Origin of the sequence: Paenibacillus sp. HJGM_3 (assembly GCF_045062745.1) — a bacterium.
In the GTDB taxonomy this organism is placed as follows: Bacteria; Bacillota; Bacilli; order Paenibacillales; family NBRC-103111; genus Paenibacillus_AA.
The window spans coordinates 115,343-171,387 of record NZ_JBJGED010000016.1 but is presented as its reverse complement, the minus strand read 5'-3'; the positions used below and the strand labels follow the sequence as shown (position 1 = coordinate 171,387).

The following is a 56,045-nucleotide window of genomic DNA, read 5'->3' as shown; positions in this document are numbered from 1 at the left end:
AGCCGTATCGGAAGGTGCGGCTGGATCACCTCCTTTCTATGGAGTACCTCCGGTCCTGTGGGGACCGGGTACAAAACGCTTGCACGCCTCGTTGATCAGTTTTGAAGGAGTAATCCTTCAACCGCAAAAATCGTTTGGTGATGATGGCGGAGGGGATCCACGCGTTCCCATCCCGAACACGACCGTTAAGCCCTCCAGCGCCGATGGTACTTGGACCGAAGGGTCCTGGGAGAGTAGGACGTTGCCAAGCGCACTAGCCGAGCCTTTGCTTTTCAGCAAAGGCTCGGCTTTTTTATGCTTTGACGCAGATGCATCGGTGTTCTATTATTCTATGCTTACCCTCTAGCGATTGTATTCTGAAGGAAACTTTTCATCCATATAATGCCGGGGTTGATTGCGGCTATCATTCCATAAGCTACAAACATGAACCGGTAACAGAAGTGGTGTCGATTGGCAACGAAATTTGTTGTGAAAAAGGGTTGCATCCTGCTGGGCGATGTGATAGTATATTCCTTGCCGCCAAAACGGCACAGCAACTTTGTTCCTTGAAAACTGGATAGCGAAACGATAACGAGAACTAGAGCAATCTAGGGCGTAACTTGTACTTGTTAACATTGACCTCCTAACGGAAGTCATTGCGGATAAGCAATTAAGAGCGCACGGAGGATGCCTAGGCACTAGGAGCCGAAGAAGGACGTGGCGAACGACGAAATGCCTCGGGGAGCCGTAAGCAGGCTTTGATCCGGGGATGTCCGAATGGGGAAACCCAGCCGCCGTAATAGGCGGTTACTTCCACCTGAATCCATAGGGTGGACAGAGGCACACCCAGGGAACTGAAACATCTAAGTACCTGGAGGAAGAGAAAACAAGAGTGATTCCGTCAGTAGCGGCGAGCGAACGCGGAACAGCCTAAACCGGCGTACTTGTACGCCGGGGTCGTGGGACGTCTCACATGGAGTCAGAAAAGTGCACATTAGGTGAAGCGGTCTGGAAAGGCCCATCAGAGAAGGTAACAATCCTGTAGCCGAAAATGTACACTCTCCGAGACGGATCCCGAGTACCGCGGGGCACGTGAAACCCCGTGGGAATCCGGCAGGACCATCTGCTAAGGCTAAATACTCCCTAGTGACCGATAGCGAAGCAGTACCGTGAGGGAAAGGTGAAAAGCACCCCGGGAGGGGAGTGAAACAGAACCTGAAACCGTGCGCTTACAAGAAGTCAGAGCCCGTTCATGGGTGATGGCGTGCCTTTTGTAGAATGAACCGGCGAGTTACGTTCCCGTGCGAGGTTAAGTCGAAGAGACGGAGCCGCAGCGAAAGCGAGTCTGAATAGGGCGACATTAGTACGTGGACGTAGACCCGAAACCGGGTGATCTACCCCTGTCCAGGGTGAAGGTGAGGTAACACTCACTGGAGGCCCGAACTCACGAGCGTTGAAAAGCTCGGGGATGAGGTGGGGGTAGGGGAGAAATTCCAATCGAACTCGGAGATAGCTGGTTCTCCCCGAAATAGCTTTAGGGCTAGCCTCGAGAATGAATCGCGGAGGTAGAGCACTGATTGGGTGCGGGGCCCGCCAAGGGTTACCAAGTCCAGTCAAACTCCGAATGCCGCAGATTTGAATCTCGGGAGTCAGACGGTGAGTGCTAAGATCCATCGTCAAGAGGGAAACAGCCCAGATCATCAGCTAAGGTCCCCAAGTGCGTGTTAAGTGGGAAAGGATGTGGAGTTGCACAGACAACCAGGATGTTGGCTTAGAAGCAGCCACCATTGAAAGAGTGCGTAATAGCTCACTGGTCGAGTGACTCTGCGCCGAAAATGTAACGGGGCTAAACACGCCACCGAAGCTATGGGTGCATGTATGTGTGCAGTAGGGGAGCGTTGTATGCGGGTTGAAGGTCGATCGGAAGGACGGCTGGACAGCATACAAGTGAGAATGCCGGTATGAGTAACGAAAAGATCAGTGAGAATCTGATCCGCCGAAAACCTAAGGGTTCCTGAGGAAGGTTCGTCCGCTCAGGGTAAGTCGGGACCTAAGGCGAGGCCGAAAGGCGTAGTCGATGGACAACAGGTCGAAATTCCTGTACCACCGTAAGCCGTTATGAGCGATGGGGGGACGCAGAAGGGTAGTGACGCGAGCTGATGGATGCTCGTCCAAGCAGTAAGGCTGGTGCGTAGGCAAATCCGCGCATCTGAGGCTGAGCTGTGATGGGGAGGGAAAATTACAGTACCGAAGGTCAGGCGCTCATGCTGCCGAGAAAAGCCTCTAGCCAGGCGAAGGTGCCCGTACCGTAAACCGACACAGGTAGGTGGGCTGAGAATGCTAAGGCGCGCGGAAGAACTCTCGTTAAGGAACTCGGCAAAATGACCCCGTAACTTCGGGAGAAGGGGTGCCTCGGTAGGGTGAATAGCCCGAGGGGGCCGCAGTGAAAAGGCCCAAGCGACTGTTTAGCAAAAACACAGGTCTGTGCGAAGCCGCAAGGCGAAGTATACGGGCTGACGCCTGCCCGGTGCTGGAAGGTTAAGGGGAGTGGTAAGCCGCAAGGCGAAGCTATGAACCGAAGCCCCAGTAAACGGCGGCCGTAACTATAACGGTCCTAAGGTAGCGAAATTCCTTGTCAGGTAAATTCTGACCCGCACGAATGGCGTAACGACTTGGGCGCTGTCTCAACGAGAGATCCGGTGAAATTTTAATACCTGTGAAGATGCAGGTTACCCGCGACTAGACGGAAAGACCCCATGGAGCTTTACTGGAGCTTGATATTGGACTTTGGTACGATCTGTACAGGATAGGTGGGAGCCTGAGAAGTGGGAGCGCAAGCTTCCATGGAGGCGCCGTTGGGATACCACCCTGATCGTATCGGAGTTCTAACCCGCTACCGTGATCCGGTAGGGGGACCGTGTCAGGCGGCCAGTTTGACTGGGGCGGTCGCCTCCTAAAATGTAACGGAGGCGCCCCAAGGTTCCCTCAGAATGGTTGGAAATCATTCGAAGAGTGCAAAGGCAGAAGGGAGCTTGACTGCGAGACCTACAAGTCGAGCAGGGACGAAAGTCGGGCTTAGTGATCCGGTGGTACCGAATGGAAGGGCCATCGCTCAACGGATAAAAGCTACCCTGGGGATAACAGGCTTATCTCCCCCAAGAGTCCACATCGACGGGGAGGTTTGGCACCTCGATGTCGGCTCATCGCATCCTGGGGCTGAAGTAGGTCCCAAGGGTTGGGCTGTTCGCCCATTAAAGCGGTACGCGAGCTGGGTTCAGAACGTCGTGAGACAGTTCGGTCCCTATCTGTCGTGGGCGCAGGAAATTTGAGAGGAGCTGTCCTTAGTACGAGAGGACCGGGATGGACGTACCGCTGGTGTACCAGTTGTCTCGCCAGAGGCACCGCTGGGTAGCTAAGTACGGACGGGATAAGCGCTGAAAGCATCTAAGCGTGAAGCCCCCCTCAAGATGAGATTTCCCAATTCGTAAGACCCCTTGTAGACCACGAGGTGGATAGGTTCGAGGTGGACGCGCAGCAATGCGTGCAGCTGACGAATACTAATCGGTCGAGGGCTTATCCATAATGCCCGAAAGGGCACAAGCATACAAGACGCACGTTATCGATTCGCACCCAGTTTTCAGGGAATAAACCCTGTATCTACAGCTACACGTTTGGTGATGATGGCGGAGGGGATCCACGCGTTCCCATCCCGAACACGACCGTTAAGCCCTCCAGCGCCGATGGTACTTGGACCGAAGGGTCCTGGGAGAGTAGGACGTTGCCAAGCAAAGGCCGTAGCGCACAAGAAGAGGCTGCTCCTGGTTCATTCGAACCGGAAGCAGCCTCTTTCCGTATAACCGCACAAGTTGCAGGTGTTTTCGGGTTAGATCCTCGACTTCGCCACAGGGAGAATTAACTGCACATTTGCAGGTTTTTCACCATTTGGACGAGAGTTCAAAGCAGTTACTAAACACACGTCGCTGGGAACTTTGGGCATTGGGGGTATTCGCCTTGACCCTCCATATCGGATTTGTTACTATGGCAATAATATATTTGGGACCAACAATGCAGCTGAGAAGACAGAGGGGGATATTTTCCGTGTGGGAAACCAAGTTTGCTAAGGAAGGCTTAACGTTCGACGACGTATTGCTCATTCCAAGAAAGTCCGAAGTATTCGGTCAGAAGGAAATCAGTGTATCCACCCAGCTGTCCAAGAAGATCAAATTGAACATCCCGCTGATCAGTTCGGCGATGGATACGGTCACGGAAGCGAAGCTGGCGATCGCCATGGCGAGAGAAGGCGGCATCGGCATCATCCATAAGAATATGTCCATTGCGCAGCAAGCGGAGGAAGTGGACCGGGTGAAGCGGTCGGAAAGCGGGGTTATTACAAATCCGTTCTCCCTCACGCCTGAGCACCACGTGTATCACGCGGAAGAGCTGATGGGTAAGTACCGGATCTCGGGCGTCCCGATTGTCGATGAGGACAACAAGCTGGTCGGGATTTTGACCAATCGGGATCTCCGGTTCGTGCACGATTATTCGATCAAGATCAAAGAAGTCATGACGATGGAAGACCTCGTCACTGCCCCGGTAGGTACTACGCTGCAGGAAGCGGAATTGATCCTGCAGAAGCACAAGATCGAGAAGCTGCCGCTCGTCGATGAGAACAACAATCTCAAGGGCCTGATCACGATCAAGGATATCGAGAAGGCGATCCAATTCCCGAATGCTGCGAAGGACGAGCAGGGGCGTCTGGTGGTAGGCGCCGCAATCGGAGCGTCCAAGGACGCGATTGAACGCGCTACGGCGCTCGTGAAGGTCGGGGTAGACCTCATCGTCGTGGATTCGGCACACGGGCACCACATCAATATCTTGGAGACGGTACGCAAGCTGCGCGCGAGCTTCCCGGACCTGACGATTGCCGCAGGCAACGTGGCCACGGGCGAAGCGACACGCGATCTGATCGAGGCCGGCGCCTCCATCGTCAAGGTAGGGATGGGGCCAGGCTCCATCTGTACGACTCGCGTCATCGCCGGGATCGGCGTGCCGCAGATTACCGCAATCTACGATTGTGCGACGGTGGCTCAGAAGTACGGAGTCCCCATTATTGCGGACGGCGGGATTAAGTACTCCGGAGAGATCACCAAAGCGATTGCCGCCGGTGCGGATGCGGTCATGCTGGGCAGCTTGTTTGCGGGGACGGAAGAGAGCCCGGGGGAATCGGAAATTTTCCAAGGCCGTCAGTTCAAAGTATACCGGGGGATGGGCTCGATCGGGGCGATGAAGGAAGGCAGCAAAGACCGATACTTCCAGGAAAACGAATCCAAGCTCGTGCCGGAAGGCATAGAAGGCCGGGTGCCTTACAAGGGGCCGCTCAAGGATACGGTGCATCAATTGGTGGGCGGGCTGATCCAAGGGATGGGCTACTGCGGAACCCGCACGATCGAGGAGCTTAAGCGAGATACCCAGTTTATCCGCATTACCGGTGCCGGGCTGCGGGAGAGCCATCCGCATGACGTTCAAATTACAAAAGAAGCGCCGAACTACTCGATGTAAGAGCATTATGGCGCATTAAGGAGAGGCAGACAGCCCGCGATTGGGAGGTCTCGCCTCTCTTTTGCTTACAAGCCGTGTAAAAATGTGCCATGCGGTCGATTAACTTTTGTCCCCCTCCCCCGTATGATACAATATAGGAAACTATTTGATTAATGGTAGGGAGTTGGGAGAGGCGTGTCAGGCAGAGTCAACAAAAGTAAGGTATTCGGAATCATCGGAAGCAGTGTGCTAAGTTTATCCATGTTGCAAGTGTTCCTATATGCTCCAGAAGCGCAGGCGGCCGAGACGGTCGACCTGAAGCTGACAGCCAAAGCCGGCATCATTATGGAAGCGTCCACCGGCCAAGTGCTGTGGGAGATGAATGCGGATGAACTTCTGCCACCGGCGAGCATGTCCAAGATGATGACCGAATACATCGTGATGGAAACGATCAAGTCCGGCAAAATCAAGTGGGAGGACGTCGTCACAACGAGCCGGTATGCGGCGGACGTGATCGGATCCGGGGACCTGCTGGCTTTCCAGGAAAAATCGACGGTACGCGACCTGTTCGGGGCGATGTCGATCTATTCCGGGAACGATGCGACGGTTGCATTGGCTGAGTTCGTCGCCGGCTCCGAGGACAAGTTCGTAGAGATGATGAATGCAACCGCTAAGAAAATGGGGTTGAACCCCAAGGCGCAATTCGTGAACTCCACTGGGCTATCCAGAGCGGATCTCGGCAAATACCAGCCGGCCAATACGACTGGGGAGACGATGATGACCGCTCGAGACGCAGCCATACTAGCCTCCCATATCGTCAATGAACATAAGGAAATTCTGCAGTTCTCCAGCACACCCTCCAAGAAATTCCGCGAATCGGACAAGAGCCCGATGATCAACTGGAACTGGATGCTCGAGGGCAATAAAGACAATATTAACTTTAGGCCTTATACGTACCCTGGCGTGGACGGGTTGAAAACGGGCCATACCGATGAGGCCGGCTACTGCTTTACCGGAACAGCCGTTAAGGACGGGATGCGGCTCATTACGGTTGTGATGAATACCCCTTCGGAACCGCAGCGCTTCCTGGATACGCGCAAGCTGCTCGATTACGGCTTCAATAACTACGAGATCAAGCCGGTCTTGGCGGCGAAGAGCGAAGTGGAGTCGATGAAAGTCGCGAAGATCAAAAAGGGTATCAAAACGGAAGTGCCGGTCGTCACCGAGAGCAATGTGGATTTCGTCGTGAAGAAGGGTGAAGCGCCCCAAATCGAAGTGACGGCGGCCGGGCTCGATCAGATGAAGGCTGCGCCGATCAAGACAGGCGATGTACTGGGTACGGCAACGGTCAAGTACGCCGGAATGGAGAAGAAGGTCAACCTGGTCGCATCTCAAGATATGGAGAAGGGCAGCTGGTTCCGGTTGTTTTTCCGGGCGATCAAAAATTTCTTCGGCGACGTATTCTCGGGGATTGCGAGCGGGCTCAAGAACCTCTTTTAGACAACTAAAAGCTATTGTGCAAACGTACCCCTTGATGTAGAATGAGTCTTTAGAGAAGACGAGACTACATCAGCCATTTAGCTGCAATAGAAATCAGGAGGGCAACACAATATGGAAACTGGAACATGGCGCGTTAAAAAGGGTATGGCCGAAATGCAAAAAGGCGGCGTCATTATGGACGTCATGAGCGCCGAACAAGCGAAAATCGCAGAAGCGGCTGGTGCGACTGCAGTTATGGCGCTGGAACGCGTCCCTTCGGAAATCCGGGCGCACGGCGGCGTAGCCCGGATGGCCGACCCGACGATTTTGGAGCAAGTGATGAAGGTCGTAAGCATCCCGGTTATGGCCAAGGCACGGATCGGTCACTATGTGGAAGCTCGCGTCCTGGAAGCGCTGGGAGCCGACTACATCGATGAGAGTGAAGTTTTGACTCCGGCCGATGAAGTCTACCATATCGACAAGAAAGAATTCACCGTACCGTTCGTCTGCGGCGCCAAAGACTTGGGCGAAGCGCTTCGCCGTATCGGGGAAGGGGCCGCCATGCTGCGCACCAAGGGCGAGCCGGGAACCGGTAACGTCGTGGAAGCCGTTCGTCACCTGCGCATCATCAACAGCCAAATTCGTCGCATCCAGAGCCTGACGAAGGATGAGCTGATGGTGGAAGCAAAGACGCTCGCCGCTCCCTACGATCTGGTGCTGTACATCCACGAGAACGGCCGACTGCCGGTTGTGAACTTCGCCGCTGGCGGCGTAGCGACTCCGTCCGATGCGGCGCTGATGATGCACCTGGGCGCAGATGGCGTATTCGTAGGGTCCGGGATCTTCACCTCGGAGAATCCGGAGAAATTCGCGAAGGCGATCGTGCAAGCCACTACGCACTATACCGACTACGCACTGATCGCGGAAGTGTCCAAAAACTTGGGAACCGCTATGAAGGGGATCGAGATCTCCAAGCTGGAAGCGTCCCAGCGGATGCAAGACCGCGGCCGGTAAGCCGATAGAAAGAAGGGTCTACAATGAAGATTGGCGTGCTTGCGCTTCAAGGGGCCGTCGCTGAGCATATCCGCATGGTGGAGATGGCGGGAGCGGAAGGGGTAATCATCAAGAAGGTCGAGCAGCTCGCGGACATCGACGGCATCATCCTCCCCGGCGGGGAGAGCACGACGATCGGCAAGCTGATGCGCGACTATGGTTTTATAGAGGCGCTCCGGGCGTTCTCAGCCCAGGGCAAGCCGCTGTTCGGCACATGCGCGGGGCTTATCGTCCTGGCGAATCAGGTCGAAGGCGACAATCCCGTACATCTCGGGCTGATGGACATGACGGTACAGCGGAACGCGTTCGGCCGTCAGCGCGAAAGCTTCGAGACGACGCTCGATGTGAAGGGAATCTCCGAGCCGGTCCGGGCTGTGTTCATCCGTGCGCCGCTGATCAAGGCCGTCGGGCCCGAGGTCGAAGTACTCTCCGAGTACAAGGGCGAGATCGTAGCCGCGCGGCAAGGGCACTTGCTTGCGGTGTCGTATCACCCGGAGTTGACGGACGATGCGCAGGTGCATCAGTACTTCGCGACCATGGTGCAGCAGTCCAAAGCCTCATCGGTGCAAGGATAATCGAAGGCAAGCACCTGTCCGGCCCTGCCGGGCAGGTGCTTCTTGGTTGTGGGGTTTCTTGAATATTTGAGTAGAGTATAGTACATTATATTCCATACACTATGTCCCTTACGGGAGGGGTTTTTTTTGTTTGACGTCAAACTGCTTAGAACCGACAGAGCGAGAGTAGAAGAGGCTCTGCGTCATAGAGGGAAGACGAATGAGGAGGTAAAGCAGTTTGAAGGCGTGGATACCCGTCGGAGAGAGCTGCTGCAGCGATCGGACCAGCTGAAGAACCGCCGCAACGTCGTCTCGCAAGAGGTTGCGCGGCTGAAGAAATCCGGCGATGACGCAGAATCGCTCATTCTCGAGATGCGGGAAGTGTCGGATACGATCAAGCAGCTGGATGATGAGATTCGGGTGTTAGATGAGGAGCAGAGCAAGATTCTGCTCGCTATTCCGAACATGCCGCATGAATCGGTGCCCATCGGCCAGTCGGAGTCCGACAACGTGGAGCTGCGCACGTGGGGCGAGGTGCCGAAATTCTCGTTCGACGTAAAGCCGCACTGGGACATTGCCCAATCGTTAGGGATTCTGGACTTCGAAGCGGCGGGGAAAGTGACCGGGTCGCGGTTTGTGTTCTACAAGGGCTATGGCGCCCGGCTGGAGAGAGCTCTTATCAATTTCATGATGGATTTGCATGCGGACGAGCATGGCTATGAAGAGATGCTTCCGCCTTATATCGTCAATCGCGATAGCTTAACCGGAACCGGACAGCTGCCGAAGTTTGAAGAAGACGTGTTCAAGATCGCGGAGACGGACTATTTCCTCATCCCGACGGCCGAAGTTCCGGTGACGAACTATCACCGCGAAGAGATTATGAATGCGGAAGAGTTGCCGAAATACTATACCGCTTTCAGCGCTTGCTTCCGCTCGGAGGCCGGGTCCGCCGGCCGCGATACGCGCGGGCTGATCCGCCAGCACCAATTCAACAAGGTCGAGCTCGTGAAGCTGACGAAGCCGGAAGACTCCTATGCCGAGCTGGAGACGCTGACGCAGAACGCGGAGCGCGTGCTGCAGCTGCTGAAGCTGCCGTACCGGGTGCTGAGCCTCTGCACGGGCGATCTCGGCTTCTCTTCGGCCAAGACGTATGATCTCGAAGTTTGGCTGCCAAGCGGGGATTCGTTCCGTGAAATCTCGTCGTGCAGCAACTTCGAGGATTTCCAAGCACGCCGCGCGAACATCCGGTTCCGCCGGGATGCGAAGGCGAAGCCGGAGTTCGTGCACACGCTGAACGGATCGGGCTTGGCCCTCGGCCGGACCGTAGCGGCAATCTTGGAGAATTACCAGCAAGCGGACGGCAGTGTCGTCATACCGGACGTGCTGCGGCCTTACATGAACGGGCTGGAACGCATTACGGCCAAGTAAGAACGGCCTCAACGACTCAAGAGCCGCTTGTATTTTCTGGGCGGCTCTTGAAAGCGTTCCGGGCCTGTGGTACAATGCAGGTTGTCACTATTGCGTGGCCGGGCAAGCATTCGCCAACCTGGAGAGGTGGTCGAGTGGTTTAAGGCTCTGGTCTTGAAAACCAGCGAAGGGGTAACTCTTCCGTGGGTTCGAATCCCACCCTCTCCGTATGCACAAAAGAGCGATCCTTCGGGGTCGCTTTTTTCACGCCCGCATCCCTATATTTGTGCCGATCCTGCGGGAATAAAAGCGCAACGCCCTCGGCATTTTAAGATGGAGGAGGTGTTGAGCCCATGAGCCCAACGGAAACATTGCCGGTGAGCCAAAATCAGCTGATGGAGGCTTGGAGCGCCACGTTGCCAACCGTGCTGAATCAATCGGACAAATTCGAGGTGCATCCGGGAGAAGGGGAAGCCTCGCTGCATGTCCATATCGCATCGGCCGGCCATTCGATGTATTCGTTCGATTTCAGCGTAACGTATGTAGACTCGAGAGAGGTGCGGGTGGAGCTGATTGATGTCGAGAAGGCCAATCAGACGATCGACGAACGGAACGAGACGATTCAGCAGCTGGTGGAGGATTACGTGAGACATCTCCATGAATGCGCGCAAGCGCTGCACCATCTAACCCACAAGTAAGCGGAGGCATGGCGATGAGCAAACGCAAAGGACCGGATAAAAACTTATCCAACGTCGTCAAGGATCTGGACAAAACGCCGGCGAACAGCCACCAAGCGCAGCAGTGGCAGCAGGATCGCAATGATCGCCGTCACCAGGATGCACTGAATCACGAGGAATAAACGAATCGATCCAGCGAGGAGGACTAACGCATGCCAAAAGATATCGCACAGCCCGTGAATCCCCCAACCGGACGAGCCAATCGACGGGACAAGGACGGAGCGGTCCAAGTCCCGATGTCGGGGTCCAAGAAGACGAAGCAGGCCAATCATTCCCGGCATAACAACGGAGAAGGCTAACCGCACATTCCCAGCGGACGCCGGGCGCATAAGAACGACTAACGCGGACATACTATCCTTGACGGTGCGAAGAGAGGTGTGGTTCCGTTGAATGCTTCAGCAGAATATCCACTCATTGATCTTAGTGATACCTCGTACTAAAGAGCGGAGGGATGTGCCAAACGCACGTTAGGGTGTTTGTAACACATTGAACGTTGTTGGCTGACAGCAACGCCCGAGGTTGTGAAGGAAAGGTTAGCTGATCGAACATTCTCCACCGTCAGAAAAAGGACCCGCAAGGGTCCTTTTCTATGCACCGTATCCTATCCATGTACGCGCTGACCGAAGCTCAGCAGGATGGCGGAGAGCTCGTCCGGCGACTCCATCAGGCTCATGTGGCCGGCAGTCTCCAGCCGCGTTTGGGTGATGTGATCTCCCTGCACGGAGAACGTCTTCTCGACCGGGATGATCTGATCCTGGGCTCCTGCGACGAGCAGAACCGGAACTGACGCTTCACGCAGCACATGGTTGCGATCCACGCGATCCCGCATCGCCTGTGTAGTATGGATCGCTCCGAGCGCGGGAGTGCCGTACCCAATCTCAACAGCGGCTTGTACACGGTCTGCCATGGAGGCCAGATGTGCAGGGGCGAATAGCTTCGGAATGAGGCCATCGACGAAAGGACGGATGCCTTGCTCCCGGATGGTCGCAATCGCTTTGTCTCGATTCGCCTTGGCTGGCTCGGTGTCCGGGAACGCGGTCGAGTGAATCAGTCCAAAGCCCGAGAGCAGCTGCGGGTTCTGTTCGGCCAAGGCGAGCGTAATATACCCGCCGAGCGAGTGGCCGAGCACAATCGGCTTCTCGAGCCTCAGCTGCCGAATCAGTGCCGCCACATCATACGCCATCGCATCGATCGTATACGGTGCATCGGGCGCCCCGGACTGTCCGTGTCCCCTCAGGTCGGGAATGATTACCCGATATTGGGCGCCTAGTGGTTTATGCAGCGCGCTCCAGTAGGCGCGGCTGCCGCAAAACCCATGCAGCAGCACGAGCGAACGCGCCTGCTCCTCGCCAATTTCTTCGTAAGCCAATTGAACATGATCGGTCATGGAAGCTCATCCTCTCCTTGTGGATCGTCTTGCGCTTGCTACTTCTAGTATGCCCGGATTCGGGGGACAAAGCAAAAAGCCCTGCAGCGCGGCAGGGCTTCAAACATGTTATAGTGGATGGCGTCCCGCGGCGGGACTCGAACCCGCGACGCATAGTTTAGGAAACTATCGCTCTATCCAACTGAGCTACGGGGACGCAGTAAACATCATTATAGCATATTTGAAGAAGCGGCAAAAGCCGAACTCCTGTTTGTAATCCGGAGTAGGAAATAAGTCCTATTTTTGATGAAATCGCTTTAAATCAAGGACAAACCAATGAAATTATTGGGGCTCCTGGTTAAAAAGAGGTGTCAAAGTTCACATTTTTTTTGTAAAATAATACACAGAGCTTACAAGCCTAAATATGGGATAATGTAAGGACATAGATACTTAGGACCCATATTCCGTACGAAGAAGACGGCCGCGGAACGTGGGCAGGGTGTTGATAATTATACTGGTAAGGAGAAAGGACTACTACCATGCGCCTAATTCCCACTCATTTGTGTGTACCCGGCATGAGATTAGGCAGACCGATCTTCAACAGCGATGGACAAATCCTGGTCGGCTATCAATACGAGCTGTCCCAGAGTGTGATCAATAAGCTGCAGAAGATGGGGATTGATTATCTTCATATTGAAGATGCCCAAACCGATGATATTATTATCGAAGATCTCATCCGTGAGGAGACTCGTGTCAACTTACGCTCTTCGCTGCTTCATATACTCGACCGCGTGGCCAGTACGAGCTATGACCCGAAGACGGCGAACGGCCAGCTGTTCAAGCTGTGCTCCAAGAGCGTCAGCATGGTGATCGACGATCTCCAGCACCAAGACACGATTATGCTGATGAATATGAATGTGTTCCAGTCAAACGCCTATGACCAGCATTTTATCCAAAAGGCGGTCAATGTGTGCGTCTACGCGACCAAGCTCGGTATGGTGGAAGGCTACACGGGCGAAGACTTGGACACGTTAAGCCTAAGTGCGCTGCTGCACGATATCGGGAACCTGAAGGTACCGCGCGAAATCCTGATGAAGCGTTCGCTCCTCACGCCGTTCGAATATGCGGAGATTAAGAAGCATACGGAGTACGGCTTCAAGTTGCTGAAGGATGAAGCGGGCATTCCGATCACCGTGGCCCACGTCGCGATGCAGCACCACGAACGCATTAACGGCACCGGATACCCGCACGGGCTGAAGGGCGACGAGATTCATCCGTTCGCGCAATGGGTCGGGATGATCGACACCTACGATTCCTTGACGCACCCGAGAGCCCATCGGGAAGCGGTGCTCCCGCATCAGGCGATCGAGATTCTGTACGGGGGAGCGGGCACGCTGTACGACATTAACAAAGTCAGACAGTTCCGCAACCGGGTCGCCCTGTTCCCGCTCGGGCTGAGCGTGGAGCTGAACTCCGGCGAGACCGGGATTGTCTCCAAAGTGAATACCGATTTCAAGCATCGGCCGGTCATTCGCGTCCTGCGGAACCCTTATGGCGAACCGCTCAAGCAACCGTATGAGATCGATCTGTCCCGGCATTTGAACGTAATGATTGCCCGAGTAGGAGAAGCGGTCGGCAGTAAATAGCGTCTTCTCCAGAAAAGAGAACTGTAATGAAAGATATTGCGGCCCTGGTGCGCAACGTCCCGCTGTTCCAGCATTTGAAGGATGAAGAGCTGATGATGATTTCGTCGCTGTTCATCGAACGCAAGTACAAAAAGAACTCGATTATCTTCTTCGAGGGCGATACCGGGGATGAGCTGTTCGTGGTCAAGAGCGGTACGGTCAAGATCTACCGTCTCGACAATACGAAGCAAATTACGCTTACCTTGTTCCGGACCGGAGATTTCTTCGGCGAGATGTCGCTCGTGCAGCGCGGCTTCACCCGCTCGGCCAACGCCGAAACGCTCGAGCCCAGCGTCCTCTACACGCTCAATCGCACTACGTTCTTCGAGTGTATGGAGCGGGCGCCTACGCTATGCATGAAGCTGTTGGAAGTGACGATGAACCGGCTGCGCAAGGCGAATGAGCAAATTCACGATCTGACGTTCCTGGACGTCCGGACCCGAATTCTGAAGACGGTCTACCAGCTGTCGCTCGATTATGGAGAGACGAAGCAGGGGCAGACCCAGATCGCGGTCAAGCTGACCCATCAGGAGATCGCCAATCTGGTCGGTACCGTGCGCGAGTCGGTCACGAAGGTGCTGCAGGAGCTCCAGGAGGAAGGGACGATCTCGGTCGACAACAAGATGATCACCATCCTGGATATGCCTACATTGCGCAAAAAAATGCCATCTTAGGAGAAGCCGTGCGAAAGTGCGGTTTCTTTTTTGTGGGGAGCATCCGCCTAGCAACGAACGCTGTGGTACAATAGAAGGCGTGAGACGAATACCGGCGAACGCGACAGTGCGGGCGATGGGAGGGCGACAAACATGCAATATCGCAATTTGGGAAAGTCCGGGTTGAAGGTCAGCGAGATCAGCCTGGGCTCATGGCTGACGTATGGCGGCTATGTGGAGAGGCAGCAGGCGATCGACACGATCCACCGGGCCTACGAAGCCGGGATCAATTTCTTCGACACGGCGAATGCGTACATGCGCGGAGACGCGGAGAAGGTAGTCGGCGATGCGCTGAAGGCATACCCGCGGGAGTCGGTCATTCTGGCGACCAAGGTATGGGGCGCGATGGGGGAAGGCCCGAACGACCGGGGCTTGTCCCGCAAGCACATTCTGGAGCAATGCGACGCGAGCCTGAAGCGGCTCGGTATGGAGTACATCGACTTGTACTACTGCCACAGCTTCGATCCGTCGACCCCGATCCAAGAGACGCTGCGCGCCATGGACGATCTCGTCCGGCAAGGCAAGGTGCTGTACATCGGGGTGAGCAATTGGACCGCCGCGCAGATGACCGAAGCGGTGCATCTCGCCGATCGGTACCTGCTAGATCGGATTGTAGCCAGCCAGCCGCCCTACAGCTTGCTGAAGCGCGATATCGAGCAGGAAATCCTGCCGACGTGCGACAAGCTGGGGATCGGGCAAGTCGTCTATTCGCCGCTCGCCCAGGGCGTGCTGTCCGGCAAGTACAAGTCGGTCACGGACGTGCCGAAGGGCAGCCGCCGCGATACGGAGCGCGGCAGCCAGCTCTTGAGCCGCTACTTGACCGAGGAAAACCTGGAGCGGGTAGTGCAGCTGCAGCAGGTGGCCACGGAGGCGGAGCTAACGATGACGCAGCTGGCCCTGGCTTGGGTGCTTCGCCAGCCGGGCGTATCGAGCGCCATCATCGGGGCGAGCTCGCCGCAGCAGCTGGAGGAGAATGTCCAGGCGTCCGGCAAGCAGCTCACGGCCTCGCAGCTGGAGCGGATTGACGCCATCCTGCGATAAAAGACGAACAGCCTCGTCCCATGCCGGACGAGGCTGTTTCATGTGGAGGCGGGACCTTGCGATTTGCCCCGCAGCCCGCGAAAAAAATTCGTCAACAGGTGGGCGCACGGCTCCTGCAGCACGCCGGCGACGACGTCGACGCGGTGATTGAACCGATCCTCCTGCAGTAGGTTCATCAGCGTCCCGGCGCAGCCGGCCTTCGGGTCGGCCGTGCCGTAGACGACCTGCTTCACCCGGCTCTGCACGAGCGCTCCGGCGCACATCGGGCAAGGCTCGAGCGTGACGTAGAGCGTGCAGTCGAGCAAGCGCCAGGCGCCGAGGTGCTCCGTGGCCTGGCGAATGGCGATCATCTCCGCGTGTGCGGTCGGATCGAATGTCGTCTCCCGCAGGTTATGGCCGCGGCCGATAATCTCGCCGTCCTTCACGATCACAGCGCCGATCGGCACTTCCCGCAGCGCCTCCGCCTTGCGAGCTTCCGCGATCGCTTCCAGCATCCAGTGTTCATGCGTGTCCATGATTCATACCCTCATTGATCCCTATCGTTCGCCATCCACAGGGGGATAAGTCCGAACATCCATTCTGGATGTTAACATGCTGTGGACAAGTCTGTGCACAACTTGGAGATTGATGTCGATAACTGCTACCCACATGGGGATAACAGCCGCGGCGGCGAACGCACCGTTTTGTTTTGTAATTGTAGTGGATGGCGGATCGAATAGCAAGTCAGGCAAAATTGCGGGACGAATCAAGGGCCGATTTTCCGGCTACTTAAGGGATATTAACAACGGTTGTGGACAGACTGGGGAAAACTGTGAGTGAAATGTGGATATGAGCTATTGGAATGAGGATAACCTCTTGCGTTTTGGGGATAACCTGTGGATAATCGTTGCATTACGGGGCCATTTCTTCCGAGCCATCCTGCTATCCAGAGGTTTGCAAGCTTGTGGATATCATGAACGGCTGCCCAATCGTTTCAAAGGTCTGGAAAGATGACATTCCCTTGGTTCTACTGTATAATAGATTAGATGAGCTGCGATAATTAAGGAGAGTGTCTATAGATGGCTTTATCATGCGGTGTCGTCGGGCTGCCCAACGTGGGCAAATCGACGTTGTTCAATGCTATTACGCAGGCGGGGGCCGAGATGGCGAATTACCCGTTCTGCACGATCGATCCCAACGTCGGGGTCGTGGAAGTTCCGGACGAGCGGCTGCAGAGGCTGACCGAGATCGTCGTACCCCAGAAGGTCGTCCCGACCGCGTTCGAATTCGTGGACATTGCGGGTTTAGTGAAGGGCGCGAGTAAAGGCGAGGGCTTGGGCAACAAGTTCCTTTCGCATATCCGGGAAGTGGACGCGATCGTGCATGTGGTGCGCTGCTTCCAGGACGAGAATATCACGCACGTCTCCGGTAAGGTAGACCCCATCGGAGATATTACGACGATTAATCTCGAGCTGATCCTGGCCGATATCGATTCGGTGGACAGACGGATTGAGCGCTCCCGCAAGAACATGAAGGGCGGCGACAAGAAGGTGGCCCAAGAGGTCGAGTGCCTCGAACGGATCAAGGAGGCGCTGTACAACGACAAGCCGGCCCGTTCGGTCGAGTTGACGGATGAAGAGAAGCTGCTGATTCGCGATCTGCACCTGCTCACGATGAAGCCGGTGCTCTATGCGGCGAATGTGAGCGAGGCGGAAGCGGCGAATGCCGACGACAATCCGTTCGTAAAGCTGGTTCGCGAATTCGCCGCCCAGGAGGGGGCCGAAGTCGTGCCGATCAGCGCGAAGGTGGAATCCGAGATCGCCGAGCTGGAGGGCGAAGACAAGGAGATGTTCCTGGCGGAGCTGGGCTTGACGGAGTCCGGCCTCAACCGGCTCATCCGGGCGGCCTACAAGCTGCTCGGGCTGTACACGTATTTCACGGCCGGCGTGCAGGAAGTTCGGGCGTGGACGATTCGCAAAGGGATGAAGGCACCGCAAGCGGCGGGCGTCATTCATACCGATTTTGAAAAAGGATTTATCCGTGCCGAAGTTGTGTCCTACGAAGATCTGGTGAGCAGCGGGTCGATGAACGGGGCGAAGGAAAGAGGCTTGTGGCGGTTGGAAGGCAAAGATTATGAAGTCAAAGACGGCGATGTCATGCATTTCCGTTTCAACGTATAATAAGAGGACCCTGAACATAAATGAAGCTAGGCTAGGATGAACAGGAGGTGGAATCCATGTTAGACCGTTTGCAAGCATTGGCGGACCGCTATGAGAAGCTGAGCGAGCTGCTCTGCGATCCGGATGTGGCGAACGACGCGAAGCGTTTGCGCGAGTATTCGAAGGAGCAGTCGGACCTGCAAGAATCGTACGAAGCTTATTCGGAGTACAAAACCGTGATGGAGCAGTATGAAGCGGCACGCGCAATGCAAAATGAAAAGCTCGACGACGAGATGCGCGAGCTGGTCAAGATGGAATTAGAGGAGCTCTCGCAGCGCAAGGACGAATTGGAAGAGAAAATCCGCATCCTGATGCTGCCGAAAGACCCCAATGACGATAAAAACGTAATCGTGGAGATCCGCGGAGCGGCCGGCGGAGACGAGGCGGCCTTGTTCGCCGCCGACCTGTATCGCATGTACACCCGTTTTGCGGATGCGCAAGGCTGGAAGACGGAAATTCTCGAAGCCAATTTGAACGACCTGGGCGGGTTCAAGGAAATCATCTTCATGATCTCGGGCAAAGGCGCGTACAGCAAGATGAAGTTCGAGAGCGGGGCGCATCGCGTCCAGCGTATTCCGGTGACCGAATCGGGCGGGCGCATCCATACGTCGACGTCGACTGTAGTGGTGATGCCGGAGGCGGAAGAGATTGAAATCGAGATTAAAGAATCGGATATCCGCGTAGATACGTTCTGCTCGAGCGGAGCGGGGGGACAGTCGGTCAACACGACCAAATCGGCCGTACGGGTGACCCACGTACCGACCGGCATCGTGGCGACCTGTCAGGACGGCAAGTCCCAGAACTCCAACAAGGACAAAGCGCTGCAGGTGTTGCGCGCCCGCATCTACGATATGATGAAGCAGGAAGAGGAAGCGAAGTACGGCAGCGAGCGCAAGAGCAAGGTGGGGACGGGCGACCGCAGCGAGCGGATCCGCACGTACAACTTCCCACAGAGCCGGGTGACCGATCACCGGGTCGGCCTGACGCTGCACAAGCTGGATCAAGTGCTGAACGGCGATATGGAAGAGATCATCTCCACATTGACGCTGGAAGCCCAATCCGAGCTGCTGGAAAAAGGAGAATAAGCCCGATGTCTACAATACGCGAAGCCTACTTGCAGGCTTCTTCTTTTTTGCAGCGGGCGGACGTACGTGATGCGGCCATCGTCACGGAGCTGCTCTTGTGCCACTTGATGGACTGGAGCCGGACCGAGCTGTTCTTGCGGTGGGGGGAGCCGTTCCCGGCGGACCGCGAGGAAGACTGGGCCGGCTATGTGCTGCGCAAAGCGTCAGGAGAGCCGGTCCAATATATCATCGGGGAGCAGGAGTTCTACGGGCTCCGGTTCCACGTGGAACAAGCCGTACTCATCCCCAGGCCGGAAACGGAGCTGCTCGTGGAGGAGATTGTGCGGACCGCGGGCTCGTTATGGCGCGAGGATACACCGCTCGTCGTGGCGGATATCGGAACCGGCAGCGGGGCGATCGCGGTGACGTTGGCCGTGCAGAGGCCGGCGTGGCGGCTCCAAGCGGTAGATCTCTCTCCCGCCGCGTTGGAAGTGGCGAAGGGCAACGCGAAGAGGAACGGGGTCGTGGAGCGGGTCGCTTTCCATGAAGGCGATTTGCTGGGGCCTTTCCTGCATGGAGGAGACGCGGATGGGTTGGATATCGTTGTGTCGAACCCTCCTTACATCGAGTCCGAGGCGATTGAAGGGCTGGAAGTTCAGGTGCGCTGCTACGAGCCGCATCTGGCTCTGGATGGCGGTCCGGACGGCTTGGCGCTGTATCGCCGGCTCACGGAGCAGCTCACCCGGCTGGAGCGGACGCCGCGGATCGTCGGCTTCGAGGTCGGCCAAGGGCAAGCGCCCGCTGTGGCCGAGCTGCTCACGCATACCGGCCTCTGGGCTGAGGTTCGGCTAGTGAAGGACTTGGCCGGTATTGAGCGGCACGTGATTGCGGTGCGGCGGTGATGTGGGCGGCGATGAATGGATTCGCTAGCATTCACCGGTTGGTAGATTACTAGATTCCTATAGAAAAAATCATAGAGTACTAGGTTTAACTCTCTTCCCGCCTGGCGATACTTGGACTAGGTAGGGAAGGGAGTTGTTTCATTTGGTTAAGCGGGTCTCATATCGTCCTTATTTTTTCGTAGCGTTCGCCATTATGATCATGATGTTCTGCTGGGAATCCAATCAAATCCAAGCCGCCGTCTTGGATTCTACCATACCGCAAGATTCGATCCGGATTCGCATTCTCGCGAACTCGGACAGCCCCCAGGATCAATGGATCAAGCGCCAAGTGCAGCTCGAGGTCGTCAAGGAGATCGGCAGCTGGGTGCTTGATCCAACCAGTCTGGATGAAGCGCGTGCCGCCATCCGGGCGAACATCCCGGCATTGGAGCAAGTGGTTGGACGCGTACTGAAGGCGAACGGCTACGCCGAGGATTATCAGGTCGAGCTCGGGCAAGTGCCGTTCCCGGCCAAACCATTCGGCAATAAAGTATATCCCGCCGGCACCTATGAAGCACTCCGCATCGTCCTCGGCAGCGGGCAAGGCCAAAACTGGTGGTGCGTGCTATTCCCGCCGCTGTGCTTCGTAGGCGTCAAGGCGAAAGCCGCACCGGCTCCGACTCCGGCGCCTGCGGCGGAACCAACGGTTAAGGATGCTCAGGCTGGTAAGGATTCGAAGGAAACTAAGGCTACCAATGGTTCCAAGGAAGGCCAGGCTTCCAAAGACCCGAAGGCTACGCCGACGGTTAAGCCCGTCGGAAAAGCGGACTCCGCGGCAAACGTAGGTGAGAAGAGCGAAGCAGTTCAAGCAGGTGCCAGTGAAGATGGCGCTCCGAAAGCGGAAGTGAAGTTTTTCGTGTGGGAAATCGGCAAGAAGATCGGCCATAAGATCGGGCATGTGGTGAAGAGCTTGTTTGCCTAAGCGCCGCCCAGCCGTCTGATCGGGAGGCTCTGCATGACAGTCCGGGGCCCGGCACGCTATAATAGGAGAATTGGCAAGCTACTTCATCCCCATCTAGATAAGGATGCATTTCGAATGACCATTACATGGCAAGTCAATCCTCAAGCCGTGGACGAAGCCGTGGAGGGCGACGTCCCGGCTTCCCTGTTGGAAGCGGCGCGCCTGCTCGCCGCCGGCGAGACCGTGGCGTTTCCCACCGAGACCGTGTACGGGCTCGGGGCGGACGCCACGAACACCGCGGCGGTGGAGGCGGTCTTCCGCGCGAAGGGACGGCCGTCCGACAATCCGCTCATCGTGCATATCGCCGATTGGACGGAGCTGGACGGGCTCGTCGCCGAGGAAGGCTTCAGCGACACCGCCCGCCTCTTGATGGCCCGGTTCTGGCCCGGGCCGCTCACGCTCGTGCTGCCGGCGCGTCCCGGCGCCGTGAGCCCGCGGGTCACGGCCGGGCTCGCGACCGTCGCCGTGCGCATGCCCGCGCACCCCGTGGCGCGGGCGCTGATCCGGGCGGCGGGCTGCCCGGTGGCGGCCCCGAGCGCGAACCGCTCGGGACGCCCCAGCCCGACGCTGGCGGCGCACGTCCACGAGGACCTGGACGGGCGCATCGCGGGTCTGGTCGACGGCGGACCGACCGGCGTCGGGCTCGAGTCGACGGTCGTCGAGGTGGTCGGCGACCAGGTGCACATCCTGCGGCCCGGCGGCGTGACCGCGGGCCAGCTGCAGGCGGCGGCGCCCGCCTGCACGATCGTGGCGCCCGGCGCAGCCGCCGGCGCCGAAGCCGCGTCGCCCGGCGACGCGGCGGCCTACACGCCGAAGTCGCCCGGCGTGAAGTACGCGCACTACGCGCCGCGGGGCGCGATGACGCTCGTGCGCACGCAGCCGCCTGCCGGCGGCGCAGCCAACCCCGCGGCGACGGACGCCGCCGTCGCGTGGATTCAGGCGCGTGTGAACGAAGCGCGCCGCGTCGGGGACCGCACCGGCATCCTGACGACGCGGGAGCGGGCGCCGCTCTTCGACGCCGATCTCGTGCTCGCCTGCGGCAGCGCCGACGACCTCGAAGCGGCCGCACACAGCCTGTACGCCGCCCTGCGGCGGTTCGACGAAGCGGGCGTCACCGCCATCTGGGCGGAGACGTACCCGGAGGAAGGGTTGGGTGCGGCGCTTATGAACCGCATGCTGAAGGCGGCGGGCGGCCGACTGGTCGACGCCTGACGGATCGGCTGCTGTCGTGTACATGTTTCCCCACTTGTCCGCATATGTTGGTTAAGAAGTGCAGGACAAGGATGTGGGGGAGATTCCATGACCGCCGTTACCATTAACGCCTCGGCACATGCCGGGCAATTCATTACGATTTGCATGATGGCCTTCGCCTTGGGCATGGACGCCTTCTCCCTCGGGATTGGCATCGGGTTGCAGGGCATCCGCCTGCTGCATATCCTCCGCATCAGTTTGGTCATTGCGCTGTTCCATGTTATGATGCCATTAACGGGGATGTTCATGGGCCAGTATGCCAGCGCCCTGCTGGGAGACGTAGCGCTCCTGGCCGGAGGCGGGCTGCTGCTTCTCCTCGGAGGCCATATGATCTACAGCGCCTTTCATACGACGTCCATCACGGCGTTCGACTATAGAACGCTGTGGGGCGTCCTGTTGTTCGCGATCAGCGTCAGCATCGATTCGATGTCGGTGGGCGTATCGCTAGGGTTGTTCGCTACCGATATTGCTTTGACCGTGCTCATGTTCGGCTTATTCGGCGGAATCATGTCCATCGCGGGCTTGCTGCTCGGCCGCAACGCCGGACGGTGGACGGGCCGATACGGCGAAGCGATCGGGGGCCTCATCCTGGTCGCGTTCGGCATCCGATTTCTATTTTGAAAGGGTGGGGTGGGATGAGCGTTCAGCGGATTTTGTTCGTATGCACCGGGAATACGTGCCGAAGCCCGATGGCGGAAGGCCTGTTCCACGTGCTGACGAAGTCGAGGCAGGGCAATTGGGAAGCACGATCGGCCGGCGTGTCCACGAATGGCGGGTCCCCGGTGTCCCAGCATGCCGCGACGGTTCTGAGCCGCAAGGGCGGCGTGGACAAGCGGCGGTCCGACAGTCTGAAGGCCGATTGGGTCGAATGGGCGGACTTGATTCTTACGATGACGGGTTCCCATAAGCAAGCGGTGCTCTCCCGGTTTCCCGAAGCGCTGGACAAAGTGTTCACGCTCAAAGAATTCGTGATGGACGATCCGGGCTTGATGCGGCTCCTGTCGGAGCGGGGAGAGCTTATGTCCGAGCTGCTCGTGAAGCAAGCGCTCATGGAGCGAATCGAGGAGCAGGAGCTCGACCGGCTGGAGGAGCTGGAACGGCAGCTGCCGAGCATGGATATTCAGGACCCGTTCGGCGGATCGCTGATGGAGTACGAAGCGTGCGCGGAGGAGATCGAGAGCGCCCTGCGCAAGCTGATCGAGAAGCTCGATTCCATGCGGTGAGCGGGAAACGGCGGCATCCGAGCGGGGCGGCCGCCTAGGCGGTAGACCCTTTACACTATAAGGCGATTGAGGTATGATGAAGATAAGATGTTGGACTCGGTGTAACTGGCGACAATCGGGGAGGACCCCAATGGAGCATCGAGGCATACGGCCGGTCGCCTGGGCAAAGAGCAACGATCGTTTTCGGACGATCGCCTGCTCTTTTTTTCATCTTGGGCCTTGTTTCGGTTATACTACAGGTAGATTGGAAGGAGGAGTAATCGTATGAAAATCGCAATTGGGGCGGACCATGCCGGCTTTCGGCTAAAGGACGACGTGATCGCTTATTTGAAGGAAGCGGGACATGATGTGGAAGATTTCGGCTGCCATTGCGCCGATTCGATCGATTACCCGGACTATGCGCTGCCCGTCTGCGAGCAAGTGGCGAGCGGTCAAGCCGACCGGGGCATTCTCATCTGCGGCACGGGCATCGGCATGACGATCGCGGCGAACAAGGTGCCGGGCATTCGCTGTGCCTTGGTGCATGATCTGTTCTCGGCCAAAGCAACACGGGAGCACAACGACTCGAATGTCTTGGCAATGGGAGAACGGGTCATTGGACCGGGAGTCGCCCTTGAGATCATCAAGATTTGGCTGGACACGCCGTTCTCCGAAGGCCCGCGGCACGCCAACCGGATTCGGAAAATCAAAGAAATGGAAGACAAATTCGCCATTCATCCTTAATTCAAGCTTGGGGTGATCAGGAAATGTCTAAGCAATCGAATGAGCTGCAAGCCGCCGACATCACGGCGGACGTGGAGCAGATTTTGCGCGAGCTCGTGCAGGCGGGTAACATCCGCCGCGGCCAGGTGGTCGTCATCGGCACGAGCACGAGCGAGGTCGTCGGCCAGCGGATCGGCACGGCCGGGACCGAGGATGTCGCAGAAGCGATCTTCCGCGCAGTCGAGCAAGTGCGGGGCGAGGTCGGGTTTCAGCCCGCCTATCAATGCTGCGAGCATCTGAATCGGGCGTTGGTGGTGGAGCGTGAGCTGCTCGACTCCAACCCGACGCTTGAGGAAGTGACCGTCGTCCCCGTACGCCAAGCGGGCGGCTCGATGGCGGCGTATGCGTACCGGCATCTATCGAATCCCTGCGTCGTGGAGTCGATCCAAGCCCATGCCGGCGTCGATATCGGCGATACGTTCATCGGTATGCATTTGCGTCGTGTCGCGGTCCCGGTACGTCCCTCGATCCGCACGATCGGACAGGCGCACGTGACGATGGCCTATACCCGGCCTAAGCTGATCGGCGGCGTCCGGGCGGTTTATCAATAATTCAACTATTTACTTATCCCGGGAGGAATCGGACTCATGGAACATTTGCGCAAAAGCGACCCGAAAATTATGGAAGCCATTCAACTGGAACGCGGCCGGCAGCAAGATAAAATCGAACTGATCGCATCGGAGAACTTCGTCAGCGAAGCGGTTATGGAAGCGATGGGCACGGTCTTGACGAACAAATACGCCGAAGGCTATCCCGGCAAGCGCTACTACGGCGGCTGCGAGTATGTGGACATCGTCGAAACGATCGCCCGCGACCGGGCCAAGGAACTGTTCGGCGCGGAGCACGTGAACGTGCAGCCTCACTCGGGCGCGCAAGCGAACATGGCTGTTTACTTGGCCGCCCTGCAGCCCGGCGATACCGTGCTCGGGATGAACTTGGCCCACGGAGGCCACTTGACGCACGGCAGTCCGGTGAACGCTTCCGGCCTGCTCTACAACTTCGTCGCTTACGGGGTAAGCGAGAAAGACTTCCGCATCGACTATGACGAAGTGCGCAAGCTCGCGTTCAAGCACAAGCCTCGCTTGATCGTAGCCGGCGCTAGCGCTTATCCGCGTATTATCGATTTCGCGGCTCTGGGCCAAATTGCGAACGATGTAGGCGCGCTGTTCATGGTAGACATGGCGCACATCGCCGGTCTGGTGGCCACCGGCCTGCACCCAAGCCCGGTCCCGTACGCGCATTTCGTGACGACGACGACGCACAAGACGCTGCGCGGGCCGCGCGGCGGGATGATCTTGTGCCGCAAGGCGTGGGCGCAAGCGATCGACAAGGCCGTGTTCCCGGGCTCGCAAGGCGGTCCGCTCATGCACGTCATCGCCGGCAAAGCGGTATCGTTCGGCGAAGCGCTGCAGCCTGAATTCGCGACCTACTCGAAGAACGTGATCGGCAACGCCCAAGTGTTGGCCGAAGGGCTGATGGCCGAGGGCCTGAACATCGTCTCCGGCGGCACCGACAACCACTTGATGCTAGTAGACCTCCGCAGCATCAACATCACCGGCAAGGACGCCGAGCATGTGCTCGACGAAGTTGGCGTGACGGTGAACAAGAACGCGATTCCGTTCGATCCGACGAGCCCGTTCATCACGAGCGGCATCCGGATCGGGACGCCGGCCGCTACGAGCCGGGGCATGGACGCGGCCGCGATGAAGCAGATCGCCAAGATCATCGCGATGACGCTGAAGAGCCCGAAGGACGAGAGCGTGTTGAACGAAGCCCGCGGCTTGGTGAAGCAGCTGACGAGCCAATATCCGCTTTACGCCGGCTTGTCCTACTAAGTATTACGAAGGGTTATGGATCCCGAAATCACGCACCTCCGAAGCGCCGCTGCAGGCGGCATCCGGAGGTGTTTTTGTGCGGCTGCGCAGGCATAACCGGTGGCCTTTGATTCAGAAATGCCTGCCAGAAGCTGGCGTGTAAATGAATCGTGCAACGCGCAAAATACAATGATATAATAGGACGGGTATTTGGACGAAGTCGCGCATGGAACACGATGGCAGACTCATTAGGTTCAGGAGGAATTCGCATGAGCAAGGTTTTCGTATGTGACCATCCCTTGATACAGCATAAGCTCACATACATACGCGACGAGAATACGACCACCAAAGATTTCCGGGAGCTCGTCGATGAAGTCGCGACCTTGATGGCGTACGAAATCACGAGGGACATTCCGCTCCAGCACGTCTCCGTGAAGACGCCGGTCAGCATGGCCGATTGCCGGGTGATCTCCGGACGGATGCTCGGGCTGATTCCGATCCTCCGCGCGGGGCTCGGGATGGTGGAAGGCATCCTGAAGCTGATTCCGGCGGCCAAAGTCGGTCACGTCGGCTTGTATCGCGATCCGGAGACGCTCAAGCCCGTGGAGTATTACGTGAAGCTGCCGACGGACGTGGAGGAACGGCTGCTCATCGTGATCGATCCGATGCTCGCAACGGGAGGATCCGCCATCGCGGCGATTCAGGCGCTGAAGAACCGGCAGTGCAACCAGATCAAGCTGATGTGTCTCATCGCGGCGCCCGAAGGGATCGCGGCGGTCCAGCAGGCTCATCCGGATGTGGACATCTATGTCGCAGCGATCGACGATTACTTGAACGATCATGGATACATCATACCCGGCCTCGGCGATGCGGGGGACCGGCTGTTCGGGACCAAATAGAGAATTCCATTGGGTATTAGGGATAGGGAAAGAAAGGGAGAGGGAACGATGCAACGTCTGAAAATCATGACCATCTTCGGAACGAGACCGGAAGCGGTGAAGATGGCTCCGCTCGTCCTCGAGCTGGAGAAGCATCCGGAGCACATCGAATCGATCGTCTGCGTCACGGCGCAGCACCGGGAGATGCTCGATCAAGTGTTGGACGTCTTCCGCATCAAGCCGGATTACGACCTGAACGTGATGAAGGCCGGCCAGACGATCAACGAACTGACGATCCGCATGCTGCAGGACCTGGAGCCGGTGTTCCGCGAAGCGAAGCCGGATATGGTCCTCGTGCATGGCGACACCAGCACGACGTTCGTGGCGAGCTATGCCGCCTTCATGCAGCAGATCGCCGTCGGCCATGTGGAAGCGGGGCTGCGGACGTGGAACAAATATTCGCCTTATCCGGAGGAGATGAACCGCCAGTTGACGGGTGTGCTCTCCGACGTTCATTTCGCGCCGACCGATTGGTCCGCGAACAACCTCCGCCGCGAGAACAAGCCGGAATCGGCCATTTATATCACAGGGAACACGGTGACTGACGTCGCGCAATACGTGACCAAGGAAGAGTACTCCCACCCCGTGCTCGACTGGGCCGGCGACCGGCGCCTCGTGCTGATGACCGCCCACCGGCGGGAGAACCAGGGCGAGCCGCACCGCAACATTTTCCGGGCAGTGCTGCGGCTGGTGGATGAGTTCGAGGATATCGTGGTCGTGTACCCGGTTCACATGAGCCCGGCGGTACAAGGGCCGGCTCGCGAGATCCTGGGCAACCATCCGCGCATCAAGCTGATGGACCCGCTCGATCTGGTAGACATGTACAACTTCTTCCCGCGCACCCACCTGATCTTGACCGATTCGGGGGGCATTCAGGAGGAAGCGCCTTCGTTCGGTATTCCGGTTCTCGTGCTCCGTGATACAACCGAACGGCCGGAAGGCGTCGAAGCCGGAACGCTGGAGCTCGTCGGCACCAACGAAGACTTCATCTACGCCCGGGCCCGTACGCTGCTGACCGACGAAGCGGCTTATGCCAAGATGAGCCGGGCGGCCAATCCGTATGGGGACGGACAAGCGTGCAGCCGAATCGTGCAGGGGATTCTTCATCATTTCGGGCGGATTTCGGACAAGCCGGCTCCCTTTACGACATAACGAACGGCCCCCCCTTGCGAACCTTGTCGACTTTTTGTGCGAAACCAAACAGTCGTACTGTATGCTGTCGGGTTACCGATCGCCGAGATCCGTTGTCCCGCAAGGGATGGCGGTCTCGCGTTCACACAATGTTTGAATTTATTAGAATTGACAAACATTGTTCAGCTTCGATACAATTAGTGAGGATTGTGAGGTCTCTTCACCGTGGGAATGATGATTTTCCAGGAGGAGGCATGGCGCATGAGCAAGCCCCGTTCACAAGATAATCCATGGAAGGCTGTTGGACTGGTGAGCGCTATTGGCGTGGAGCTGGTCGTTTGCATGCTCGGCGGGTACTTCGGAGGCACAACTTTGAGCCGCTGGCAGGGTGGACAGCCTATTTGGATTGTGGTCGGCATTATGGCAGGCTTTGCAGTCGGGGTCGCCGGCGTCTTTCTCTTATTACGACATTTCACGGAAGGCTCTGACTAGAATGGATGACTTCTCAGCCCACCTGAAAGCGGTACAAAAGTTCACCCTCTTTTTTTTGTCCTTTTGTTTCTTCGCCTGGGCGCTGCTGCCGGAGTATCGCGCATACAGCATGGGGTTGATCGTAGGGACTTGCGTCAGCTACATCAACGCGCAATATCTTGCTATGAAGATTCAGCAGTTGACGAAGGCTGTGGTGGAGAAGACGAACCGCAAGGTGAATCTCGGCTTCATCACGCGCGCTTCGATCGCGCTCCTCACCGTGGTGCTGGTCGTGAAGTACCCGGAGAAGATTGCTTTATCCACGACGCTCGCAGGATTATTTGTCGTGCAATTGGCAACACTCCTATTGGGTATTGTTTCTAACTCTAGGAGAAAGTAACGCATATTCCGCGGAAAGGGGTGAAAAATACTGCATGCATCAATCCGTTATCGTAACGCTAGGTGGCATTGATTTCGATTTGACAACGCTGTTCATGATTACTTTGACTTGCATAATCGTCGCAATTCTTGCAATTGCCGGTACTCGGCGACTCTCTGTAGACAAGCCTGGAAAAATGCAAAACTTCTTGGAATGGATCGTCGATTTCGTAAGCGGCTTGATCTCCAGTACGATGGATATGAAGAGAGGACGTGCGTTCCTCATGCTCGGCATCACGCTGATCATGTTCATCTTCGTCGGCAACATGCTGGGTCTTCCGTTCGGGATCATTACCGAGCACGAACATGCATTCTCGTTCTTGGGCGCAGAAGTGCTCTCCCAAGCCGACATCGACAAGGCGATCGCCGATGGTGAACACGGGATCGGACTGGTTTGGTGGAAATCGCCGACAGCCGACGCTTCGGTCACGATGGCTTTGGCCCTTATGGTCATTCTCCTCACGCACTACTTGGGTCTGATCAAGAACACGAAGCAATACCTGCACCACTACATCGAACCGCACTGGGGCTTCTTCCCGCTCGCGGTCATCAAGGAAGTTTCCAAGCTTCTGACGCTCGGTTTGCGTCTCTTCGGGAACATCTATGCCGGCGAGGTCTTGATTACCGTCATTCTCATGGCGGGGGTAGCGGGTACGATTCCGCTGATCATATGGCAAGGCTTCAGCGTGTTCGTAGGCGCGATCCAAGCGTTCGTCTTCACAATTCTGACGATGGTTTACATCTCGCAGAACTTGCCGCACGACGAGCACAAGCACGAGCATTAAGATTGGCTTTGGCTTACCGCTTCAACCGGCGGTAGGTTCATATAGCAATTCAATTACAATCCTAAATCTTAGGAACCTATATCGAGGAGGAAGTTAAAAATGGAATTTCTTGCAGCAGCAATTGCTATCGGTCTGGGCGCATTGGGCGCAGGTATTGGTAACGGTTTGATCGTTGGTCGTACGGTAGAAGGGATCTCCCGTCAACCTGAGCTTCGCGGTACTTTGCAAACGACGATGTTTATCGGTATCGGTCTCGTAGAAGCCTTGCCGGTTATCTCCCTCGTATTTGCATTGCTCTTCACGTTCGTATTGTAAGAAGGTGTGGCGGGGAAGGCTGCGGCTTCCGCGCCTTCGTTTTGCCCGCCGTCCCGTTACTGCGTAACGGAAGCTTTACAGGAAGAAACCGCCCAGAAGGGAGTGACCCGAGTTGAGTTTCGTATGGACATCGTTTGTATATGCGTTAGTTGCATTTGGGATATTGATGTGGGTGCTTAAGAGATATGCGTTCGGCCCGTTGTTCGGCATCATGGAGAAGCGTCAAAGCTTAATCCAGGAACAAATCTCCACGGCTGAGAAAAACCGTGCGGAAGCCGAGCGTCTGTTGAACGAACAGAAGCAAGCGATTCAATCGGCGCGCAAGGACGCGTACGATCTGATCGAGCAAGCGAAAGTAACAAGCACGCGTCAAGCGGACGACATTCTGGCGCAAGCTAAGGATGAAGCGAACCGCCTGAAGAATGAAGCGCTCAAGGATATCGAGAACGAGAAGAACAAGGCTGTTGCCGCATTGCGCGGGCAAGTTAGCGCCATGTCTGTTTTGATTGCCTCTAAGATTATCGAAAAGCAAGTGGACGAGAAATCCCAGCAAGAACTGATTGACCAATACCTGAAAGAGGTAGGGGGCAATGTATGAGCAGGGAAATGATCGTAGCCAAACGTTACGCGAAGGCGCTCTTTGAGGTCGCCCAGCAGCAAGGCAACGTGGCGCAGGTCGAGGAGGAGCTCAAGGGAATCCTGCAAGTGATTCGTGAGAACGCCGACTACGGGAAACTGCTTGAACATCCGAACATCTCTGCTGCCGACAAGCTTGGGCTGGTGAAGCAAGCGTTTGAAGGGAAAGTGTCGACTGCCGTGCTGAACACCCTGCAGTTGATCGTGGAGCGAAGAAGAGAATCCGTGCTCGCGGATCTTGTAGATAGCTATGTGAAAGTGGCCAATGAAGCGTTGGGTCAAGCGAACGCGACGGTTGTCAGCGCCTACCCGCTCACGGCCGAGGAATCGCAGCAAGTAGCGGAGAAGTTCGGTCAAGTTACCGGCAAGCGGATCCGCGTCACCAATGTGGTCGATGCCAGCCTGATCGGCGGCATTCAAGTCCGCATCGGCGACCGGCTGTATGACGGCAGCATGTCCGGCAAGCTGAAGCGCTTGGAGCAGGCTCTTAGTTAAAATTAGTTAGGGGTGAGGTTCGTTGAGTATCAGACCTGAAGAAATCAGCACGCTGATTAAACAGCAAATCGAGAATTATCAATCCGACATTCAAGTCGTTGACGTAGGTACCGTAATTCAGGTGGGTGACGGGATTGCCCGGGCTCATGGTCTGGAGAACGTAATGGCGGGCGAGCTTCTCGAGTTCGCCAACGGTGTTGTGGGTATGGCCCTCAACCTGGAAGAAGACAACGTCGGTATCGTTATCTTGGGCCCTTACACGGACATCCGTGAAGGCGACCAAGTGAAGCGGACCGGCCGCATCATGGAAGTACCGGTCGGCGAAGCTCTGCTCGGCCGCGTCGTTAACGCGCTCGGGATGCCGGTAGACGGAAAAGGCCCGATCAACACGACGCACTTCCGTCCGGTAGAATCGAACGCTCCAGGTGTTATCGACCGGAAATCGGTTCACGAGCCGATGCAAACCGGGATCAAGGCGATCGACGCGATGGTACCGATCGGCCGCGGCCAACGCGAGCTTATCATCGGCGACCGTCAAACCGGTAAAACGTCGATCGCGCTCGACACGATCATCAACCAAAAAGGCAATGGCGTGCTCTGTATCTATGTCGCCATCGGCCAAAAGCAATCCACCGTCGCTAACGTGGTGGAAACCCTTCGCCGCAACGGCGCCTTGGAGTACACGATCGTTGTAACGGCAGGCGCTTCCGAGCCGTCTCCGCTGTTGTTCCTGGCTCCATATGCCGGCGCTGCAATGGGCGAATACTTCATGTACAACGGCAAGCATGCGCTCATCGTGTATGACGACTTGTCCAAGCAAGCGGCCGCTTACCGCGAATTGTCCTTGCTCCTGAGACGTCCTCCGGGCCGCGAAGCTTACCCGGGCGACGTATTCTACTTGCACTCCCGCTTGCTGGAGCGCGCTGCGAAGCTGAACGACGAGCTGGGCGGCGGTTCCTTGACGGCTCTGCCGTTCATCGAGACGCAAGCGTCCGACGTATCGGCTTACATTCCTACGAACGTAATCTCGATTACGGACGGCCAGATCTTCCTGGAGTCCGACTTGTTCAACGCCGGCCAACGTCCTGCGATCAACGTCGGTATCTCCGTATCCCGCGTAGGGGGCTCCGCGCAGATCAAAGCGATGAAGCGCGTCTCCGGCTCCCTGAAGCTCGACTTGGCTCAATACCGCGAGCTCGCGGCGTTCGCCCAGTTCGGCTCCGACTTGGATAAGAGCACGCTCGCCCGCTTGAACCGCGGTCAGCGCACGCTCGAAATCCTCAAGCAGCCGAACAACAACCCGCTGCCGGTAGAGAAGCAAGTCGTGAGCATCTTCACGGTCGTTCGCGGTCACCTCGACGACATTCCGGTTCAAGACGTGCAGCGTTTCGACCGCGAATTTCTCGCCTATGTCGACGCGAACTTCCCGCAAGTGTATGCTTCGATCCGCGACACCAAGGACTTGAAGCCTGAGAACGAAACTGTGCTGGTGGAAGCAATCGAAAAGTTCAAAAAAGGATTCGCTCCTTCGGCTTAAATAATAACCCGGCTTGTGCAAGCGGATGTGACCTAGCATCCGCTTTCGCCAAGCTTGTCCCCTTACCGAATTTCGCCCCAAGATGTGTGCGAAAATCGGTGTGAAGCGTACGATGTAACCTTTCCCATGGGAAAGGGTGGAGGTGAAATGCATGGCAAAAGGAATGCGCGATATTAAACGCCAGATCAAGAGCGTTCAGAATACGAAGCAAATCACGAAGGCGATGGAGATGGTGGCGGCCGCCAAGCTGCGCCGCTCCCAGGAGGCCGCTCAATCGGCACGTCCTTACGCGGAGAAGATTCAGGAAGTGGTCACCAGCATCGCTACCGGGACGAAAGGCATCAAGAATCCGATTCTCGTGTCCCGCGACATCAAGAAAACCGGATACCTCGTCATCACCTCCGACCGGGGGCTGGCCGGCGGCTACAACTCGAACCTGCTGCGCAAGCTGATGCAGACGATTCGCGAGAAGCACAAGTCCAGCAATGAATATGTGCTGCTCGTAGTAGGGCGGAAGGGCCGCGACTTCTTCAAGAAACGGAACATGCCGGTTTTGGAGGAAGTAACGGGGCTGTCCGATTCGCCGAAGTTCGCGGATATCAAGGATCTCGCGTCCAAGGCGGTCAGCCATTACATCGCCGAGGCGTACGACGAGCTCTACATCGTATACAACAAGTTCCACAACGCGATCTCCCAGGAGCCGGTGTTGAACCGTCTGCTGCCTCTGGAGATGACGGGAAGCAAGTCGGCTGCGGCTGTAGCGAACTACGAATACGAGCCGTCACCGGAAGAAGTGCTGGATGTGCTGTTGCCGAAGTACGCGGAGACGCTGATCTTCAGCGCCCTGCTGGAAGGCAAAGCGAGCGAATTCGGGGCCAAGATGACGGCGATGGGCAACGCGACGCGCAATGCGACGGAGATCATCACCAACCTCACGCTGGTCTACAACCGGGCTCGCCAAGCGTCCATCACGCAAGAAATTACGGAAATCGTAGCCGGAGCGAACGCTCAGGGCTAGTTACGTTTAGCATCACTCAACGCAGGATGAGGGTTACGAAGTAACTTTTCGAACGAAAAGTTTTAAGGAGGAACAAAATGAACAAGGGACGCGTGTTGCAGGTAACGGGACCGGTCGTCGACATCGAGTTCGAAAAAGGTCACCTGCCTCAAATTTATAATGCGGTCAGAATTCAAAAGCAATCGCAAGGCCCGAACGAGCCCGACATCGACCTTACAGTCGAAGTTGCCGTTCACTTGGGCGACAACGTAGCCCGCTGCGTAGCCATGTCCTCTACGGACGGCCTCGTGCGGGGGACGGAAGCCGTTGACTCCGGCGCTCCGATCAGCGTACCGGTAGGGGAAGTGACCCTGGGCCGGGTATTCAACGTATTGGGTCAGCCGATCGACAACGCGGGCGAAATTAGTGCTCCTGTCGTTAATCCGATCCATCGTCAAGCTCCGGCATTCGACGAATTGTCCACGCAAGCGGAAATTCTCGAAACCGGGATCAAGGTCGTTGACCTGCTGGCTCCATACGCGAAGGGCGGCAAGATCGGTCTCTTCGGCGGCGCTGGCGTTGGTAAAACCGTTTTGATCCAAGAATTGATTAACAACATCGCGCAAGAGCACGGCGGGATCTCCGTATTCGCCGGCGTTGGCGAGCGTACGCGTGAAGGGAACGACTTGTACCACGAGATGAAGGACTCCGGCGTTATCAGCAAAACGGCGATGGTGTTCGGGCAAATGAACGAGCCTCCGGGTGCGCGTCAACGCGTGGCATTGACGGGTCTGACGATGGCGGAATACTTCCGCGACACGGAAGGCAAAGACGTGCTGCTGTTCGTCGACAACATCTTCCGCTTTACCCAAGCGGGCTCCGAAGTATCCGCCCTTCTTGGCCGGATGCCGTCCGCGGTAGGTTACCAGCCTACGCTGGCCACCGAGATGGGCGGTCTGCAAGAGCGGATTACGTCCACGAAGAAAGGCTCCGTTACGTCCATCCAAGCGATTTACGTTCCGGCGGACGATTACACCGACCCGGCTCCGGCAACGACATTCGCTCACTTGGACGCAACGACCAACTTGGAGCGTAAAATCTCCGAGATGGGCATCTACCCTGCGGTGGATCCGCTGGCATCGAGCTCCCGCTTGCTGCAGCCGGACATCGTAGGCGAAGAGCATTACCAAGTCGCTCAAGGCGTGAAGAAGATTCTGCAGCGCTACAAAGAGCTTCAAGATATTATCGCGATTCTCGGGATGGACGAATTGTCCGACGACGACAAAGTCATCGTCCTCCGCGCCCGCAAAATCCAACGTTTCTTGTCCCAAGCGTTCCACGTGGCCGAGCAGTTCAACGGCTTCCCGGGACAATACGTGCCGGTCAAAGAAACGGTACGCAGCTTCAAAGAAATTCTCGATGGCAAGCATGACGATCTGCCGGAAGCCGCCTTCTTGTTCGTAGGGACGATCGAAGAAGCGGTCGAAAAAGCAAAAAGCATGAAGTAATTCCGTAACGCAGCTGAACCGGGCGGATGTCCTGCAGGGACTCGTCCGGGGAAGCAGCGCGGCTTACGAGGAAGCTTTCCACCCGAAAGCTCTCAGGAGGAATTCACGTGAGTACTTTTTTATTGGAAGTGGTAACGCCTGAGCGGATTGTCTATTCTCAGGATGTGAATATGGTCATCGTCAAGGGCGCTGCCGGGGAACTCGGCATCCTGCCGAACCATATCCCGCTTGTGACTCCGCTGAAGATTGCCCCGGTTACGATCAAGAAGGGGAACTCGAGCGAGCACTTGGCGGTGAATGGCGGCTTCATGGAGGTTCGCAAAGAGAAGGTCGTGATTTTGGCGGAATCCGCCGAAACTCCGGGCAATATCGATGTGGAACGGGCCCGTGCAGCGAAAGGCCGCGCCGAACAGCGACTGGCCAGCAAGCAGGACGAGATCGACTTCCGCCGGGCCGAGTTGGCGCTGCAACGCGCGATGAACCGGTTGGATGTCGTATCGAAGGTGTAACTGGAGGAGCAAAGGATTTCGATCCTTTGCTTTTTTGTTTGGGTATGCAGGAGTTGAATGTTGTGAATGACTACAAGGAAGGACAGATTATCGTCACCGGGGGACATAGACGATTCTGGGGGCATTTGGTATAATTGTAGGGGTGTTTATTTGGGTAAGCGCCACCATTCGTAAGATAAAGTAAATAGATGGATGGCAAGACGAACGTCCGCTCGCGGGCGTTGGCGAACATGTGAGCCGGAGGCGATGGTATGGCGGTTTACACAAACAATTATGTCTATGTGGCCATCTTTCTAGCTTTGGGGATTTTGCTTCCCATCGCGGCCTTGACGATCGGCAATTGGCTCAGGCCCCATAAGCCGACGGAAGAAAAGCAAACGACGTACGAGAGCGGGAACGAGCCGTTTGGCGACAGCCATGTCCGGTTCAACATCCGCTACTATTTGTTTGCGCTGATGTTTGTCATTTTTGATGTGGAAACGGTGTTTTTGTACCCCTGGGCGGTCGCGTATAACCAACTTGGGTTATTTGCGCTTGTCGAGATGCTCATTTTTGTCGTGCTGCTGGTCGTGGGTCTTATTTATGCCTGGAAGAAGAAGGTGCTGCAATGGACATCTCTTTAGAGTCAATCAAATTGGATGAGCAACAAGAGTTGGAGCGCAATGTCCTCACGACGACCCTGGATCAAATCAAGGGGTGGGCGCGCAGCAGCTCGCTGTGGCCGCTGACGTTCGGTCTCGCGTGCTGCGCGATTGAGATGATGGGTACAGGTGCGGCGCATTATGACCTGGACCGCTTCGGCGTCATCTTCCGGACGTCTCCGCGCCAAGCGGACGTGATGATCGTATCCGGAACGGTGACGAAGAAGATGGCGCCTCTCTTGCGGCGTCTGTACGATCAGATGCCGGAGCCGAAGTGGGTCATCGCCATGGGGTCGTGCGCGACGGCCGGCGGCCCGTACATTCGTTCTTATTCCGTGGTCAAGGGGGTCGACCAGGTCGTACCGGTGGACGTGTATATCCCGGGATGTCCGCCGAACCCGGCTGCGCTGATCTACGGGATCAACAAGCTGCAGGAGAAAATTCGCTACGAAGCGAAGACCGGGAAGAAGGTGATCCATCGATGAGCGACGAGTCGAACGGACGCAAAGAAGAAAGCGCAATCACTAACACCGAGGGTGAGGTTGCGAAGGAGCCGGCGAAGCCGGCGGCCGAGACGCCTCCGGCAGAGAATGCTAGCGGTGGGGCGCCGGCTGCGGAGCGCGCGGCAACGGCCGACGCCCCGGCGGCTGAGGCGAGCGCGCCTGCGCCGGCGGCTGGCGGCGGGGCATCGGCGCCCGAAGGCGGCGAGCCGGTCGATCCCGAGCGCGAGGCGAAGCTGAAGGCCGCGGCGGAAGCCCGCGCCGCCCGTGCGGCGGCACGCGAGGCCCGCGCGGCCGGCGGCGACGCGCCTGCGGCCGCGACGGGCGAGGCGCCCGCGGCGGCTGCGGAGGCGGGCGGCGATGCCGACGACGCGGCGAAGGCGCGCGCCGAAGCCCGGGCCGCCCGCGCCGCTGCGCGCGCCGCGAAGGCGGACGGCGCGGCCGAGGGCGCGCCCGCGGAGCCGAAGGCGCCGTCGCCGAAGCAGCCGCTGCTCGACCGCGCGGTCGAGCTGATCCGCGAGCATGTAGGCGCGGAAGCGGTGGTGGAGGCGTCGATCAACGAGCGGGACCGCGATTTGCCCGTGCTGCAGATCCGCCCCGAAGATTGGGCGCGTACAGCGGAATTCGTGCGCGACAACGAAGAGTTAGCGCTGCACTATTTGCGAAATTTGTCGGGTGTGGACTATGAGACCCATATGGAAGTCGTCGTGTACGTGATCTCGCTGGAGAAGAAGCAAGATTACTGCTTCAAGATCCGCACGGATCGGGAGAACCCTTCCGTGCCTTCCGTCACTCCGGTGTGGGCAACGGCCGATTGGCAGGAGCGGGAAGTGTACGACTTGCTCGGCATCGACTTCCCGGGGCATCCCGACCTGAGAAGAATCATGATGCCGGACGATTGGATCGGGCACCCGCTGCGCAAAGATTATGAACCGCTGGATCCGGAGGTGTAACCGTTGATTCGTACTGAAGAACTGCTGCTGAACGTCGGCCCTCAGCACCCCAGCACGCACGGGGTGTTCCGGATCATCGTGAAGCTGGATGGAGAGGTCATCACCGAAGCGAATCCCGTGATCGGTTATTTGCACCGCGGCACGGAGAAGCTGGCCGAGGATTTGAATTATACCCAGATTATCCCGTATACCGACCGGATGGACTACGTCTCGGCCATGACGAACAATTTCGTGCTCGTGCATGCGGTAGAGACGCTGATGCAGCTGGAGATTCCGGAGCGCGCCCAATACTTGCGCGTCATCGTAATGGAGCTGCAGCGCCTCGCGAGCCACATGGTTTGGTGGGGCACGTATCTGCTCGATATCGGAGCGCTCAGTCCGTTCCTGTTCGCTTTCAACGACCGGGAGAAAATCATAGACATGTTCAACGAGCTGTGCGGCGCGCGATTGACCTACAATTATATGCGCGTAGGCGGCGTGAAGTGGGATGCGCCGGACGGCTGGATCGAGAAAGTTCGCGATTTCATTCCTTATATGCGAGGCAAGCTGAAGGATTACAACACCCTGGTCAGCGGCAACGAGATTTTCCTCACCCGGATCAAGGGCGTCGGCCAATACGATGCGAAGACCGCGATCGATTATGGGCTGAGTGGGGCGAACTTGCGCTCGACCGGCGTGAAGTGGGACCTGCGCAAAGACCAGCCTTACTCCATCTATGACCGTTTCGAGTTCGATGTGCCGGTGGGCAAGAACGGCGACTGCTACGACCGCTACCTAGTCCGCTTGGAAGAGATGCATCAATCGCTGCGCATTCTGGAGCAGGCGGTCGAGCAATTCCCGGCCGATGGGGACATAATGGGCAAGGTGCCTCGGGTACTGCGCGCACCGGAAGGCGAAGTGTACGTCCGGATCGAGTCGCCGCGCGGGGAGATCGGCTGTCAGATCGTGTCCAAGGGCAAGGATAAGCCGTATCGGCTGAAGTTCCGCCGTCCTTCCTTCGTCAACCTGCAGATTTTGCCCAAGCTCCTGGTTGGGCAATCGATGACGAACTTAATCACCATTCTTGGCGGGATTGATATCGTGCTCGGGGAGGTGGACTGCTGATGTCCCTCTTGACGGAACAGCTGACATGGGCGAACTTCGGCATCATGGTCGCCTTGGCCGTGCTGATGCTCCTGCTCATTCTCGGCTTCGTGACCTACGCGATTTACTTCGAGCGCAAAGTCATCGGCTGGATGCAATTCCGGCACGGTCCGACGCGGACCGGTCCTCTGGGCTTACTGCAGTCGGTGGCCGACGTCCTGAAGCTGCTTATTAAGGAAGATACGATTCCCCGTTCAGCCGAACGAGAGCTGTTCATTCTGGCGCCGGCTTTGACGTTTGTGCCGGCCTTTACCGTCTTGGCCACATATCCGTTTACATCCACCTGGGGCTTCGCGGATCTGAACGTCGGCCTGCTCTACTACGCCGCCCTGTCCAGCATTTCGACCATCGGGATCGTGCTCGGCGGGTGGGCGTCGAATAACAAATACTCGCTCCTCGGCGGGATGCGCTCGGCTGCCCAGATGATCAGCTATGAAATCCCGCTCGTCATTTCGGTGACAGGCGTTGTACTCATGACTGGCAGCTTGAACCTGCGCAAGATCGTCGAGGGTCAGCAAGGCTGGTTTTGGGACTGGAACTTTCTGCCTCAGATTATCGGGCTCGTCGTGTTTGTCATCGCGGCAGTGTCAGAGCTGAACCGGACGCCCTTCGACTTGCCGGAGGCGGAATCCGAGCTGGTCGCCGGCTACCATGTCGAGTACAGCGGCTTCCGGTTCGCCTTCTTCATGCTGGCCGAGTACGTCTATGTATTCGCGATCGCCGCCTTGACGACGATCTTGTTCTTCGGGGGCTGGTACGCGCCGTTCCCGTTCTTGGACTTCATCCCCGGCATCATCTGGTTCCTGCTGAAGTTCTCGTTCTTCGTCTTCTTCCTGTTCTGGCTGCGCGCGACGCTGCCGCGGGTGCGGATCGATCAGCTGATGGGACTCGGTTGGAAAGTGCTGTTACCGGTAGCCTTGGTGAACGTATTCCTGTCGGCCATCGTACTGGAGCTGCTGCGATGAAACCAACGACGATTGGGGTGAACGATAGATGAAAGGCATAATCAAAGGGCTGGGCTTGACGCTCAAGACCATGACGCAGAAAAAAGTAACGTACAAATATCCGGATGTCCCCTTGGAGATGCCGGACCGGTTCCGCGGGATTCAGCATCTCGATATCGAGAAGTGCATCGTCTGCAACCAGTGCGCGCGGATTTGCCCGACGGAGTGCATAACGCTCACCGGGAAGAAGAACCCGGATCCAGAGAGCAAGGTGAAGCTCGTGCTCGACTCGTACGACATCAACTTCGAAATTTGCATCTTGTGCGACCTGTGCACCGAAGTATGCCCGACCGAAGCGATCGTCATGACGAACAACTTCGAGCTCGCCAGCTACAGCCGGGATGAGCTGTTCAAAGACATGGAATGGCTGAATGAAAACAACACGAACGTGCGGAAGGAAAACACCGTGGCACCGAAGGGAGGGGCGAAGAAGGATGCTGGATAATCTCATTGCCTTTTTCTCCAGCGGAGCCAATATCGGCTTCTTCATCTTCGCCCTGTTCGCCATCGGCGGCGCGATCTTCATGATCAGCTTCACGAAGGTCGTGCACATGGTCGTCTCGCTCGCGGTGACCTTCCTAAGTCTCGCGGGCCTCTACGTCCTGCTGCACGCGGAATTCGTGGCCTTCGTCCAGGTGCTCATCTATGCCGGGGCGATCTCGATTCTCATGATCTTCGGCATCATGATGACGCAGCACAAGAAGCAAGACGAGGAACCCAAGCGGACCGGACACGAAGTGCTGCTTGCAATAGGCGCGTTGGCGCTGTTCGGCATTATTTTCTTCGCGGTCCAGCAGACGACGTTCCCAGAAGCGGATCTCCCGCAGGTGGATGATAATACGATGGAGATCGGGAAGCTGCTGTATAACAAATACGTCATTCCGTTCGAGCTGATGTCCGTGCTGCTGACGGTGGCCTTCATCGGCGCCATCGTGTTGGCCAAGCGGGAGGAGGATTAAGCGATGAGCGATACGATATTGCCTTATTTGACGCTCGCGGCGATCTTGTTCTGCATCGGGCTGTACGGGGCACTGTCCAAGCGGAACGCGGTGATCGTGCTGTTGTCCATCGAATTGATGCTGAATGCAGTCAACTTGAATTTGATCGCGTTCGCGAAGATGGGGGTTAATCCCTCGCTGACCGGACAAATTTTCACGCTGTTCAACATGGCGGTTGCCGCTTCGGAAGCGGCGATCGCGGTGGCCATCCTCGTAGCGTTGTACCGCAATAAGGGAACGAGCGACGTGACGGAAATGAACCAGTTGAAGAAGTAAACGGATTTCGACGCAAACTTTGCGTTTCTAGGAGGAAATCGAATGGAATCCTACTCACAATTAGCGTGGCTCATTCCGCTGTTCCCGCTCGCCGCTTTCCTTATCCTGACGGCGTTCGGACGACAGTGGCGAGAGCTGGGCGCCTATGTGGGCATCATCGCGACGCTCGCCTCGCTCATCCTATCGCTCCTCGTCTGGATCGAACGGCTCGGGGACGGCGTGGACGACTACACGTGGAACGCGCTTGAGTGGATCAAGATCGGCGATGTATCGATTCGGATGGGCTTTGAGATTAACAACCTGAATGCGCTCATGCTGCTCATCGTGTCGCTCGTCAGCTTCCTCGTCAACCTGTATTCCAAGGGCTATATGCAGGACGACGAGCGGAAGACGGTCTTCTTCAGCTACGTAGCGCTATTCACGTTTGCCATGCTTGGTGTGGTCATTTCGGAGAACTTGTTGGAGCTGTACATCTTCTGGGAGCTCGTCGGCTTGGGCTCGTTCCTGCTGATCGGATTCTGGTATTACAAACCGGAGGCGCGGGCGGCGGCCAAAAAGGCGTTCATCATGACGCGGATCGGGGATGTCGGCCTGCTGATCGCCCTCCTGCTCCTGTTCTGGTATGTACCGAGCCACTCGCTCGACTTCAGCAGCATTCATAATGCGTTGTCGGAGCAGCAAATTCCGCAGCACATCATCAATTGGATCGCGGTGCTGATCTTCGTCGGCGCGGTGGGCAAGTCGGGTCAATTCCCGCTGCACACCTGGTTGCCGGACGCGATGGAAGGCCCGACGCCGATCAGTGCGCTCATTCACGCCGCGACGATGGTCGCCGCCGGGGTGTATCTCGTAGCGCGGACGTACGACATTTTCCAGGCGTCTCCGGTTGCGCTCGATATTGTGGCTTACGTAGGGGCTTTCACGGCAATCTTTGCCGCGACGATCGGGGTTGCGCAGAACGATATCAAGCGCATCCTGGCCTACTCGACGGTCAGCCAGCTCGGATACATGATGATGGCGCTTGGCGTCAGCACGGCCGTGACGGCAGGTATGTTCCACCTGTTCACGCATGCTTTCTTCAAGGCGCTGCTCTTCCTCGGAGCCGGCAGCGTCATCCATGCCGTGCATACGCAGAACATCCATGAGATGGGCGGCTTGGCCGGCAAGATGAAGATTACGACATGGACGTTCGCTATAGGAACGCTCGCTTTATCGGGTATCCCGCCATTCTCAGGGTTCTGGTCCAAGGATGCGATCCTGGCCGAGGCGTATCATGGCGGACATTGGGTTCTGTTTACGGTAGGCCTCGTAGCGGCGTTCTTCACCGCCTTTTACATGTCGCGCCTGTTCTTCCTCGTGTTCATGGGCAAGTCTCGCGGGCACGCCGAAGCGCATGAATCGCCGGCTGTAATGACAGTTCCACTTATTGTTTTGGCGGTTCTGGCGGTTGTCGCGGGGTTCGTGCAGACGCCGTTCAATGGGTGGTTCGGGGAATGGCTGACCGGGAAAGAAGCCGGGGAACACGACGGGGCGGCACTGGTCATGATTTTGTCGACGGTTGTCGGTCTGTTGGGGATTGGACTCGGGTATTTGATCTACATCAAGAACAGCATTTCCAGGGAAATAATCTCCGGCCCGGCTCCATGGCTGCACCGGCTTGTCGAAAACAAATATTATGTCGACGAAGTGTATAACGTCATCATCGTTCGGCCGCTGAAAGGGATCGGCAATGTCCTGAACGTGTTCGACGAATACGTCGTGGACGGTCTCGTGAAGCTGTCGGCTTCCGCGGTCCAAGGCGTAGGTCGAATCGGCTCTCGCTTGCAGAATGGGCAAATGCAGACATACGGCTTGATCACCTTGATCGGACTGCTCATCCTCACGCTCGCGATCGTCGGAAGGAGGTTCATCTAACATGTTCGAGAACTGGCCGATCTTATCGATGATAGCCTTCTCTCCGCTGCTCGGGATTCTGGTGCTGCTGTTCATCCCGAAGCATAACGGCCGCGCGCTGAAGACCGTTGCGATCATCGCGACGCTCGTGCCGCTCTTGCTCTCCGGCCTCTTGTACGCCGACTTCAAGCAAGATACGGACGAGATGCAGTATAAGGAAGATGTGACATGGATCAAGCTTCCGCTCAATAAGGAAGTAGGGGAGATCAGCTCCCTGAACGAATTCTTCTACGAGTTCAATTACTCGCTGTCGGTCGATGGTCTGTCGCTGCCGCTCGTGTTCTTGACCGCGCTCGTTACGGCGATGGCGGCGCTCGCTTCCGTGCATTTGAAGAAAAGGTGGAAGGCGTTCTACATCTGGTTCCTCTTGCTGGAGATCGGGATGTTCGGAGTGTTCATGGCGAGGGATCTGTTCTTATTCTTCCTCTTCTTCGAGCTGACGCTTATCCCGATGTTCTTCCTCATCGGGATCTGGGGCTACACCGATCGGGAGAAAGCGGCGAATAAGTTCCTCATCTACAACGGCATCGGCTCGGCCATCATGCTGCTCGCTTTCCTGATCCTGGTCAATACCGCCGGGTTCACGATGCAGCAGACGGACCAGGGAACGAATTTCTATTATAGCGGGAACGTAGACGTGATCGCGAAAAACTTGTTCCAGGATACGGAGTCGTTCGTGAACGCCACGGAAGAGACGATCCCGGACAATCCGTTCTACCTCAGCGACACGATGAAATGGACGTTGTTCTTCATGTTGCTGGTGGCGTTCGGCATCAAGCTGCCGATCTTCCCGTTCCATACATGGATGCTGCGCGTCCACAAAGAAGCGCACCCCTCCGTCGTTATGATTCACTCGGGAATCTTGCTGAAGATGGGCGCCTATGGCCTGATCCGGTTCGGCATCTGGCTCTTCCCGGCGCAAGCGAAAGGGTGGGCGGTCGGACTCGCGGTCCTCGGGGTCATCAACATTTTGTATGGTGCGATCCTAGCGTTCCGCCAACGGGATTTCAAGCTGATTCTCGCATACTCGAGTATTAGCCATATGGGCATCGTCCTGCTGGGGATCGCCGCCTTCAATGAAATCGGACTGCAAGGCGCAATCTTCCAACTGATCTCACACGGACTCATCTCCGCGCTTTTGTTCTTGATCGTAGGGAGCTTGTACGAACGGACGCAAACGACGGAGGTCGGACAATTGGGCGGACTCGCCGCCTCGCTGCCGTTCATCTGCGGGATTCTGATGATCGGGGGCATGGCGTCACTCGGGCTGCCGCTCCTGTCCGGCTTCGTGAGCGAATTCCTCGCGTTCCTGGGTTTGTTCGATACCATGCCGGCGATTACGATCGTCGGAACGCTCGGCGTCATCTTCACAGCCGTTTACGTGCTGCGAGGGATTCTGAAGATCAGCTACGGCCCGATCGAGGAATCGTTCCGTTCCTTGAAGGACGCACGGCTGGTCGAGGCGGTCCCGATGATCGCGCTCGTGGCGTTCATCGTTCTGTTGGGCGTTTACCCCGCGGTCTTGAGCGAGACGCTGCACAATACGGTGAGCGGTTTCGATCAATGGATCCAAAGTATCGCGAAGGTGGGGGGATAGACCGATGGAGACGCTACAACGATTGCAATTCGCCGATCTGGCCCATCTCGCGCCTGAGCTGACACTAGTCATTGCCGCTATCTTTTTTTCCTTGCTGGATCTGATGATGCCGAACCGATCCAACCGCAATGTGATCGGTTGGCTGTCCCTAGTCGCGATTGTGATCTCGGCTTTGTTCGTAATCCAAGACATCCGGATGCTCAATACGGTCGATGAAGCGACCCAGCTGAACACATCGATCGAACCGATCCAACTGCTCGGCCAGAGCTACGTGATTGACGATTTCGCCAACTTGTTCAAGCTGCTGCTGCTTGCCGGGACCGGACTCATCATCCTGATGAGCATGGGCCGGGTCAAGGACGAGGAGATTCAGCACAAGGGCGAGTTTTACTACCTGTTCCTGCCTGCGCTTGTGGGGGCGATGATGATGGCGTCCTCGGGCGACTTGATCACCTTGTTCATCGGGCTAGAGCTGCTCAGCATCACATCTTACGTGATGGTAGGCATCCGCAAGAAGCATCTCGGTGCCAACGAAGGAGCGTTCAAGTACGCGGTGCAGGGCGGGATCGCTTCCGCGATCGTTTTGTACGGGATGTCGTTCCTGTACGGGATCAGCGGCTCGACGAATATTTCGGAGATCAACCAAGCGCTCTCCGGCAGTTACGAGGACTACAAGGCGATTATATATTTGGCCGCCTTCCTGCTGATCGCCGGGTTCGGCTTCAAGATTGCCGCGGCCCCGTTCCATACATGGGCGCCGGATGTTTATGAGGGCTCCGCCTCGCCGGTAACGGCTTTCCTCGCCGTGGTATCCAAGGCGGCGGCACTCGCGCTTACGTTCCGGATCATGTACAGCGTGTTTGCACTCGGTCCTTTCTTACAATCGGATATTCACAAGGATATCTTCCTCGGTCTCTCGGTCGTGGCGGGGGTCGCGATGATCGTGGGGAACGCGGTTGCGCTCCGACAACGCAGCATGAAACGATTGCTCGCGTATTCCGGGATCGCGAATGCGGGCTACTTGCTCGTCCCGATCTCGACGCAATACGGCATCGTGCATTATTCGAACTTCACCGAGTTCCTGTTCTACCTGATCGCCTACATGTTCATGAACATCGGCATCATCGCCGTCTACATGATGGTCAGTGAGTCGACGCAGAATGAAGAAATCTCCGCCTTCGCCGGGCTGTATTACCGGGCCCCACTCACGGCGGTGGCGGCTGTGATCCTGATCCTGTCCTTGGCCGGGTTGCCGGTTACAGGCGGGTTCTTCGGGAAGCTGTACATCCTGCTCGGTACGCTGCAGGTGCACAAATATTGGCTGGCGGCGGTTCTAATCGGCACCAGCGTCGTCTCGTTCTACTACTACTTCGGCATCATCCGGCAAATGTTCATGCGCTCGACATACGCGGAGTCGGAGTTCCGTTCAACCGTTCCGGCGCAGATCGCCGTTTGGATATGTGTCGCAGCTACGGTGGCCATGGGTCTCATCCCGCATGTGGTGATCGCGTGGATCGAGAAGCTGATCAGCTTGCAAAACGATTTCTTTATCCGATAAAAACGGGTAATCTAGCATAATTTAGCAACGTCTAGGGCTCTCTGCTTAGCAGAGGGCCTATTTTCTTTTTAATCCGCGCCTAGGTGAGACAGAGGGAGGGAACTTTGTTACAATAGAAAGGATCCCAACAGAACTTCTATAAATCCTACAAGGAATTCCAGCTATGCGACTTCAAAACCGAACGCTTCACCGAGCGAGTCTAGTTCTTGTAAGTCTACTAATGATCTGCAGCGGCATTCTGCCCGCTCCTTTCCTATCTCATTTCGCGGAGGCCGAACCGAACTCCGGCCCCAGCATCGCTATGCCTTCCCCCGAGGACCCGATTACGAACACATGGCTATTGAAATGGAAGGACGACCCCGACCCAACGTTTACTGAAACCAGCCAAGTGCTTGGTGCGAATGCTCAGACGGGCGTTTTTCGAGTGGCGCCGGCCCCGGGTCTGGATCCGCATGCATGGGTCGACCGTTGGAGACAGTCGGACGCTGTGGAATACTTAACCCCCAACCAACCGAGTCAGTTAGCGGCGGCCAAACCGAACGACCCTTTCTTGAGCCGGCAAAAGCACCTGGAGCAAATTCATGCCGAGGAAGCCTGGGCGATCGCCAATCAAAATGACGGGATTGTCATTGCGTTAGTCGATACCGGGGTCGATCTCGATCATTTGGATTTGAAAGACAATCTGGTCCCCGGCACGAACTTGATTCAGCGCAACCAGCTGCCGCGCGACGACAACGGGCACGGGACAAGTGTCGCCGGCGTGATCGCCTCCATCGGCAATAACAACCGGGGCGGCGCGGGGGTGCTCTGGAAGGCGAAAATTATGCCGATCAAGGCGCTCGAGCCGAACGGGCGCGGAGACGAAGAGAAGCTCGGCGAAGGCATCCGGTATGCCGTCGATCATGGCGCCAAGATTGTCGTCCTCTCCGTAGGCCTGCTGCGGAACGATCCGTATCTGGAGGAAATCGTGAAATACGCCGAGGAGAAGGAAGTGCTGCTCGTAGCCGCCACGGGCAACGACGAAGGGCCTCATGTGCGCTACCCGGCGGCTTATCCTACGGTGGTGGCGGTTGGAGGCGTCCGCACGAACAATCAGATCGAATACCGGTCCAATTACGGCCCGGAGGTCGATCTGGTCGCGCCATGGTCGGTGTATACAACCGCTCCCGGCAACCGGTATCAGTACAACGAAGGCACGTCTATGGCCGCCCCTCAAGTAGCCGCAGCGGCCGCGCTCGCCTGGAGCCGCTATCCGTCGATGAAGGTGCACGAGATCCGGAACCTGCTGCGGCAGACGGCGGAGGATATTGCCGATCCGGGCTGGGACACGTACACCGGGTATGGACTGTTGCGAGTAGATCGACTGGTCACGCAAGTCTATGTACAAGACTTCTACGAGCCGAACGATACGCGAGCGGCGGCCAAGCCGTTCCCGGTCAACCGTTCGATCTCCGGTGAGCTCAAGCAAGGGTCCGATACGGATTGGTTCATGCTGCAAGCGCCCTATGACGGCGTAATTAGGTTCCAATTGTCTTCCGACATGCCGATACCCCCCGATGTCGTCTGGACGCAGTATATCGGCGATCAGGCGCAAGGCATCGTCTACCCGATCGGTACTTCAAATACGGTGGACGTCCCGGTTCGCAAAGGTCTTAACGAGTTTGTTCTTCAGCGGGGGGATCTGAAAGCAACCGCTGCATGGACCTATCAATTGTCCAATACGTTCTCGATCAACGCGGATCCGTTCGAAGACAATGACCGGCAGTTCAAGGCGTATAAGCTCGCGCCCCGCCATCAATCGCTTGAAGGCACGTTCGATCACGACAACGATCAAGATTGGTTCGCGATTAACTTCGAGACGTCCGGTACGCTAACGGTACGCCTGACGCCGGATACGAAACGAATGGACCCGGTGCTCAAGCTGCAGAAGAAGGGCGACAAGCTGACGACGGTCGACCAAAATGGCGACGGCGAACCGGAAGCCTACACCATGGTCGTGTTCCCGGGCACCTACTACATCCTGGCGGACAAAACGACGCCCCATCCCGTTAACGGAACTTACATGCTGGAGATCTTCTTCGAGTCGCAATTGGTCGACGCGAACGAGCCGAATGACAAATCGTATCAAGCGACTTGGCTGGGGAATCAATATTCGATGGAAGGCCTCATAGATGCGGCTCCCGGCCAAGAGGACATCGATTGGTACAAAGTGACTGTGAACGAGGAAAGTCTGCTCAGGCTCAGTCTGGATCAAATTCCGTCCGAAAGGACGATGCATATGGATCTGCTGGGCGCCTCGCTTGCCTTCCTGGCCGGCGGGGAGAATGCGCAGGGCACCACACGGACGGATCTGACCGTTCCGGTCCCGGCCGGTACCTACTATGTGAAGCTGAGCGCGGACGCCGCTTTCCGAGACCAAATGTACCGCCTCTCGCTGCAAATCGATCGATTGGTGAACGGCTTCACCGATGTTGCGGATCATTGGGCGTTCTCCTCCATCGTGGAGATGAATAACCGGAGCATCATTGAAGGCTTCGGCGATTACAGCTTCCGGCCGGACCGCATCCTATCACGGGCGGAGGCCGTAACGATGCTAGTTCGGGCGTTCGGTTACACGAAGCGCAAGGAGCTGCAGGTGGATGATCTTCCTCCTACGCATTGGGCCTATGATGCCTTTGCCCTCGCCGCCCAGGCCGGGATTGTGCACGGATACCCGGATGGGACGATGCAGCCGGATCGGCCGGTCTCCCGCGTAGAGATGGCGGTGCTCCTCGCGAATGCGCTGGGCGTCCGGGGGAAGCAGCGGGGCAACGAGCCGTTCACCGACATTGCCGCCGACTACTGGGCGACACCGATCCTGAAGCAGATGAAGATGGAAGGGTGGCTCGCCGGCTATGAGGATGGGACGTTCCGGCCCGACGCGGAGAGTACGCGAGCGGAGTTCGTTACGCTGCTCGATCGGGTAATCTAACGTATAGGAGGAGAGCACGAATGGACGTAGCCGAACAAGTCAAAAATTCGCTAGCGATGTCCGGTCTGGCCAACATTTTCATCGTGTTGCTATGTATTGCCTTAGCCTGGTGGAGCTTGCAGCAGTTCCGGTTCGATCTTTTTCTGAAAAATGCGAAGAGCGCCCCGGCCAAAATGTTGCAGGTGCTGCTCTCGATCGTGCTGGGCTATGAGGCGGCGCGATTTATTATCGATTACTTCAATTGGACTCAGTTGCTGCAAGGGTTGTTCTAAACTTGTCGAATAACATCCTTTTTTGTTGTCAACAATGGTAGTAAGACCGTAAGCTTTTTCAAGGCTACCGAACGAAAATGGCAAGACCTTCCGAACGTTGTAGCGGTGACGAATACGGGCAGTCGGAATGATTTAACAGTTGTTTCGGCTCCGAACCGGGTGCTACACTGGACGTTGGGTGTTTTAACGAATTTTAGTAAAATGGGGTCCCCACAAGGGAAGAGGCTTGCTTAGCAGGCAGACCTTCGTTTTGTGGGGTAATACTCGCGGAGGGGATCCAGATGAGCACAATTATCGTCCGCGGGGGCAAGCGATTATTCGGGAAAGTGAAAGTCAGCGGAGCCAAGAACGCGGTTCTGCCCATTATCGCCGCCTCACTCTTGGGTTCGGAGGGGGAGAGCATCATTCAGGATGCGCCTCCACTGGACGACGTAATGACGATTAACCAGGTGCTGCAGAGCTTGGGCGTGCAGGTCACCTATCAGAACGAAGTGATTCGCGTGAATGCTGCGCATATCGCGAGCTGTGAAGCGCCATCGGAGTGGATACGCAAAATGCGCGCCTCCTTCCTCGTCATGGGGCCGTTGCTCGCGCGCGAGGGCTACGCCCGTATCGCGCTGCCGGGCGGCTGCGCCATCGGAACGCGCCCGATCGACCAGCACTTGAAGGGCTTCGAGGCGCTGGGCGCCGAGATTGACCTGGGCCAAGGCTTTATCGAAGCGCGAACGCGCGGACGGTTGAAGGGCGCGAAGGTCTACTTGGATGTGGCGAGTGTCGGCGCCACCGAGAACATCATGATGGCGGCCACGCTGGCGGAAGGCACGACGATTATCGAGAATGCGGCCAAGGAACCGGAGATTGTCGATTTGGCCAATTACTTGAACGCGATGGGCGCGCACGTGCGCGGAGCCGGGACCGGCCTCATCCGGATCGAAGGCGTGGAGAAGCTGAGTGGCGTGGTACATACCGTGATACCCGATCGGATCGAAGCCGGAACGTATATGATCGCTGCCGCCATCTCCAGGAGTCAGATTTACATCGAAGGCGCGATTGGGGACCACTTGCGCCCGGTCATTTCCAAGCTGCAGGAGATGGGCGTAGAGATCGTGGAGGACGAGAACGGCATCACCGTCCACGGTGACCGGTCGATCCGGTCGGTCGACGTGAAGACGCTGCCGTATCCCGGATTCCCGACCGACATGCAGTCTCAGATGATGGCGCTCCTGCTCGTGTCGGACGGGACGGGGCTCGTCACCGAGACGGTGTTCGAGAATCGCTTCATGCACGTGGAGGAATTCCAGCGGATGAGCGCGCAGATCAAGGTTGACGGGCGCACGGCGATCGTCAGCGGCAACGGCCGGTTGAAGGGCGCCAAGGTCAGCGCGACCGACCTACGCGCCGGGGCGGCCTTGATCCTCGCCGGGCTGGTGGCGGAAGGCGAGACGGAGATCTCGGGCATCCACCACATCGACCGGGGCTATGTCGACATCGCCGGCAAGCTACGGGCGCTCGGCGCCGACATCCGCCGCAGCGACGGAGAGCGGAGGGAGCAGCAGGTACGCGACAAGGAAACGGAGCTGCCGCTGTTCTCTATCAATCCCCAGCCGAGCTGGGCGTAAACAGCCCCACAAAGTGAAGTTTCCCTTCGGAGCTCGGCGAAGCCCCCTATTACTTTGCGGGGACCCCGGGGATTTATAAAAAAGGCCATCTTGTGCGGCATGCACAGGATGGCCTTTTTTCTAGGCGTCTAACGTCTCTTCTTCTCTAGTTTCGGGTTCTAGCAGGAGGTTCTTCTTCATAGAATGGACTATCCACCGAGACGAACAAGAAGAGGAGAGACGACTATGCCCATCGCCAAATTAGTAGCCCGATTCCAACGAAGCGCCGCCCCCTATATCCTGTTGGCCGTAGCCGCGTTTCTTCTCGTTGCCATCCTGATCCCGGCCCTTCTAGTAGACCGTACGCCTACTACTCCGATAGGGCATCCGAACGGAGCGGTCTCCGGGTCGGGCGACCAGGCCGTCCCCAATACCAAGGTACAAGGCCCCGTCATTCCGGTCTATCGAACAGGAGCAGGGCAGATCGAGCAAGTGCCGCTCGAAGTCTATGTCCGCAATGTAGTCGCGTCGGAGATGCCGGCCGATTTCGAGCTGGAAGCGTTGAAGGCGCAGGCGCTCGCCGCCCGGACTTACATCGTGAAGCGGCTTCTGGAGCACGATTACAGCGAAGTCCCGGTAGCCGGGGCACTCGTCACCGATACGGTGGCGCACCAGGCCTACAAGTCGGAGGACGAGCTTCGGCGCACTTGGGGCGAAGCCGACTACCCGGCCAAGATTGCGAAGCTGAATCGGGCGGTGAACGAGACGAGCAATCAAGTGATTTTGTATAAAGGTGAACCGATTCTGGCGGCATTCTTTTCTACGAGCAACGGGTATACCGAAAATTCAGAAGACTATTGGACTACATACATTCCCTATTTGCGCAGCGTGCCGAGCCCGTGGGACCAGCAGCTGTCTCCCAAGTTCGAGCAGACCGTGTCGCTCAAGGCCCAAGATGTGATGAAAACGCTCGGGCTGCCGGCCGCGGTGCCCGCTACGACCGGGAATGCCGGTATGCGGGTGATGGCCACCAGCGCGGGGCATCGGATCAAGAAGCTGCAGATCGGCGGCAAATCCTTCACCGGCCGTGAAGTGCGAGAGAAGCTGGGCCTCGCCTCCTCCCAATTTCTATGGAAGGTGAAAGGGACCGATATCGAGATTACGACGTTCGGCTACGGGCACGGCGTAGGGATGAGCCAATGGGGCGCGAACGGGATGGCGAAGGCGGGTTACGACGCGGCAGCGATCGTGAAGCATTATTATCAAGGGGTAGAGCTCGGGCAAGCGTCTTCGATTCTCCCTAAATGAAAATGAAAGTGCTAGAAAAAATCTATCATCTCACGTATAAAACCTAGTGATCTGGTCACACTGGTTGATGAGGTGATAACCAATGAGTGAACAAAACAAAGAAACTCAGTCCAAGCAAAACGCTCCGAAAACTACTAGCGGAGCCGAGACGGTCAAGCTTTCCACATGGAAAAGGTTAACCGCGAAGAAGTGGGTGTTTCCTGCAACTTACATGGCAGCGGCGGCAATTATACTAACCTTAATGTGGGTGTATCAGGATTCGGGCAAATCGCTGTCCGATGAGACCACAGGGTTAGAAACGACGAAGCAAAGCCAAACGACCGGTACGAATACTCCGGACGCAGTTGCCGTCAACGCCAATGCCGAAACGTTGCAATGGCCCGTCAAGAACAGCAGTGAAGTGGATGTGCTCATGGCCTTCTTCGACAGCAAAGCTTCGAATGAAGTACGGCAAGCCGCTATGGTCGAGTACGGCGACACGCTTACGCCTCATATGGGGCTGGACGTAGGCCGCAGCGACGACAAAACGTTCGATGTCGTAGCCGCCGGCAGCGGGAAAGTTACCCGGGTCGAGAAAGACGCTTTGGTCGGTCAATTGGTGGAGATCACGCACAGCAATGGACTCGTGACCATCTACCAAAGCTTGGGTGAAGTGAAAGTGGCGAAGGATGCGCAAGTGAAGAAGGGCGACGTCATCGCGACCGCCGGCCGCAGCGAGTTGGAGAAGGATCTGGGCTACCACCTGCACTTCGAAGCTCGTCAAGACGGCAATCCGGTGAATCCGGAAACGCTGCTCGGCCAAAAGTAAAAGCTATCTACAACATGTTTAGCAGAGGCGATATGCGCCTCTGCTTTTTTTATGTCCAAAAATAATTTGTACGACAAAGCTTGTCAGGCTTGGAAACAAAGAATATATGGCCCTGCCCCTCATATACTGTACCAAACTAACTCGAGCAGGGAGGCGAGGGGAGTGCACGATTACATCAAAGAGCGTACGATCAAGATCGGGCGCAGTCTTGTGGAAACGAGACAAACGGTTCGCACGATAGCCAAGGAATTTGGAGTTTCCAAGAGCACGGTGCATAAAGATTTGACAGAACGACTGCCCGAGATCAATCCGGAATTGGCCAATCAGGTCAAGCTGATTCTGGAGTACCACAAGTCCATTCGCCACTTAAGAGGAGGAGAAGCTACGAAAGTCAAGTACAAGCGGACGCGTTCGCCGAAATCGCAAGACCATCTGGTGTCAGCCCGTTAAGCGGATTCTCCTGCCCGGTCAAGACACTCCCCACTCTACAGAACCGCCTCCTCCCCAACTTCTTCTCCGGGAAAAGAGGAATTTTGCAAAAGCTGTCGAAATAGATATACTTATTGTGTAAAACGGACTATCGTCGTGGTGGATGGATTTTCAGGGAGGATCAAGATTTCATGTTCAGTAAAGATATTGGGATTGATTTGGGCACCGCGAATGTCCTCATTCATGTAAAAGGGCGCGGGGTTGTGCTCAACGAGCCTTCGGTCGTAGCGATTGAGAACGAATCGAAGCGGGTGCTCGCGGTAGGCGAAGAAGCCCGGAGAATGGTAGGGCGCACGCCCGGCAACATCATTGCGATCCGCCCTTTGAAGGATGGGGTCATCGCGGATTTTGAAATCACCGAAATGATGCTCAAGCATTTCATTCAGAAGGTAGGCGGGAAGCGGTGGTATTCGCACCCGCGCATTCTGATCTGCGCCCCGACGAACATCACGTCCGTAGAACAGAAAGCCATTAGAGAAGCGGCCGAGCGCAGCGGCGCTAGAGAAGTGTTTTTGGAAGAAGAACCGAAAGCGGCTGCCATCGGAGCCGGCATGGATATTTTTCAACCCTCTGGGAATATGGTAGTAGACATTGGCGGAGGCACCACCGATGTAGCCGTGCTGTCCATGGGCGACATCGTGACCTCCTCTTCTATTAAAGTCGCGGGGGACAAGTTCGACGAAGCGATCATGAAATACATAAAGAGCAAGTATAAGCTGCTGGTAGGAGAGCGCACTTCGGAGGATATCAAGCTGAAGATCGGCACGGTGTACACCGAATCCCGCAACGAATCGATGGATATCCGGGGCCGCGATATGGTGACCGGACTGCCGCAGACCGTAACGATTCATTCGCACGAAGTGAAGGAGGCCCTCTGGGAGTCGGTCACGGCGATCGTCCAGGCGGCGAAGATCGTCCTGGAACGGACCCCGCCCGAGCTGTCGGCTGATATTATCGACCGAGGCGTCATTCTGACGGGAGGCGGCGCCTTGCTGCACGGGATCGACCAGCTGCTCGCCGACGAGCTGAAGGTGCCGGTGCTCATCGCCGAGGATCCGATGCACTGCGTCGTGAACGGAACCGGCATCATGCTGGACAACCTGGATAAGGTCGCACGCAAAAAACTCGGCTGACGGGCCGATTATAATAGTAGGAAGTTGTAAGGTCCTGGAGGGATCCCGATGTTAAGAGGCATGTACACCGCGACGGCTGGAATGCTTTCGCAACAACGCAAGCACGATACGGTTACGAACAATATCGCCAACGTGAACACCCCCGGCTTCAAGCAGAGCCGGATGGTGTCGCGTTCTTTTCCGGAGATGCTGATCTCGCTCCAGGAAGGCGACGCTCCGGCGGCGCGCTTCAATGCGGGGCGGCTGAACACGGGCGTTCTCGCGGAGGAAGCGCTGACCGTGAACGTGCAGGGGGATTTGCGGGAGACTGGCAATCCGTTCGATTTTGCCCTGGTGTCCGACATTCAGGTGGACGGGCTCCAGTTCGATAACGGCAAGACGATTACCGCCGACGGCCAGCGGGTGTATCAGCCGCAGGCGTTCTTCACCGTGTTGAACGCGGCCGGGGAACAGCGGTATACGCGGAATGGCAAGTTCGTCGTGGACGCATCGGGCCAACTGGTCACGGCCGAAGGCTACCGGGTCGTGGGCACGGACGGGGAGCCGCTCGTGCTGATCGACCCCGTCACCGGCATCCCGATTAGCAATGTTACCACGAACAACCGGGGGCAGCTGCTCGATTCGGTGGATGGCCGCAACATCTTGGATGCGAACGGCCAGCCGATGGCGATGCTCTTGACGCGGGTGGACGAGCCTATGCGCCTGATCGCTGAGGGCAGCGGCATTCTGCGGAACGATGAGCTGCAGCCGTCCGTACTCGGGCCGATGAACCCGAATGATCGGGTGGAAGTACGCCAAGGCTTCTTGGAGCGGTCCAATGTGGATCCGACCCAATCGACCGTCGATCTTATGACCGCCTCCCGAATGTATGAAGCGAACCAGAAGATGGTGCAATACTATGACCGCAGCTTAGAAAAAGCGGTGAACGATGTCGGTCGCGTTTGAGCCTAGATAAGCCTAGAGGCGACGGAATGTCGGCTCACCATTAGCAGGAAGCGAGGTGTCCTAGACAATGAACCATTCGATGATCAATTCCTTGGTTTCCATGAAGGGACTTCAGCAGAAACTCGACATCATCGCCAATAACATGGCGAACCTCAATACGACCGGCTTCAAGCGGACGGAAGCGACGTTTCACGACGTGCTGACGACGACGATCCAGCAGCCGACTTCGTTCCAGCAGAACGGTCGGGTGTCGCCGCTGGGTCTGACGCAGGGCTGGGGTGCGAAGATCAGCTCCATCCAGACCCAGATGTCGCAGGGGGCGCTGAAGGCGACCGATCTGCAGACCGACTTCGCGATCGAAGGCGATGCGCT

55 protein-coding genes, 2 tRNA genes, 3 rRNA genes and 1 riboswitch (1 of these 61 cut by a window edge) are annotated in these 56,045 nt (G+C 57.0%); of the genes, 57 read left to right on the top strand and 3 right to left on the bottom strand.

Features of this window, described 5'->3' with window-relative positions:
• Positions 1–133 precede the first annotated feature (133 nt).
• The 12 genes from rrf (ACI5FR_RS18635) (at position 134) to ACI5FR_RS18580 (ending at position 11,046) form a co-directional block, all read left to right on the top strand.
• Positions 134–250: ribosomal RNA gene (gene rrf, locus ACI5FR_RS18635) — 5S ribosomal RNA — on the top strand.
• Between the two features lie 389 nt (positions 251–639).
• Positions 640–3,560 (top strand): 23S ribosomal RNA (locus ACI5FR_RS18630).
• Between the two features lie 89 nt (positions 3,561–3,649).
• Positions 3,650–3,766 (top strand): 5S ribosomal RNA (gene rrf / locus ACI5FR_RS18625).
• A 311-nt stretch (positions 3,767–4,077) separates the two neighbouring features.
• Positions 4,078–5,538, top strand: a complete 1,461-nt coding sequence (guaB, locus tag ACI5FR_RS18620) for an IMP dehydrogenase (RefSeq protein WP_405456982.1) — start codon at positions 4,078–4,080, stop codon at positions 5,536–5,538.
• 174 nt (positions 5,539–5,712) lie between these two features.
• Positions 5,713–7,017 (top strand): D-alanyl-D-alanine carboxypeptidase family protein, encoded by a 1,305-nt coding sequence (locus tag ACI5FR_RS18615; protein ID WP_405456980.1) that lies wholly within the window; start codon positions 5,713–5,715, stop codon positions 7,015–7,017.
• Positions 7,018–7,128: 111 nt separating this feature from the next.
• The gene (gene pdxS / locus ACI5FR_RS18610) at positions 7,129–8,010 is read left to right on the top strand and encodes a pyridoxal 5'-phosphate synthase lyase subunit PdxS (protein WP_405456979.1); all 882 of its coding nucleotides are present in this window, start codon (positions 7,129–7,131) and stop codon (positions 8,008–8,010) included.
• Between the two features lie 23 nt (positions 8,011–8,033).
• Positions 8,034–8,624 (top strand): pyridoxal 5'-phosphate synthase glutaminase subunit PdxT, encoded by a 591-nt coding sequence (gene pdxT, locus ACI5FR_RS18605; RefSeq protein ID WP_405456978.1) that lies wholly within the window; start codon positions 8,034–8,036, stop codon positions 8,622–8,624.
• Positions 8,625–8,750: 126 nt separating this feature from the next.
• The gene (gene serS / locus ACI5FR_RS18600) at positions 8,751–10,031 is read left to right on the top strand and encodes a serine--tRNA ligase (RefSeq protein ID WP_405456976.1); all 1,281 of its coding nucleotides are present in this window, start codon (positions 8,751–8,753) and stop codon (positions 10,029–10,031) included.
• 120 nt (positions 10,032–10,151) lie between these two features.
• Positions 10,152–10,238: transfer RNA gene (locus ACI5FR_RS18595), tRNA-Ser, on the top strand.
• A 125-nt stretch (positions 10,239–10,363) separates the two neighbouring features.
• Entirely contained in the window at positions 10,364–10,708 is a 345-nt protein-coding gene (locus ACI5FR_RS18590) for a hypothetical protein (RefSeq protein ID WP_405456975.1), read from the top strand.
• Between the two features lie 14 nt (positions 10,709–10,722).
• The gene (locus tag ACI5FR_RS18585) at positions 10,723–10,869 is read left to right on the top strand and encodes a hypothetical protein (RefSeq protein WP_405456973.1); all 147 of its coding nucleotides are present in this window, start codon (positions 10,723–10,725) and stop codon (positions 10,867–10,869) included.
• A gap of 30 nt (positions 10,870–10,899) precedes the next feature.
• Positions 10,900–11,046 (top strand): small acid-soluble spore protein P, encoded by a 147-nt coding sequence (locus ACI5FR_RS18580; protein ID WP_405456971.1) that lies wholly within the window; start codon positions 10,900–10,902, stop codon positions 11,044–11,046.
• Positions 11,047–11,348: 302 nt separating this feature from the next.
• On the opposite strand, the gene ACI5FR_RS18575 is transcribed toward ACI5FR_RS18580, so the two are convergent.
• Both ACI5FR_RS18575 and ACI5FR_RS18570 read right to left on the bottom strand, forming a co-directional pair.
• Positions 11,349–12,134: an alpha/beta fold hydrolase gene (locus tag ACI5FR_RS18575; RefSeq protein ID WP_405456968.1), complete on the bottom strand. Its 786-nt coding sequence runs from the start codon at positions 12,132–12,134 to the stop codon at positions 11,349–11,351.
• Positions 12,135–12,252: 118 nt separating this feature from the next.
• Positions 12,253–12,330: transfer RNA gene (locus tag ACI5FR_RS18570), tRNA-Arg, on the bottom strand.
• 358 nt (positions 12,331–12,688) lie between these two features.
• Between ACI5FR_RS18570 and ACI5FR_RS18565 the strand changes: the two genes are divergently transcribed.
• From ACI5FR_RS18565 to ACI5FR_RS18555, 3 genes are all read left to right on the top strand, one after another.
• Entirely contained in the window at positions 12,689–13,759 is a 1,071-nt protein-coding gene (locus tag ACI5FR_RS18565; RefSeq protein WP_405456966.1) for an HD-GYP domain-containing protein, read from the top strand.
• A gap of 26 nt (positions 13,760–13,785) precedes the next feature.
• Entirely contained in the window at positions 13,786–14,472 is a 687-nt protein-coding gene (locus tag ACI5FR_RS18560) for a Crp/Fnr family transcriptional regulator (RefSeq protein WP_405456964.1), read from the top strand.
• Between the two features lie 132 nt (positions 14,473–14,604).
• Positions 14,605–15,552 (top strand): aldo/keto reductase family protein, encoded by a 948-nt coding sequence (locus ACI5FR_RS18555; protein WP_405456962.1) that lies wholly within the window; start codon positions 14,605–14,607, stop codon positions 15,550–15,552.
• A gap of 38 nt (positions 15,553–15,590) precedes the next feature.
• Here ACI5FR_RS18555 and tadA read toward each other — a convergent pair whose 3' ends face one another.
• On the bottom strand, positions 15,591–16,067 hold the full coding sequence (gene tadA / locus ACI5FR_RS18550; protein WP_405456960.1) for a tRNA adenosine(34) deaminase TadA: 477 nt from the start codon (positions 16,065–16,067) through the stop codon (positions 15,591–15,593).
• 543 nt (positions 16,068–16,610) lie between these two features.
• Here tadA and ychF point away from each other — a divergent pair.
• The 42 genes from ychF to ACI5FR_RS18340 all read left to right on the top strand — a co-directional run.
• Positions 16,611–17,711 carry a redox-regulated ATPase YchF gene (ychF, locus tag ACI5FR_RS18545; RefSeq protein ID WP_405456959.1) on the top strand — a complete coding sequence of 367 codons (1,101 nt, stop codon included), beginning with the start codon at positions 16,611–16,613 and terminating at the stop codon, positions 17,709–17,711.
• Between the two features lie 56 nt (positions 17,712–17,767).
• Positions 17,768–18,835 (top strand): peptide chain release factor 1, encoded by a 1,068-nt coding sequence (gene prfA / locus ACI5FR_RS18540; protein WP_405456956.1) that lies wholly within the window; start codon positions 17,768–17,770, stop codon positions 18,833–18,835.
• A gap of 5 nt (positions 18,836–18,840) precedes the next feature.
• A complete protein-coding gene (gene prmC, locus ACI5FR_RS18535; RefSeq protein ID WP_405456954.1) occupies positions 18,841–19,716 on the top strand; it encodes a peptide chain release factor N(5)-glutamine methyltransferase in 876 nt (291 codons plus the stop codon).
• 142 nt (positions 19,717–19,858) lie between these two features.
• Positions 19,859–20,677 (top strand): stage II sporulation protein R, encoded by an 819-nt coding sequence (spoIIR, locus tag ACI5FR_RS18530; RefSeq protein WP_405456952.1) that lies wholly within the window; start codon positions 19,859–19,861, stop codon positions 20,675–20,677.
• A 114-nt stretch (positions 20,678–20,791) separates the two neighbouring features.
• The gene (locus tag ACI5FR_RS18525) at positions 20,792–21,928 is read left to right on the top strand and encodes an L-threonylcarbamoyladenylate synthase (RefSeq protein ID WP_405456950.1); all 1,137 of its coding nucleotides are present in this window, start codon (positions 20,792–20,794) and stop codon (positions 21,926–21,928) included.
• Positions 21,929–22,015: 87 nt separating this feature from the next.
• Positions 22,016–22,588, top strand: a complete 573-nt coding sequence (locus ACI5FR_RS18520) for a manganese efflux pump MntP (RefSeq protein WP_405456948.1) — start codon at positions 22,016–22,018, stop codon at positions 22,586–22,588.
• 14 nt (positions 22,589–22,602) lie between these two features.
• On the top strand, positions 22,603–23,190 hold the full coding sequence (locus ACI5FR_RS18515; RefSeq protein ID WP_405456946.1) for a low molecular weight protein arginine phosphatase: 588 nt from the start codon (positions 22,603–22,605) through the stop codon (positions 23,188–23,190).
• 91 nt (positions 23,191–23,281) lie between these two features.
• Positions 23,282–23,362, top strand: a riboswitch (ZMP/ZTP riboswitch).
• 92 nt (positions 23,363–23,454) lie between these two features.
• Positions 23,455–23,913 carry a ribose 5-phosphate isomerase B gene (rpiB, locus tag ACI5FR_RS18510; RefSeq protein WP_405456944.1) on the top strand — a complete coding sequence of 153 codons (459 nt, stop codon included), beginning with the start codon at positions 23,455–23,457 and terminating at the stop codon, positions 23,911–23,913.
• Between the two features lie 23 nt (positions 23,914–23,936).
• On the top strand, positions 23,937–24,503 hold the full coding sequence (locus ACI5FR_RS18505) for a TIGR01440 family protein (RefSeq protein ID WP_405456942.1): 567 nt from the start codon (positions 23,937–23,939) through the stop codon (positions 24,501–24,503).
• Between the two features lie 36 nt (positions 24,504–24,539).
• Complete coding sequence (locus ACI5FR_RS18500; protein ID WP_405456939.1) at positions 24,540–25,787, top strand: serine hydroxymethyltransferase; 1,248 nt, start codon at positions 24,540–24,542, stop codon at positions 25,785–25,787.
• Positions 25,788–26,035: 248 nt separating this feature from the next.
• The gene (gene upp / locus ACI5FR_RS18495; protein ID WP_405456937.1) at positions 26,036–26,665 is read left to right on the top strand and encodes a uracil phosphoribosyltransferase; all 630 of its coding nucleotides are present in this window, start codon (positions 26,036–26,038) and stop codon (positions 26,663–26,665) included.
• Positions 26,666–26,713: 48 nt separating this feature from the next.
• Positions 26,714–27,856 carry a non-hydrolyzing UDP-N-acetylglucosamine 2-epimerase gene (gene wecB / locus ACI5FR_RS18490; RefSeq protein ID WP_405456935.1) on the top strand — a complete coding sequence of 381 codons (1,143 nt, stop codon included), beginning with the start codon at positions 26,714–26,716 and terminating at the stop codon, positions 27,854–27,856.
• A gap of 240 nt (positions 27,857–28,096) precedes the next feature.
• On the top strand, positions 28,097–28,327 hold the full coding sequence (locus ACI5FR_RS18485) for an AtpZ/AtpI family protein (RefSeq protein WP_405456932.1): 231 nt from the start codon (positions 28,097–28,099) through the stop codon (positions 28,325–28,327).
• Position 28,328: 1 nt separating this feature from the next.
• Positions 28,329–28,706 (top strand): ATP synthase subunit I, encoded by a 378-nt coding sequence (locus ACI5FR_RS18480; RefSeq protein ID WP_405456930.1) that lies wholly within the window; start codon positions 28,329–28,331, stop codon positions 28,704–28,706.
• A 34-nt stretch (positions 28,707–28,740) separates the two neighbouring features.
• A complete protein-coding gene (gene atpB / locus ACI5FR_RS18475) occupies positions 28,741–29,529 on the top strand; it encodes a F0F1 ATP synthase subunit A (protein ID WP_405456928.1) in 789 nt (262 codons plus the stop codon).
• Positions 29,530–29,628: 99 nt separating this feature from the next.
• Positions 29,629–29,844, top strand: coding sequence for a F0F1 ATP synthase subunit C (gene atpE, locus ACI5FR_RS18470; RefSeq protein ID WP_405456927.1), 216 nt, complete (start codon positions 29,629–29,631; stop codon positions 29,842–29,844).
• 112 nt (positions 29,845–29,956) lie between these two features.
• The gene (gene atpF, locus ACI5FR_RS18465; RefSeq protein ID WP_405456925.1) at positions 29,957–30,442 is read left to right on the top strand and encodes a F0F1 ATP synthase subunit B; all 486 of its coding nucleotides are present in this window, start codon (positions 29,957–29,959) and stop codon (positions 30,440–30,442) included.
• A complete protein-coding gene (locus tag ACI5FR_RS18460; protein ID WP_405456923.1) occupies positions 30,439–30,975 on the top strand; it encodes a F0F1 ATP synthase subunit delta in 537 nt (178 codons plus the stop codon). The genes atpF and ACI5FR_RS18460 overlap by 4 nt, the downstream gene beginning before the upstream one ends.
• 22 nt (positions 30,976–30,997) lie before the next feature.
• Positions 30,998–32,512: a F0F1 ATP synthase subunit alpha gene (gene atpA / locus ACI5FR_RS18455; RefSeq protein WP_405456922.1), complete on the top strand. Its 1,515-nt coding sequence runs from the start codon at positions 30,998–31,000 to the stop codon at positions 32,510–32,512.
• A 151-nt stretch (positions 32,513–32,663) separates the two neighbouring features.
• The gene (atpG, locus tag ACI5FR_RS18450) at positions 32,664–33,530 is read left to right on the top strand and encodes an ATP synthase F1 subunit gamma (protein ID WP_405456920.1); all 867 of its coding nucleotides are present in this window, start codon (positions 32,664–32,666) and stop codon (positions 33,528–33,530) included.
• A 77-nt stretch (positions 33,531–33,607) separates the two neighbouring features.
• The gene (gene atpD / locus ACI5FR_RS18445; protein ID WP_405456918.1) at positions 33,608–35,017 is read left to right on the top strand and encodes a F0F1 ATP synthase subunit beta; all 1,410 of its coding nucleotides are present in this window, start codon (positions 33,608–33,610) and stop codon (positions 35,015–35,017) included.
• 107 nt (positions 35,018–35,124) lie between these two features.
• Entirely contained in the window at positions 35,125–35,526 is a 402-nt protein-coding gene (locus ACI5FR_RS18440; protein WP_405456917.1) for a F0F1 ATP synthase subunit epsilon, read from the top strand.
• A gap of 251 nt (positions 35,527–35,777) precedes the next feature.
• Positions 35,778–36,149, top strand: coding sequence for an NADH-quinone oxidoreductase subunit A (locus ACI5FR_RS18435; protein ID WP_405456915.1), 372 nt, complete (start codon positions 35,778–35,780; stop codon positions 36,147–36,149).
• Complete coding sequence (locus ACI5FR_RS18430) at positions 36,134–36,652, top strand: NuoB/complex I 20 kDa subunit family protein (RefSeq protein WP_405456914.1); 519 nt, start codon at positions 36,134–36,136, stop codon at positions 36,650–36,652. Before ACI5FR_RS18435 ends, ACI5FR_RS18430 begins: the two co-directional genes overlap by 16 nt.
• Positions 36,553–37,620, top strand: coding sequence for an NADH-quinone oxidoreductase subunit C (locus tag ACI5FR_RS18425; RefSeq protein WP_405456912.1), 1,068 nt, complete (start codon positions 36,553–36,555; stop codon positions 37,618–37,620). Before ACI5FR_RS18430 ends, ACI5FR_RS18425 begins: the two co-directional genes overlap by 100 nt.
• A 3-nt stretch (positions 37,621–37,623) precedes the next feature.
• Positions 37,624–38,724: an NADH-quinone oxidoreductase subunit D gene (locus ACI5FR_RS18420; RefSeq protein ID WP_405456910.1), complete on the top strand. Its 1,101-nt coding sequence runs from the start codon at positions 37,624–37,626 to the stop codon at positions 38,722–38,724.
• Positions 38,721–39,728, top strand: coding sequence for an NADH-quinone oxidoreductase subunit NuoH (gene nuoH, locus ACI5FR_RS18415; protein ID WP_405456995.1), 1,008 nt, complete (start codon positions 38,721–38,723; stop codon positions 39,726–39,728). The genes ACI5FR_RS18420 and nuoH overlap by 4 nt, the downstream gene beginning before the upstream one ends.
• 28 nt (positions 39,729–39,756) lie before the next feature.
• A complete protein-coding gene (gene nuoI, locus ACI5FR_RS18410; protein WP_405456908.1) occupies positions 39,757–40,212 on the top strand; it encodes an NADH-quinone oxidoreductase subunit NuoI in 456 nt (151 codons plus the stop codon).
• Positions 40,202–40,726, top strand: a complete 525-nt coding sequence (locus ACI5FR_RS18405) for an NADH-quinone oxidoreductase subunit J (protein ID WP_405456907.1) — start codon at positions 40,202–40,204, stop codon at positions 40,724–40,726. The genes nuoI and ACI5FR_RS18405 overlap by 11 nt, the downstream gene beginning before the upstream one ends.
• A gap of 3 nt (positions 40,727–40,729) precedes the next feature.
• Positions 40,730–41,041: an NADH-quinone oxidoreductase subunit NuoK gene (gene nuoK / locus ACI5FR_RS18400; RefSeq protein WP_405456906.1), complete on the top strand. Its 312-nt coding sequence runs from the start codon at positions 40,730–40,732 to the stop codon at positions 41,039–41,041.
• Between the two features lie 42 nt (positions 41,042–41,083).
• Entirely contained in the window at positions 41,084–42,955 is a 1,872-nt protein-coding gene (nuoL, locus tag ACI5FR_RS18395) for an NADH-quinone oxidoreductase subunit L (protein WP_405456904.1), read from the top strand.
• A 1-nt stretch (position 42,956) separates the two neighbouring features.
• Positions 42,957–44,591, top strand: a complete 1,635-nt coding sequence (locus ACI5FR_RS18390) for a complex I subunit 4 family protein (RefSeq protein ID WP_405456902.1) — start codon at positions 42,957–42,959, stop codon at positions 44,589–44,591.
• Between the two features lie 4 nt (positions 44,592–44,595).
• Positions 44,596–46,149, top strand: coding sequence for an NADH-quinone oxidoreductase subunit N (locus ACI5FR_RS18385; RefSeq protein ID WP_405456900.1), 1,554 nt, complete (start codon positions 44,596–44,598; stop codon positions 46,147–46,149).
• Between the two features lie 163 nt (positions 46,150–46,312).
• Positions 46,313–49,120 carry a S8 family serine peptidase gene (locus ACI5FR_RS18380; RefSeq protein ID WP_405456899.1) on the top strand — a complete coding sequence of 936 codons (2,808 nt, stop codon included), beginning with the start codon at positions 46,313–46,315 and terminating at the stop codon, positions 49,118–49,120.
• 20 nt (positions 49,121–49,140) lie between these two features.
• On the top strand, positions 49,141–49,392 hold the full coding sequence (locus tag ACI5FR_RS18375; protein WP_405456897.1) for a DUF1146 family protein: 252 nt from the start codon (positions 49,141–49,143) through the stop codon (positions 49,390–49,392).
• Positions 49,393–49,673: 281 nt separating this feature from the next.
• Positions 49,674–51,011 carry a UDP-N-acetylglucosamine 1-carboxyvinyltransferase gene (gene murA / locus ACI5FR_RS18370; RefSeq protein ID WP_405456894.1) on the top strand — a complete coding sequence of 446 codons (1,338 nt, stop codon included), beginning with the start codon at positions 49,674–49,676 and terminating at the stop codon, positions 51,009–51,011.
• A 225-nt stretch (positions 51,012–51,236) separates the two neighbouring features.
• A complete protein-coding gene (gene spoIID / locus ACI5FR_RS18365; protein WP_405456892.1) occupies positions 51,237–52,298 on the top strand; it encodes a stage II sporulation protein D in 1,062 nt (353 codons plus the stop codon).
• An 82-nt stretch (positions 52,299–52,380) separates the two neighbouring features.
• On the top strand, positions 52,381–53,106 hold the full coding sequence (locus tag ACI5FR_RS18360) for a peptidoglycan DD-metalloendopeptidase family protein (RefSeq protein WP_405456890.1): 726 nt from the start codon (positions 52,381–52,383) through the stop codon (positions 53,104–53,106).
• Positions 53,107–53,268: 162 nt separating this feature from the next.
• On the top strand, positions 53,269–53,556 hold the full coding sequence (gene spoIIID, locus ACI5FR_RS18355; RefSeq protein ID WP_405456888.1) for a sporulation transcriptional regulator SpoIIID: 288 nt from the start codon (positions 53,269–53,271) through the stop codon (positions 53,554–53,556).
• Positions 53,557–53,726: 170 nt separating this feature from the next.
• On the top strand, positions 53,727–54,728 hold the full coding sequence (gene mreB / locus ACI5FR_RS18350) for a rod shape-determining protein (protein WP_405456886.1): 1,002 nt from the start codon (positions 53,727–53,729) through the stop codon (positions 54,726–54,728).
• Between the two features lie 48 nt (positions 54,729–54,776).
• Complete coding sequence (locus tag ACI5FR_RS18345) at positions 54,777–55,673, top strand: flagellar hook-basal body protein (RefSeq protein ID WP_405456884.1); 897 nt, start codon at positions 54,777–54,779, stop codon at positions 55,671–55,673.
• A 67-nt stretch (positions 55,674–55,740) separates the two neighbouring features.
• Positions 55,741–56,045, top strand: partial view of a flagellar hook-basal body protein gene (locus ACI5FR_RS18340; RefSeq protein ID WP_405456883.1) — the start only. The gene runs 568 nt beyond the window's last position; 305 of the gene's 873 nt are visible here — the first part of the coding sequence; the start codon lies at positions 55,741–55,743; the stop codon falls past the right edge of the window.

Excerpts from the sequence above, each read along its gene's own strand:
- pdxS (WP_405456979.1), top strand. The coding sequence starts at position 7,129 with ATGGAAACTGGAACATGGCGCGTTAAAAAGGGTATGGCCGAAATGCAA.
- rpiB (WP_405456944.1), top strand. The coding sequence starts at position 23,455 with ATGAAAATCGCAATTGGGGCGGACCATGCCGGCTTTCGGCTAAAGGAC.
- ACI5FR_RS18500 (WP_405456939.1), top strand. The coding sequence starts at position 24,540 with ATGGAACATTTGCGCAAAAGCGACCCGAAAATTATGGAAGCCATTCAA.
- ACI5FR_RS18345 (WP_405456884.1), top strand. The coding sequence starts at position 54,777 with ATGTTAAGAGGCATGTACACCGCGACGGCTGGAATGCTTTCGCAACAA.
- atpD (WP_405456918.1), top strand. The coding sequence starts at position 33,608 with ATGAACAAGGGACGCGTGTTGCAGGTAACGGGACCGGTCGTCGACATC.
- ACI5FR_RS18585 (WP_405456973.1), top strand. The coding sequence starts at position 10,723 with ATGAGCAAACGCAAAGGACCGGATAAAAACTTATCCAACGTCGTCAAG.
- ACI5FR_RS18425 (WP_405456912.1), top strand. The coding sequence starts at position 36,553 with ATGTCCGCCGAACCCGGCTGCGCTGATCTACGGGATCAACAAGCTGCA.
- tadA (WP_405456960.1), bottom strand. The coding sequence starts at position 16,067 with ATGGACACGCATGAACACTGGATGCTGGAAGCGATCGCGGAAGCTCGC.
- prfA (WP_405456956.1), top strand. The coding sequence starts at position 17,768 with ATGTTAGACCGTTTGCAAGCATTGGCGGACCGCTATGAGAAGCTGAGC.
- prmC (WP_405456954.1), top strand. The coding sequence starts at position 18,841 with ATGTCTACAATACGCGAAGCCTACTTGCAGGCTTCTTCTTTTTTGCAG.
- ACI5FR_RS18485 (WP_405456932.1), top strand. The coding sequence starts at position 28,097 with ATGAGCAAGCCCCGTTCACAAGATAATCCATGGAAGGCTGTTGGACTG.
- ACI5FR_RS18525 (WP_405456950.1), top strand. The coding sequence starts at position 20,792 with ATGACCATTACATGGCAAGTCAATCCTCAAGCCGTGGACGAAGCCGTG.
- atpE (WP_405456927.1), top strand. The coding sequence starts at position 29,629 with ATGGAATTTCTTGCAGCAGCAATTGCTATCGGTCTGGGCGCATTGGGC.
- pdxT (WP_405456978.1), top strand. The coding sequence starts at position 8,034 with ATGAAGATTGGCGTGCTTGCGCTTCAAGGGGCCGTCGCTGAGCATATC.
- ACI5FR_RS18515 (WP_405456946.1), top strand. The coding sequence starts at position 22,603 with ATGAGCGTTCAGCGGATTTTGTTCGTATGCACCGGGAATACGTGCCGA.
- ychF (WP_405456959.1), top strand. The coding sequence starts at position 16,611 with ATGGCTTTATCATGCGGTGTCGTCGGGCTGCCCAACGTGGGCAAATCG.
- ACI5FR_RS18380 (WP_405456899.1), top strand. The coding sequence starts at position 46,313 with ATGCGACTTCAAAACCGAACGCTTCACCGAGCGAGTCTAGTTCTTGTA.
- ACI5FR_RS18505 (WP_405456942.1), top strand. The coding sequence starts at position 23,937 with ATGTCTAAGCAATCGAATGAGCTGCAAGCCGCCGACATCACGGCGGAC.
- ACI5FR_RS18390 (WP_405456902.1), top strand. The coding sequence starts at position 42,957 with ATGTTCGAGAACTGGCCGATCTTATCGATGATAGCCTTCTCTCCGCTG.
- ACI5FR_RS18385 (WP_405456900.1), top strand. The coding sequence starts at position 44,596 with ATGGAGACGCTACAACGATTGCAATTCGCCGATCTGGCCCATCTCGCG.
- upp (WP_405456937.1), top strand. The coding sequence starts at position 26,036 with ATGAGCAAGGTTTTCGTATGTGACCATCCCTTGATACAGCATAAGCTC.
- spoIID (WP_405456892.1), top strand. The coding sequence starts at position 51,237 with ATGCCCATCGCCAAATTAGTAGCCCGATTCCAACGAAGCGCCGCCCCC.
- wecB (WP_405456935.1), top strand. The coding sequence starts at position 26,714 with ATGCAACGTCTGAAAATCATGACCATCTTCGGAACGAGACCGGAAGCG.
- ACI5FR_RS18375 (WP_405456897.1), top strand. The coding sequence starts at position 49,141 with ATGGACGTAGCCGAACAAGTCAAAAATTCGCTAGCGATGTCCGGTCTG.
- ACI5FR_RS18460 (WP_405456923.1), top strand. The coding sequence starts at position 30,439 with ATGAGCAGGGAAATGATCGTAGCCAAACGTTACGCGAAGGCGCTCTTT.
- ACI5FR_RS18575 (WP_405456968.1), bottom strand. The coding sequence starts at position 12,134 with ATGACCGATCATGTTCAATTGGCTTACGAAGAAATTGGCGAGGAGCAG.
- ACI5FR_RS18555 (WP_405456962.1), top strand. The coding sequence starts at position 14,605 with ATGCAATATCGCAATTTGGGAAAGTCCGGGTTGAAGGTCAGCGAGATC.
- mreB (WP_405456886.1), top strand. The coding sequence starts at position 53,727 with ATGTTCAGTAAAGATATTGGGATTGATTTGGGCACCGCGAATGTCCTC.
- ACI5FR_RS18590 (WP_405456975.1), top strand. The coding sequence starts at position 10,364 with ATGAGCCCAACGGAAACATTGCCGGTGAGCCAAAATCAGCTGATGGAG.
- nuoK (WP_405456906.1), top strand. The coding sequence starts at position 40,730 with ATGAGCGATACGATATTGCCTTATTTGACGCTCGCGGCGATCTTGTTC.
- ACI5FR_RS18360 (WP_405456890.1), top strand. The coding sequence starts at position 52,381 with ATGAGTGAACAAAACAAAGAAACTCAGTCCAAGCAAAACGCTCCGAAA.
- ACI5FR_RS18480 (WP_405456930.1), top strand. The coding sequence starts at position 28,329 with ATGGATGACTTCTCAGCCCACCTGAAAGCGGTACAAAAGTTCACCCTC.
- ACI5FR_RS18565 (WP_405456966.1), top strand. The coding sequence starts at position 12,689 with ATGAGATTAGGCAGACCGATCTTCAACAGCGATGGACAAATCCTGGTC.
- nuoI (WP_405456908.1), top strand. The coding sequence starts at position 39,757 with ATGAAAGGCATAATCAAAGGGCTGGGCTTGACGCTCAAGACCATGACG.
- atpB (WP_405456928.1), top strand. The coding sequence starts at position 28,741 with ATGCATCAATCCGTTATCGTAACGCTAGGTGGCATTGATTTCGATTTG.
- ACI5FR_RS18580 (WP_405456971.1), top strand. The coding sequence starts at position 10,900 with ATGCCAAAAGATATCGCACAGCCCGTGAATCCCCCAACCGGACGAGCC.
- ACI5FR_RS18435 (WP_405456915.1), top strand. The coding sequence starts at position 35,778 with ATGGCGGTTTACACAAACAATTATGTCTATGTGGCCATCTTTCTAGCT.
- ACI5FR_RS18560 (WP_405456964.1), top strand. The coding sequence starts at position 13,786 with ATGAAAGATATTGCGGCCCTGGTGCGCAACGTCCCGCTGTTCCAGCAT.
- murA (WP_405456894.1), top strand. The coding sequence starts at position 49,674 with ATGAGCACAATTATCGTCCGCGGGGGCAAGCGATTATTCGGGAAAGTG.
- nuoL (WP_405456904.1), top strand. The coding sequence starts at position 41,084 with ATGGAATCCTACTCACAATTAGCGTGGCTCATTCCGCTGTTCCCGCTC.
- ACI5FR_RS18520 (WP_405456948.1), top strand. The coding sequence starts at position 22,016 with ATGACCGCCGTTACCATTAACGCCTCGGCACATGCCGGGCAATTCATT.
- atpG (WP_405456920.1), top strand. The coding sequence starts at position 32,664 with ATGGCAAAAGGAATGCGCGATATTAAACGCCAGATCAAGAGCGTTCAG.
- ACI5FR_RS18430 (WP_405456914.1), top strand. The coding sequence starts at position 36,134 with ATGGACATCTCTTTAGAGTCAATCAAATTGGATGAGCAACAAGAGTTG.
- ACI5FR_RS18405 (WP_405456907.1), top strand. The coding sequence starts at position 40,202 with ATGCTGGATAATCTCATTGCCTTTTTCTCCAGCGGAGCCAATATCGGC.